Consider the following 55,488-nt stretch of genomic DNA (forward strand, 5'->3'; position numbering starts at 1 on the left):
TTCCTATCTCCATTTTTTGTTTGGCGGTGGTGTGGTTGCTAAAGACTGCTTTTAGGTTGATAGACGTGGTGGGGGCCCCCGTGGGGGGGCCCCCGGCGCCCCGCTGCGGGTTGTGGGGGGTTGGTCGCGCAGTTCCCCCCAGCCTTCGGCCGGGGGGACCCCAGCGCCCCTATGGGGCGCGTTTCAGTGGGCGCTTCCCGCGACGGCCGGAGGGAGTTCGACCTCCACGCCGGGGTCGCCCGCGTCCGCCGTGTAGTCCTGGGGCTCGGTCTCGTCGATGCCCTCCGGGGCCTTCAGGGCCCGCAGGGCGAAGGTCAGGACCACCGTCACCACCACGTTCATGACGAACGCCGTGAGGCCGATGTAGCCGATCTCGCCGATGCCGGGGATCTCCTTCGAGGAGCCGCCGAAGTGCTTCTGGGTGGGAGAGGCCACGCCGTACGCGGCGACCGTGCCGTACACCATGCCGACCGCCCAGCCCGCCAGCAGCGCCCAGCGGTGGAACCAGCGGGTGAACAGGCCGCCGACCAGGGCCGGGAAGGTCTGCAGGATCCAGATGCCGCCGAGGAGCTGGAAGTTGATGGCGACCGTCTTGTCCATGGTGAGGACGAAGACCAGCGCGCCGACCTTCACCAGCAGGGACACCAGCTTGGACACCTGGGCCTCCTGCTTCGGCGTGGCGTCCGGCTTGATGAAGTCCCGGTAGATGTTGCGGGTGAAGAGGTTCGCGGCCGCGATGGACATGATGGCCGCCGGGACCAGGGCGCCGATGCCGATCGCCGCGAAGGCGACCCCGGCGAACCAGTCCGGGAACATGTTCTCGAACAACTGGGGGATGGCCAGCTGGCCGTTGGTGACCTTGACGCCGGCCGCGATGGCCATGAAGCCCAGCAGGGCGAGCAGGCCCAGCATGAGGGAGTACAGCGGCAGGATCGTGGTGTTGCGCCGGATCACCTCACGGCTCTTGGAGGAGAGCGTCGCGGTGACCGAGTGCGGGTACATGAACAGGGCCAGCGCGGAGCCCAGTGCCAGAGTGGCGTACGTCCACTGGCCGGCCTCGGCCGGGACCAGCGCGCCGCGCGGCTTGCCGGTCGCCGGGTTGGTCTGGGCGAACGCGGCGCCCGCCTTGGCGAAGATGTCGTCGAAGCCGCCCAGTTTGATCGGGATGTAGATGATCGCCACCGCGATGACGAGGTAGATCAGCGTGTCCTTCACGAAGGCGATCAGGGCGGGGGCCCGCAGGCCGGAGGAGTAGGTGTAGGCCGCGAGCACACCGAAGGCGATGAGGAGCGGGAGGTCCTTCACGAACCAGTTGGTGCCGTCGCTGCCGCCGACACCCATCACGTCGAGCACCGCCTGGATGCCCACGAGCTGCAGCGCGATGTACGGCATCGTCGCCAGGATGCCGGTCAGCGCCACGGCCAGCGACAGGCCCCGGGAGCCGAAGCGGCCGCGCACGAAGTCCGAGGTGGTCACATAGCCGTGCTTGTGCGAGACCGACCACAGACGCGGCAGGAACGTGAAGATCAGCGGGTAGACCAGGATCGTGTACGGCACCGCGAAGAAGCCCGCCGCGCCCGCCGCGTAGATCGCCGCCGGTACGGCGACGAAGGTGTACGCCGTGTACAGGTCGCCGCCGAGCAGGAACCAGGTGATCCAGGTTCCGAACGACCGGCCGCCGAGGCCCCATTCGTCGAGGGAGTGCTCGTTCTCGGCCTTGCGCCAGCGGGCGGCCCAGAAGCCGACGGCCGTGACGGCCAGGAAGAAGAAGAGGAAGACGCCGAGCGCGACGCCGTTCACACCGTCCTTCACCGCTGCACACCCCCGTCCGTGCTCGGGGCGGCCTTGCGGGCGCGCTGGTCCCGCTGCCACAGCTGGTGGGCGATCACCGTGAGCGCGGTGGAGAGCAGCACCCACAGCATCTGGTACCAGTAGAAGAACGGGATCCCGATGAACTCCGGGTCCGTCCTGGCGTACGAGCCCACCCACAGCATGCCCACGAAGGGCGCTGCCAGGCACAGGGCGATGACGACGCGCAGCGGCGTCACCGCCGCCGCTCTGGTCACATCGGACGCATCTGACATCTCGCGGCTCCGTCCCCTCACCGACCGCACGGCGATCGCCGTTGTGTTCACCTGTGTAATGCGCAGGCAATCATGGCGAACGCGTGGGGTCAGCGGAAGACCTCCTCGGCGTATCGGTATGTCGATTCCGTGGAGAAGGGTGACGCGCCGTCAGGCAGAGGGTGGCCGAGGGGCCTCAGTCCGTGGGCCGCTTGAGCCGCGCGACGAACTTGTAGCGGTCGCCGCGGTACACCGAGCGCACCCATTCCACCGGCTGGCCCTCGTGGTCCAGGGAATGCCGGGAGAGCATCAGCATCGGCAGGCCCACGTCGGTGCCGAGCAGGCCGGCCTCGCGCGGGGTGGCCAGCGAGGTCTCGATGGTCTCCTCGGCCTCGGCGAGGTGGATGTCGTACACCTCTGCGAGGGCGGTGTAGAGGGACGTGTACTTGACCAGGGAGCGGCGCAGGGCCGGAAAGCGCTTCGCGCTCAGGTGGGTGGTCTCGATCGCCATCGGCTCGCCGTTGGCCATGCGCAGCCGCTCGATGCGCAGCACCCGGCCGCCGGCGCTGATGTCGAGCAGGCCGGCGAGCCGGTCGTCGGCGGTGATGTAACCGATGTCCAGCAGCTGCGAGGTCGGCTCCAGTCCCTGGGCGCGCATGTCCTCGGTGTACGAGGTGAGCTGGAGCGCCTGGGAGACCTTGGGCTTGGCGACGAAGGTGCCCTTGCCCTGGATCCGCTCCAGGCGGCCCTCCACCACCAGCTCCTGGAGTGCCTGGCGGACGGTGGTGCGGGAGGTGTCGAACTCGGCGGCCAGGGTGCGCTCTGGCGGGACCGGGGTGCCGGGGGCCTGTGTCTCGGTCATGTCGAGCAGGTGCTTCTTCAGGCGGTAGTACTTGGGCACGCGCGCGGTACGGACGGCTGTCCCGCTCTCGTTCTCCGCACTGCTGACGTCGGTGCTCATGCTCCGCCTTCCCGGCTCCGGTGCTGCTGGCCTCGTGGCACGGCAGCGTACCGGGATTCGCCCTGCACGCTGCGTGATCCCCTCTGTATACCGTCGCGGAGTGATCTGGTCTAGTCCATAGCTCAAGTGGTCTACCGGAATTGTCTCGTCCACGCCCCGGCTTTTCGAGGGGTTCTTACTTAAAGGTTCCTGCATATGTAGGTCCCATAACGGCTGGTCGGAGCCTATTCGACCGCCCTTGACAGGCCTGGTGGTCTGGGCCAAGCTTCCCGCACTGGTCTACACCATTGGTCCAGGTCCCGGCCCAACGCTCGTGCGGGGAGGCAGGGGGGTTTGTGGCATCCCTGAGGAGGGTGGCGTGACGCGCAAGCTGATAGCCGCGATTGGTATCGCGGGCATGGTCTTCTCCATCGCGGCGTGTGGCAGCGACAACAAGGACGACAACAAGTCCCAGGGCTCGGACGCCAAGGAGCTGACCGTCTGGCTCACGGTGGACGCGCAGAACAACTGGCCGAACCTGGTCAAGGCCGCCGACGCCGCCGTGCAGAAGAAGCACCCCGGCGTCAAGATCAAGCACGAGTACTACGGCTGGCCGGACAAGAACACCAAGCTGGACGCCGTCCTCGCCACGGACAAGGCCCCCGACGTGGTCGAGATGGGCAACACCGAGATGCTCGGCTACATGGTCAAGGGCGCCTTCGCCCCCGTCGATGCCTCCCAGTTCACCAGCTCCGACCAGTGGCTGGACGGTCTCAAGGCCTCCGTGACCTACCAGGGCAAGACCTACGGTGTGCCGTACTACGCCGGTGGCCGGGTCGCCAACTGGCGCAAGGACATCGCCGCCTCGGCCGGCATCAAGACCACGCCGAAGACCTACGCCGAGCTGACCGCCGACCTGGACAAGATCCAGAAGAAGGAGGGCGACAAGTTCAGCGCCTGGTACCAGCCCACCCGTGACTGGTACGCGGCCATGTCCTTCGTCTACGACGCCGGCGGCTCCATCGCCGTGGAGAACGGCGGCAAGTGGCAGGGCAACCTCTCCTCGGCCGAGTCGGTCAAGGGCCTCACCGAGTTCAAGAACGTCATCGACAAGTACATGCACGGTGACAAGACCAAGGACGAGTCCGACCGGTACATCGTCTACGGCCAGGGCAAGTCGGCCATGATCTTCGGTGCCGCCTGGGAGGGCGCGACCGCGGCCGACCCGAAGAACGACAAGACCGGCGGCAAGCTGAAGAACAACCTCGTCAACTTCGTGATGCCCGGCCCGTCCGGCAAGAACATGCCGGTCTTCCTGGGCGGCTCGGACCTCGCCATCCCGGTGAAGTCCAAGGCGCAGGCCCTCGCCGCCGAGTGGATCAACGCGTTCACCGGCCCGTCCGGCCAGAAGGGCCTGATGGCCAAGGGCAACCTGCCCAACAACAAGACCGACCTCGCGACGCTGAAGAGCGACCCGGCGACCGCGGTGCCGGCCGAGGCGGCCGCGTCCAACTGGTTCGTGCCGATGGCGCCGGGCTGGGGCCAGGTCGAGAAGGCGCAGGTGCTGCAGAACATGCTGCAGAACATCGGCACCGGCAAGGAGACGGTCCAGGCGGCGGCCAAGGAGGCCGACGCGGCGATCGACAAGGTCATCAACAGCACCAACTAGTGGCCTGCGGCCGGGCCTGGCCGACGGGGGTCAGGTCCGGCCGAGAGGTGACGCCGGAAAGTGCCGCATCAGGCCGGTGGGCTGGTCCCGGTTGGTTGTGGCTGGTCGCGCAGTTCCTCCCCCCGGCCTTCGGCCGGGGGGACCCCCAGCGCCCCCGAGGGTGCGCAGCTGCAGGCCTCTCTCGATCTGCTTGAGGAGCGCACGATGAGTGCCGTTGAAACGACCACACCCGCCAAGGTGCCGGCACCGCCACCGGACTTCCCGCACAGACCACGGGTGAACCGGCGCTCCGGCGGACCCGCCGTGCCCTGGCTGTTGCTCGCGCCCTGCCTGGCGATCCTCGGGCTCGTCCTCGGCTATCCCCTCTATCGGCTGGTCACGCTCTCCTTCCAGGAGTTCGGGCAGTCCCAGCTCTGGGGGTTCAAGCCGGCCGAGTGGGTCGGGTTCGGGAACTTCTCCAAGGTGCTGGGCGACAGCGAGTTCTGGCAGGTCGTGCTGCGCACGATCGTCTTCGCCGTCGGCTGCGTGGTCTTCACCATGGTGGTCGGCATGCTCATCGCCCTGCTGCTGCAGCGCGTCTCCGGCTGGGTGAAGACGCTGGTCAACATCGTGCTGGTGGCCAGCTGGGGCATGCCCGTCATCGTCGCCACCACGCTCTTCAAGTGGCTGTTCGACTCCGACTACGGCATCCTCAACGCCCTGCTCAGCAAAGTCCCGGGCGTCGAGATGATCGGCCACAACTGGTTCGCCAGCGGACCCCAGGGGCTCGCGGTGATCATGCTGCTGGTGGTCTGGGGGGCCGTGCCCTTCGTGGTCATCACGCTGAGCGCCGGTCTGACCCAGGTCCCCAAGGAACTGGAGGAGGCGGCCCGGCTCGACGGCGCGGGCGCCTGGGGCGTGTTCCGCTACGTCACCCTCCCCATCCTCAAACCGATCATCGTGATGCTCACGACGCTGTCGGTCATCTGGGACATGGGCGTCTTCCCGCAGGTCTTCGTGATGCGCGGCGGCCACCCCGAGCCCGAGTTCCAGCTGCTGACCACCTACTCCTACGACCGCGCCTTCGTGGTCAACGACTACGGACAGGGGTCCGCGATCGCCCTGCTCACCGTGCTCCTCCTGCTCGGCGTCGTCGCCGTGTACATGCGCCAGATGCTGAAGATCGGAGAGGTCGAATGAGCACCGTCGCCACCCCCGGCCCCACCACCCCCGGCCCCGCCGCCCCGGGCCGCCCCGCCGCCGGCCCCAGGAAGTCGAAGGCCGGCTGGAACCTCCTGGGCCTGCTCGTCTTCCTCGTCGCCGGCTTCCCCGTCTACTGGATGGTCAACACGGCGTTCAAGCCGGCGAAGGACGCCATCGACCCGGACCCGAGCCTGCTGCCCACCGGCATCACCCTGTCCAACTTCCGCCGCGCGCTGGACATCGCCGACTTCTGGGGCCCGGTCGGCCGCAGCCTGATCGTCTCCCTCTCGGTCGTCGCGATCGGCATGGTCATCGGCCTGCTGGCGGCCCTCGCCATCTCCCGGTTCGCCTTCCGCGGCCGCAAGGTCGTGATCGTCGGCATCCTCGCCGTCCAGATGGTCCCACTGGTCGCCATGATCATCCCGGTCTTCCTGCTCCTCAACGACCTGGACCAGTACGACAAACTCAGCGGCCTGATCATCACCTACCTGACCTTCATCCTGCCCTTCACCGTGTGGACCCTGCGCGGCTTCATCGTCAACATCCCGAAGGAGCTGGAGGAGGCCGCCATGGTGGACGGCTGCTCCCGTACCGGCGCCTTCGTCCGCGTGGTCTTCCCGCTGCTCGCCCCCGGCATGGTCGCCACCTCGGTCTACGCCTTCATCCAGGCCTGGAACGAGTACCTCTACGCCCTGATGCTGCTCAGTCAGGAGCACCAGACCGCGACCGTCTGGCTCGCCAACTTCTCCACGAAGCACGGCACCGAATACGCCCCGATGATGGCCGGCGCCACGATGATGGCCGTGCCGATCGTCGTCCTCTTCCTCCTCGTCCAGCGCAAGATGGCCGCGGGCCTCACCGCGGGCGCCGTGAAGGGATAACCCCATCCGATGACGACATTCGCCAGCGGTACGGCTGCGTTCGATTCGAAAGACCGAATCACCCGCGACGCGCTGACCGTCCTGCAGCCGGGCTTCACCGGCACCACCGCCCCCGACTGGCTGCTGCGCCGGCTCGGCGAAGGCCTCGCCTCCGTGGGCGTGTTCGGCCGCAACATCGTCTCGGCCGAGCAACTCGCGGCACTCACCGCGCAGTTGCGTGCCGAGCGGGACGACGTCCTGGTGGCGGTCGACGAGGAGGGCGGTGACGTCACCCGCCTTGAGGTGCGCACCGGCTCCTCCTTCCCCGGCAACCACGCCCTCGGCGCCGTCGACGACCCGGAGCTGACCCGGCAGGTCGCCCTCGAACTGGGCCGCCGTCTCGCCGCCTGCGGGGTGAACTTCAACTGGGCCCCGTCCGCCGACGTGAACTCCAACTCCGCCAACCCGGTCATCGGCGTCCGCTCCTTCGGCGCCGACCAGGAGCTGGTCGCCCGCCACACCGCGGCCTACGTCACCGGCCTCCAGGCGGCCGGGGTGGCCGCCTGCACCAAGCACTTCCCGGGCCACGGCGACACGGCCGTCGACTCCCACCTCGCGGTGCCCCGCATCGACGCGACCGCCGACCTCCTGCACGCCCGCGAGCTGGTCCCGTTCCGCGCCGCCATCGCCGCCGGCACCCGCGCGGTGATGAGCGCGCACATCCTGGTCCCGGCCCTGGACCCGTCCCGGCCGGGGACGCTGTCCCACCGCGTCCTGACCGACCTGCTCCGCGGCGAACTCGGCTACGACGGCCTGATCGTCACCGACGGCATCGAGATGCAGGCCATCGCCGCGACCTACGGCATCGAACACGGCACCGTCCTGGCGGTCGCCGCCGGAGCCGACGCGATCTGCGTGGGCGGCGGCCTCTCGGACGACGAGACGGTACGGCGGCTGCGGGACGCCCTGGTCGCGGCGGTCCGCTCCGGCGAACTTCCCGAGGAGCGCCTGGCCGACGCGGCGCGGCGGGTACGGGAGCTGGCGAGCTGGACCTCCACGGCGCCCGTGGCCCACCCGGACCCCGCCCGCACGGACATCGGCCTCGTCGCGGCCCGGCGCGCGCTCCATGTGACGCGCGTCGACCCGTACCTGCCGCCGACCGAGCCCCTCTTCGTCGCCTCCCTCACCCCCGAGACCAACATCGCGGTGGGCACGGAGACCCCCTGGGGCGTCTCGGCCGAGCTGGCCCGCCTGCTGCCCGGTACCGAGAGCGGCAGTTTCGCGGGTGAGGACGCGGGTCACGCGGCGATCGTGGCGGCGGGGGAGCGCCGGGTCGTCGCGGTGGTACGCGACGAACACCGTCATCCCTGGATGAGCCGGGCTCTGGACACGCTGCTCACGGCCCGCCCCGACACGATCGTGGTGGAGATGGGCCTGCCCCAGACCGCGCCCCGGGGCGCCCTGCACATCGCGACCCACGGCGCGGCACGGGTGTGCGGGGTGGCGGCGGCCGAGGTCATCGCGGGCGTCAGCGCGTAGGGGGTCCCCCTGGGGGTGGTCCTCGGCCCCGGCACGGTCACCGGGCCGGGGACCGCACGCCGAACCACTGCTCGGCGCCCCACGCGTGGAACCGCTCCAGCTCGGTGAACCCCAGCTTCGCCGCGAGGCGCATGGAGCGGAGGTTGGCGGTCTGGGTGTAGAGCACCACCGGTTCGCCGGGAAGCGCGTCGGAGAACCAGTCGAGGGCCGCCGCGCAGGCCTCGGCGGCGTACCCGTGTCCCCATGCGGGAGGCAGGAACAGGTAACCGAGCGCGGTGTCCCCGGCCGCCCGACGGTCCGGCGAACGCTCGGGTTCGTGCGGGTCGAGCTGGACGGTGCCGATCGCCGCGCCGTCGAGCTCGACCACGAAGAAGCCGGGGCGCTGCCCGGGCACCTCGGGCACCGTGCGTTCGAGCTCGTCACGCGGCTGGGGCCCACCGAGGTAGGTACTCACCTCGGGTGACGCGTTCAGCTCGATGACCAGCGCACGGTCCGGTGCCGCACAGGCACGCAGGACGAGTCGCTCTGTCTTGATCGGGTCAGGCGGCCAGACGTCGTTTCCCAGGACAGTCATGCCCGGCAACCTACCGCTCCCGTTCTCCCTCCGGGCCGGCCCACCACAGCCTTCAGCCCGCGACGAAACCGGAAACGGCAGGTCCGGCCGACCTCAGATCCCCTGCCAGTCCGGCTTGTTGGCGAAGGTGTACCGGAAGTAGTCCGCGAACTTCAGCTTCGACGCGGCACCCTCGTCCACGACGACCGTCGCATGCGGATGCAGTTGCAGCGCCGACGCCGGGCACACCGCGGCGACCGGTCCCTCCACCGTCGCCGCGACCGCGTCGGCCTTGCCCTCACCCGTGGCCAGCAGCACCAGATGCCGCGCCTCCAGGATCGTCCCGATGCCCTGGGTGATGACGTGGTGCGGCACCTGCGCGATGTCCCCGTCGAAGAACCGCGCGTTGTCGATCCGCGTCTGCTCGGTCAGCGTCTTGATCCGCGTCCGCGAGGCCAGTGACGAGCACGGCTCGTTGAACCCGATGTGCCCGTCGGTCCCGATCCCGAGCAGCTGCAGATCCACGCCCCCGGCCCGCGCCAGCTCCGCGTCGTAGGCCTGGCAGGCGGCCCGTACGTCCTCGGCCGCGCCGTCGGGGCCGAGGAACGCCTCCATCCCGATCCCGAGCGGCTCCAGCACCTCGCGGCGCAGCACCGACCGGTACGACTCCGGATGCTCGGCCGGCAGCCCCACGTATTCGTCGAGCTGGGCTATGCGCACCCGGGAGGTGTCCACGGCACCGGCGCGGACCTTGGCGGTGAGCGCCTGGTACACGGGCAGCGGGGTCGAGCCGGTGGCCACTCCGAGCAGCGCGTCCGGCTTCTGCCCGATCAGCTGCGCGATGGCCTCGGCGATCAGCTCGCCACCCGCGGCGGCGTCCGGGACGATGACAACTTCCACGCTGGGCCTGCCGTTCTCAAGAGGGCTGGAGGGTGGTCTGAACGGTCTATGTGGTTTAGACCAATCGGACGGGATCAAATCTAACAGAACCGACCCCTGTCCCCGCAGGTCGGACGCAGAGAAAGTGCAGAGAAAGGGGACATGCGCGAGGTTACGCGAATGCGTCAGACGGGGTGAATGGGGGAGAACTTCCCCGGCTCGCCGCGACGCCCTCGCCGAGCCCCGGAAAATTGCCCCGGGCTTCCGGCCCCACGACCCCCTCCGGGGGGCTACGCTGCGGTCGGATCACCTGTGAACTGCCTCCAACGCATGGACACACACCGTGGTCTAGTCCACAATTGCGTACGAGTGCTGAATGGTCACGGCACCCGTCGTACCGCACAGCCACGCTCTTCCGTCTTCCCCGCACAGGAAGGCGGACCGAGGAACCGGAGCTCTCTGCCCTGACTGCCCCGGCTCCTCGCCTTCGGCCGACCGGGACCGCACACCCCACGGCCGTTGCTGCTCCGGGCTGCGGTGCCGGGAGGGTTGAGGGTCCCTCTCAGGCGCCGCGGCCCGCGGGTGTCTCCGGGCCCGCACGCCTCCTCCCCGCCGGCTTCGCGGCCCGCTGTTTTTCGGCCATCCACATACCGCCAGGTACGCTCACAGACGTGCCCTCCATGAACGAGCTGGTCCGCCAGCACACCGCCCTCGACGACTCCGACCTGGAGTGGCTCCACCTGCTGGTCTCGGAGTGGCAGCTGCTCTCCGATCTCTCCTTCGCCGACCTGGTCCTGTGGGTTCCCACCCGGGACGGCACCCGGTACGTCTCGGTGGCGCAGATGCGCCCCAACACCGGCCCCACCTCGTACCAGGACGACATGGTCGGCCACCTGGTCCCGCGCGGCCGCCGGCCCATGCTGGACATCGCCCTGGACGAGGGCCGGATCGTCCGCGAGGGCGACCCGGAGTGGCGCGAGGAGGTCCCCGTACGGGTCGAGTCCATCCCGGTGCGGCGCGAGGGCCGGGTCCTCGGGGTCATCGCCCGCAACACCAACCTGCTGACCGTGCGCACCCCGAGCCGCCTTGAGCTCACCTACCTGCAGAGCGCCTCCGACCTGGCGCAGATGATCGCCGCCGGATCGTTTCCCTTCCCGAACCAGCAGGTCGACATGGACGCCTCGCCACGGGTCGGCGACGGCCTGATCCGGGTGGACGGCGACGGCATCGTCCAGTACGCCTCCCCGAACGCCCTCTCCGCCTACCACCGCCTCGGTCTCGCCGCCGACCTGCTCGGCCACCACCTCGGCCAGACCACCGCCGAACTCGCCCCGACCAAGGGGCCGGTGGACGAGGCGCTCGCCAAACTCGCCAGCGGCTGGGCGCCGCGCGAGTTCGAGATCGAGTCGGAGGACGGCGTCATCCAGTTCCGGGCGATCCCGCTCAAGCCCAAGGGCACCCGCATCGGTTCCCTGGTGCTGCTCCGGGACGTCACCGAACTGCGCCGCCGCGAGCGCGAGTTGATCACCAAGGACGCGACCATCCGGGAGATCCACCACCGGGTGAAGAACAACCTCCAGACGGTCGCCGCGCTGCTGCGGCTCCAGGCCCGGCGCATCGAGTCCGAGCGCGGCCGGGAGGCCCTGGAGGAGGCGGTCCGGCGGGTCGGCTCGATCGCCATCGTGCATGAGACGCTGTCCCAGAACCTGGACGAGCGCGTGGAGTTCGACGAGATCGCGGACCGGGTGCTCGCCATGGTCGCCGAGATCTCGCCCGGGAAGGTCACCGGCCGGCGCACCGGCCGCTTCGGGATACTCGACGCCGAGGTCGCCACCCCGCTGTCGATGGTTCTCACCGAGATCCTGCAGAACGCCCTCGAACACGGCTTCCGCGAGGGCGACACGGGCACCGTCGAGGTCACGGCGGTCCGCGGCGGCACCACCAAGGAGGCCCGGCTGCTCGTCACCGTCCAGGACGACGGCGTGGGCCTGCCCGAGGGCTTCGACCCGCAGCGCTCCGGCAACCTCGGTCTGCAGATCGTACGGACGCTGGTGGAGGGCGAGTTGGGCGGCACCTTCGACATGGTGCCGGCGCCGGAGCGGGGGACCCGGGTGATCCTCGACGTGCCGGTGCGCCCGCAGAAGTGACGCGGACCGGGGCGCCGGGTACAGCAAAGAGCCCCGGACCTGGTGGGTCCGGGGCTGCTCGCTCGTTGCTGCTCTTACTGCTAAGCGCATCGGGGTACTGCGCGCTGCGGCTCGGGGGCGGGAGATGCGCACTCGCTGTGCGCGCCGCCAAGCTCAGGCTGTCACCAGGGGTGGGACTGTCAGGCGGTGGCCTGACGGGCCCGGTTGCGGGCGGCACGGCGCTTCATCGCGCGACGCTCGTCCTCGCTGAGACCACCCCAGACGCCGGAGTCCTGACCGGACTCGAGCGCCCACTGCAGACACTGATCCATGACGGGGCAGCGACGGCAGACGGCCTTGGCTTCCTCGATCTGCAGCAGCGCAGGACCGGTGTTGCCGATGGGGAAGAAGAGCTCGGGGTCTTCCTCGCGGCAAACGGCGTTGTGACGCCAGTCCATGGCTGCTACCTCTCCTTGGTATTACATGCACGTTGCTTGTGAATGTGAACGCTTTCACGAATCCCTCAACAAGTGAAGGGCCGACCGCCAGGTTCCCTGGCAGGGGTCCTGTGAGTTGAAGGGGATTCCGGCGATCAGTGGAGGCCGGTCTTGCGGGCCGTCCCGATCGCCACGTAGAGCCTCGCAAACCTCAGCGGCGGATACAACCCCTTCCGGAAAGTTTTTTTTGATTCCTCGGTGTCGACTGGGTCACAGCCGTACTTCCATGGGGTGGATCCTGGCCTAAACGTTCGAGTGAAAGGACTTTAGCCCGTTCCGCTCACACAATCACACGCAGTGCACTGCGTACGCCTGTGAACGTCACGCTCGTACGCAGTCCTAGGTGGTCGCCGTCCATCTGGAGGGGGAGGGGCACCTTCGAATGCAAGGTGAACTGGTCCAGGTCGTGCAGCGACACCGCATGCCTGCCGTGGGGTCCGCGCTCGGGGGACGAAGTGAGCAACTGTGTGCCATATCGGGCAGCCGCGGCGGTCGACAGGCGGCTGAGACCGAGCACGTCGATGCCCTTATCGAACGAGGCCTTAGGTGACGTGTACATCGGGCGATTGCCGAGATACGTCCAGGGTGAGGTGTTCGAGACTATCGCCACGACGAGGTCGTCGATCGGGTCGGCGCCGGGCCGCTCCAGCCTGATCGTGCCGTGCCGTCGGTGCTGCTCGCCCAGGAACTGCCGGACCACCTGGCGCACGTACAGCGCGTGCGTGGATTTCTTACCGCGTTCACGCTGCTGCTCCACCCGGCCGACCACGCCGGCGTCGAAACCGAGCCCGGCGTTGAAGGTGAACCAGCGGGCCGGGACGGCCTCGTCCTCGGTGCCGGGCGTGCCGGCGGTCAGGCCGAGGCCGACGAGGCGCTCGCGTTTCTTGCGCAGCGCGTCCAGCAGGTCGCCGGTGGCCTCGACCGGGTCGTTGGGCAGGCCGAGGGCGCGGGCGAAGACATTGGTCGAGCCGCCGGGGACCACGGCGAGGCCGGGCAGCCGGTGCGGGTCGGGGCCGTTGTGGAGGAGACCGTTGACCACCTCGTTGACCGTGCCGTCGCCGCCGAGCGCCACGACGAGGTCGATGTCGTCGCTCTCCGCCGCGAGCCGCGCCAGGTCGCGGGCGTGGCCGCGGTACTCGGTGGTGACCGCCTCCAGCTTCACCTCACTGGCGAGCGCGTGGATGAGGACGTCGCGCCTACGTGCGCTTGTGGTGGTTGCCGCCGGATTGACCACGAGAAGTGCACGCATGGATTGCAGCGTACCTACTGGAAAGTACCGATCCCAGACCGAGTTAGGGATCCGGTAAGAGACAGGGGCGTGAGCCTGAACACGTACGGGTGTCGGCCGAGGGCTACCCTGCTGGGGTGAGTGAAGCACCTACGGCTGAGAAGACCGACGGATTCGAGGCGCCCCGTCCGCCGCGGCTGACGTACGCCGCCGCGCTGGTCGGGCTGGAAGGGCTCGCGCTGTCGGTCGCGGGGGCGTGGAGGATCGTGCTCGGCCTCATCGGATCGGCGGACAAACCCGGCCAGGCCGTGTCTCTCGGCGTCGTCTTCGTCGTGCTGGCGCTGCTGCCCCTGCTGGCGGCGCGCGGGCTCCTGCTGCGGAAGAGCTGGAGCCGGGGACCGGCGGTGATCACGCAGCTGATGGCTCTCCTGGTCGCCTACGACCTCCTGCAGGTCAACAGCGTGTTGATTCCCCTGGGGATCGCTCTCGCCGTGGTCGCGGTGGCTTCGCTGGTGCTGCTGGTGAACTCCGCCACCACCCAGGCCCTCGGGATCAAAGGGCCTGGTCGTAGCTGATCCGCGGGCCGGTGGGGGCTGATCGCGCAGTTCCTCCCCCAGCCTTCCGCCGGGGTGCCCCCAGCGCCCCTTCCGGGGCGCTTCACCTCGGGGAGCCGCAAGGGGCGGCGGACCTACTCCTCCACCAGCAGCTTCTCTCGCAGCTGGGCCAGGGTCCTCGCCAGCAGCCGGGAGACGTGCATCTGGCTGATGCCCACCTCCTGGGCGATCTGGGACTGGGTCATGTTGCCGAAGAAGCGGAGGAGAAGGATCCGCTTCTCCCGGGGCGGGAGGTCCTCGAGGAGGGGCTTGAGGGACTCGCGGTATTCGACGCCCTCCAGCGCCTCGTCCTCCGCGCCGAGGGTGTCGGCGACGGCCGGGGACTCGTCGTCGGTGTCGGGGACGTCCAGGGACAGCGTGGAGTACGCGTTGGCCGACTCCAGGCCCTCCAGGACCTCCTCCTCCGAGATGGCCAGCTTCTCGGCCAGCTCGTGGACCGTGGGGGAGCGGCCGTGCTGCTGGGAGAGCTCCGCCGTGGCGGTGGTGAGCGCGAGCCGCAGTTCCTGGAGGCGGCGCGGCACGCGGACCGCCCAGCCCTTGTCGCGGAAGTGCCGCTTGATCTCGCCGACCACGGTCGGGGTGGCGTACGTGGAGAACTCCACGCCCCGGTCCGGGTCGAACCGGTCGACCGACTTGATCAGGCCGATGGTGGCGACCTGGGTGAGGTCGTCCAGCGGCTCGCCGCGGTTGCGGAACCGGCGGGCGAGATGTTCCACGAGCGGCAGGTGCATGCGGACCAGCCGGTTGCGCAGCTCCGCGTACTCGGCGCTGCCCTCCTTCAGCCCGCGCAGCTCGACGAAGAGGGCGCGCGCGCCGCTGCGGTCCTGAGGTTCGTGCTGGGTCGCCTGCACGACCTCCGCGGCCAGCGCCTCGTCCTCGGCGTATCGCTCGTGCTCGCTCATCGTCCCGCCCGTCGCCCTTCCACGAGCCTTCGCCCCGGCTCGGGGCGGGGCCGCGACCCCGTTCCGCCCTTCCGGGGGCGCGCTCTGCGCGGCACCCTCCAGGCCGACCGGCGCGGAGGGGTCCTCCGGGTGCGGCCTGGCCTGTTCCGGGATGCCGTCGATGCCGTCAGCCATGCGGCGGGAGCCGGCCCCGGGGCCTTCGCCCCCGGCCGACAGCCCCCGTGTGCCGCGTTCTTCGTCCCGCACCGGCCCGTCCTCGTTCCTCACGCCGGCCCGGGTCCCGCGCCGCGCTGTTTGTAGAGGCTGATCGACACGGTCTTGTCCTCGTCGACGGCCGACGAGACCTTGCCCGCCAGGGCCGAGAGCACGGTCCAGGCGAAAGTGTCGCGCGACGGGGCGTGCCCGTCCGTGGTCGGGGCGGAGACCGTGACCTCCAGCGAGTCGTCGACGAGGCGGAAGACACAGCTGAGCACCGAGCCGGGAACGGCCTGCTGGAGCAGGATCGCGCACGCCTCGTCGACCGCGATGCGTAGATCCTCGATCTCGTCCAGGGTGAAGTCCAAGCGGGCGGCGAGACCGGCCGTGGCCGTGCGCAGCACCGACAGGTAGGCACCCGCAGCCGGCAGCCGGACTTCCACGAAGTCCTGGGTCGCGGGCTCGCCTGCGATCTGGGACACCCTCACCTCCATGGTGGTACAAGCTATTCGGGGCCGAGGGTCGCCCCCCGGGGTAACGCACTACGTGGTTCAGCGGTGACGCTACCGCGCTCCGAACTTTTCTGTCCCCGGGACCCCAACCCCCTGGCGTCACTCACAGTAAACCTGTGGATACGCTCCGTGTCTAGGGGTCTGCCTTGGTCAATTGGGAAGAGCGCGCGCCGGGTTGACGTACCCCGGCGCCGAACCGTCGAACCGTCGGTGCTGTCGTCTTCAGCAGCCGTAGTGCAGTGTCACACGAGGACGTGGTCGACGAAGCACCAGCGCCAGTCCTCGCCGGGCTCGAACGTCCGCATCACCGGGTGACCCGACGTCTCGTGGTGGCCGGTCGCGTGTCTGCCCGGCGACGAATCACAGCAGGCTACGTGGCCACAGGTCAGACAGAGCCGCAGCTGTACCGGGTGCCAGCCCTTGGCGAGACACTCCGGACAGGTCTCGCTCAACGGCTCGGGTTCCGGGAGCGGCAGCGCGTCGCGGTGCGTGCACTGTTTCATGATTGCCAGATTACGACGGCCGTGCGGGTGGCCGCGCGAAAAAAGAGGGCGGGCGAGGACCATGGACGTGATGCCACTGCTGTTGCTGGTGGCGGGGAGTGCCGCGATCGCGGCGGCGGCCCGGCGCACACCGATACCGGCGCCCCTGCTCCTGGTGGCCGTCGGGCTCGTGGTGTCGTACATCCCCGGCATTCCCGACTACACCCTCGACCCCGAGGTGGTCCTGCCGCTGCTGCTGCCCCCGCTCCTCTACACCTCGGCGTCCGACAGCTCCTATCTCGACCTGCGGGCCCAGCTGCGGCCGGTCGCGCTGCTCTCGGTCGGATACGTGCTCTTCGCCACCGTAGTGGTGGGCTGGGCGGTCTACCTGCTCGTCCCGGGCATGCCGCTGACGGCCGCCCTGGTGCTGGGCGCGGTGGTGGCTCCGCCGGACGCGGTGGCGGCGACGGCGGTCGCGCGCCGGGTCGGGCTGCCCTCCCGGATCACGACGATCCTCCAGGGCGAGTCGTTGCTGAACGACGCCACCGCGATCACCGCCTACAAGGTCGCCCTCGCGGCGGCCGTCGGCGAGGGAGCCACCTGGGCGGGCGGCATCAAGGAGTTCCTGCTCGCGGCGGTGGGCGGGGTGGGCGTCGGCCTGATCCTGATGGCGCCCCTGCACTGGCTCCGCACCCACCTGAAGGAGCCGCTGCTCCAGAACACCCTGTCCCTGCTCATCCCGTTCGTCGCCTACGGCGTCGCCGAGCAGTTCCACGCCTCCGGCGTCCTCGCCGTGGTGGTGGTCGCCCTCTACCTCGGCCACCGCGCGTGGGAGGTCGACTTCGCCACCCGGCTGCAGGAGGGGGCGGTGTGGAAGATGGTCGCCTTCGTCCTGGAGTCGGCGGTGTTCGCCCTGATCGGGCTGCAGCTGCCGATCGTCCTGCGGGGGCTCGGCCGGTACGAGGGCGTGGAGGCCGCCTGGTACGCCGTCGCCGTCTTCCTGGTGGTCGTCGCGGCCCGGTTCGCCTGGGTCTACCCGGCGGCCTTCCTGCCCCGGATATTCTCCGCGCGGATCCGCGAGCGGGAGCCGAACCCCACCTGGAAGGGCGCGATGGTGACCTCGTGGGCGGGGATGCGCGGCGTGGTCTCCCTGGCCATCGCCTTCTCCATCCCGATCACGGTCCACGGCGGCGGCGCCTTCCCGCACCGCAACCTGATCCTTTTCCTGACCTTCACCACGGTGATCGGCACGCTGGTCGTGCAGGGGCTGACCCTGCCCCCGCTGATCCGCCGGCTGAGCTTCCCCGGCCGCGACCCGCAGGCCGAGACCCTCGCCGAGGCGAACGCCCAGGCCCAGGCCTCCCGCGCGGCCGAGGCACGCCTCGACGAACTCCTCTCGGACGACCGCAACCAACTCCCGCCCCCGCTCGCCGACCGCCTCCGCTCGGTCCTGGAGCGCCGTCGCAACGCCGTCTGGGAACGCCTCGGCCAGACAAACCCGATCACCGGCGAGTCCGTCGACGACACCTATCGCCGCCTCTCCAGCGAGATGATCAGCGCCGAACGCGCGGTCTTCGTCCGGCTCCGCGACCACCGCTACATCGACGACGAGATGCTGCGGACCCTGCTGCGCAGGCTGGACCTGGAGGAGGCAGCCGCCTACCGGGAGGCCGGGTGAGCCGGTGCACGGCCGCCGCGAGCGTCCCGCGGTGACATGACCGCCCGAAGCTGCCCGACGGACAGCCCACCGCACCTGGGTATCGGCTCCGGGGCGGCTCCGGCCGGCCCGAGCCGGGGAGCCGGCGCGGGAGCTGATCGGGGGGCCACGGGGGGTCGGACCGTCGTAGCGGGCAGGCCGTCCGGGGGATCGGGTCGCCGTGGGGATCAGGCCGTCAGTACCGCCGCCACGGTCGCGTCCCGGCCCAGGCCGCCCTCGCGTGCCAGTTCGGCGAGCCCGTACAGCAACTTGGCGACGTACAGCCGCTCCACCGCCACCCCGTGCCGCTCCTCGAAGTCCGCGGCGAAAGCGTCGAGTTCCGGTGCCGTACGGCCGTACCCGCCGAAGTGGAACCGCTCGTCGAGCGACCAGCGGCCGCGCCGCCCGCCGAACGCCTCCTCCTGCAACCGCCGTATCTCCGCCGTCAGGAATCCGCCCCTCAGCACCGGCACCCCCAGCGCCCGCTGCTCCGCGCCCAGGCCGGCCGCCAGCCCGGCCAGCGTGCCCCCGGTCCCGCAGGCGATCGCCACCACGTCGGCCCGGCCGCGCAGTTCCGCGCCGAGGGCCCGGCAGCCGCGTACCGCCGCCGCGTTGCTCCCGCCCTCCGGCACCACGTACGCCCCCTCGGCGCCCGCCGCGAGCAGCAGACCGGCCAGCACCTCCGGCTCGGCCTTGCGCCGGTACGTCGCCCGGTCGACGAAGTGCAGCCGCATCCCGTCGGCCGCGCACCGCGCCAGTGACGGGTTCAGCGGCCGCGCGGCCAGCTCCTCGCCGCGCACCACCCCGACGGTCGGAAAGCCGAGGAGGCGGCCCGCGGCGGCCGTCGCGCGCAGGTGGTTGGAGTACGCGCCGCCGAAGGTGAGGACCGTCCGTCCGGCCGCCGCCTCGATGTTCGGCACCAGCTTGCGCCACTTGTTGCCGATCAGCTCCGGATGGATCAGGTCGTCCCGCTTGAGAAGAAGGCGGACGCCGTGGCGGTCGAAACGGTCGTCGGCCACCTCCTGCAGCGGCGAGGGGAGCCGGGGGACGAGTATGTCGGCGCTGGTCACGTCGTCATTGTCGCCCGGGGCCGCCGGGCGGGCTCACTTCAGCCGGTCCCTGACGCGCCCGCGCAGCCAGGCCATCGGGAAGCCGCGCGGGTCGGCCTTCCCCGGCTGCCACTCCAGGTGCCCGATCACCGACCGTTCCGTCCAGCCGTGGTGCCGGCACACCGCCGCGGCCACCTTCTCGACCGCCGTGAGCTGGGCCTCGGGCCAGGGGTCCGCGCCGTCTCCCAGGTTCTCGCACTCGAAGCCGTAGAAGTGCCGGTTGCCGTCGGTGTCCGCCTCGTCTTCCGGGGGGAGGGCCTTCTCGGCGATCACCGCGCGCAGCACGTCGTCGTCGCCCAGGCCCGCGTGGTTGGTGCGACCGTGGCCGACCAGGTGGACCGTGCCGTCCTTGGTGACGACGCCGTGGCACAGCGGGCCGGGGAGGTCCGGGCGGCCGTCCCGGCAGATCCGGACCGTGGCCTCGGTGCCGCGGGTCGCCGTGTGGTGGATCATCACGCCGTGGACCGGGCCCCAGGGGCCCTTGTGGTTCCGGTTGTGCTCCCTCCAGTCGCCGACCTCGACGACCGTCACGCCCTCGGCCCGCAACGCGTCGAGGAACGCCTCCGCGGACAGGGGTGGGGCCATGGCCGCCTCCTTCGCTTTCCAGGTCTTCTGCGTTTTCTACACAGGTCGATCTTTTCGGGTTAAATGCGCTCGAACACGTTCGGATCCCGTGTGAGCCGATCGGGACAAGTCGGCATATCACGGGGTGACGGTGACGGTGATGTGTCGGCATGCCCAGCGGTGCGATGATCTATTCCCGCTCTTTCGGGTAATGGTCCCGACACGCTGCGTGATGACAGGGTGGTCCCTGAGACCGATGCGCGGGCAGTTCGGCGCCCGCGCAGGTATGGGAGGGCATTTCCTTATGTCGGTAGGCGAAGAGGTCCGCACGGATCAGGGCAAGCCGCAGCAGTCTCTGGACACGGCGGCAGCGCGGAACCTGGCCACCACGACCAAGTCCGCGCCACAGATGCAGGAGATCAGCTCCCGCTGGCTGCTGCGGACACTGCCCTGGGTCGACGTCCAGGGCGGCACGTACCGGGTGAACCGGCGGCTCACCTACACGGTCGGCGACGGTCGTATCACCTTCCTGAAGACCGGCGACCGGGTCGAGGTCATCCCCGCGGAGCTGGGCGAGCTGCCCATCCTGCGGTCCTACGAGGACGAGGAGGTGCTGGCCGAGCTGGCCCAGCGCTGCCGGCAGCGCGACTTCGCCCCGGGCGAGGTCATCGCCTCCTTCGGCAACGGGGCCGACGAGGTCCACCTGCTGGCCCACGGCCGCGTCGAGAAGGTCGGCACCGGCCCCTACGGCGACGACGCGGTGCTCGGCGTCCTCGGCGACGGCGCCTACTTCGGCGAGCAGGGCCTGATCGACCCGGACGCCATCTGGGAGTACACCGCCCGCGCCGACACGGCCTGCACCGTACTGACCCTGTCCCGGCAGGACTTCGAGCAGGTCGTCGAGCGCGCCGACTCCCTGCGCGAGCACCTTCAGCAGCTGCGGGCGATCCCCGAGCAGCGCACCAACAAGTACGGCGAGAAGGAGGTCGCCCTCGCAGCAGGCCACAGCGGCGAGCCCGACATCCCGCACACCTTCGTCGACTACGAGGCGCGGCCGCGTGAGTACGAGCTGAGCATCGCCCAGACCGTGCTGCGCATCCACACCCGCGTCGCCGACCTCTACAACCAGCCGATGAACCAGACCGAGCACCAGCTGCGGCTCACCGTCGAGGCGTTGAAGGAGCGCCAGGAGCACGAGCTGATCAACAACCGGGAGTTCGGCCTGCTCAGCAACTGCCAGTACGACCAGCGGCTGCAGCCGCACGACGGCGTGCCCAGCCCCGACGACATGGACGAGCTGCTCAGCCGCCGGCGCGGCACCAAGCTCTTCCTCGCCCACCCGCGCGCGATCGCCGCCTTCGGGCGCGAGCTCAACAAGCGCGGACTGGTCCCGGAGACGGTCGAGATCGGCGGCAACCGCATCCCGACCTGGCGCGGGGTCCCGATCTACCCCTGCAACAAGATCCCGGTCACCGAGGCCCGGACCACCTCGATCATCGCCATGCGTACCGGTGAGGACAACCAGGGCGTCATCGGACTGAGGCAGTCCGGAATCCCCGACGAGATCGAGCCGAGCCTCTCGGTCCGCTTCATGGGCATCAACGAGCAGGCGATCATCAGTTACCTGGTCACGGCCTACTACTCGGCCGCCGTGCTGGTCCCGGACGCCCTCGGAGTGCTGGAGAACGTCGAGATCGGCCGCTGGAGGTGACGTTTCCGCACGTGGTGGCCGTGTCCCCGCCCTCCGGGGCGGGTACACCCTCGGGGTACGTGCCGAGCCGTGGCGAGGACGCCACCGTTCGCGCGCTCCACGAGGGGGAGGCCATGGCCGAGTTCGTGACGGAACGGCAGCAGCGCGCCACGCAGCCGCCGCCGGGGAGTCCGGAGTCGCTCGACGGGCCCGAGGCGGCGGTGATACTGGAGCGGGTCCGGGCGTCCGTCGACCCCGAACTACGCGCCGCCGTCGCGTCGTTGCCCGGCTCGATGCGGCGGATCGCGCGCTACCACTTCGGCTGGGAGAACGCGGACGGCACCCTCGCGGAGGGCAACGCGGGCAAGGCCATCAGGCCGGCGCTGGTCCTCGCCGCCGCCGACGCGCTCGGCGGACCGGCGGCCCGTGCGGCCGCCGTTCGGGCCGCGGCCGCCGTGGAACTGGTGCACAACTTCACCCTGCTGCACGACGACCTCATGGACCGGGACACCTCCCGCAGGCACCGGGCCACGGCCTGGACCGTGTTCGGGGAGGCGGACGCGATCCTCGCCGGGGACGCCCTCCAGGCGCTGGCCCTCCGGCTGCTCGCCGAGGACCCTCACCCGGCCTCCGCGGCGGCCGCCGTCCGGCTCGCGGACTGCGTCCTCGAACTGTGCGCGGGACAACACGCGGACACGGCCCTGGAGGACCGGCCGCCCGGCGAGGTCGGCCTCGACGAGGTGCTCGTCATGGCCGAGGCCAAGACCGGGGCGCTGCTGGGCTGCGCCTGCGCCCTGGGTGCGCTGTACGCGGGGGCCGGAGCGGCGGAGGTGGCGGCGCTCGACGGCTTCGGCCGGCAGGCCGGGCTGGCCTTCCAGCTGATCGACGACGTCATCGGGATATGGGGAGACCCTCGGCGCACCGGCAAGCCGGCCGGGGCGGACCTGGCGGCCCGCAAGAAGTCGCTGCCTGTCGTCGCGGCCCTCACCTCGGGCACGCCGGCCGCCGCCGGCCTCGCCGAGCTGTACGCCAGGCCGCATGAGCGGGACGACGCCGCCGAGACGGCGCGGATCGCACTGGCCGTGGAGCGGGCGGGCGGCCGGGACTGGGCGCAGTCCGAGGCGGCCGACCGGATGGCACGGGCGATGCAGGAGCTCGCCCGCGCCGTGCCCGGTCCGGAGGCGGCCGACGGCCTGCTCGCGCTCGCCGAGTTCGTGACCCGGCGCAGCAGGTGAAGACCCCGGAGCCCCCGGGACCGCGCGGCTCCTGACCCCGCACGGTACTCCGGGGGCTCCGGCCCGACGGGTCCCGCACATCCCCACGGTGTGCGGGGCTCGCCGAACGCGGCCGACGTGTTGCCTGGCGGGTGCCGGGTGCCGGGTGCCGGGTGCCGGGTGCCGGGGCAGGGCGGCGGCGGGCGCGGCTGCCGGGCCCGGCCTACGCTGGGGGCATGGACGGCCAGGATCAGGTCTGTCCGGTCTGCGGACAGCCCGTCGAGCGCGTGGTGGGGCGCCACAAGACGCTGGGCGCCTGGGTTCCGGTCTGGGGGCCCGGTCCCTGCCGGAACCCCGACTGCGCCGAGTACTCGGGGCCGCGGGACCCGCGGGGCCCGCGGGAGGCGGGACCGCCCCGCTCCCCGCCGCCCGAGTCGGCCGGGAGCCCGCCCACGCCGTAGCGTGACTCGCATGACGGCACTCCCGAACATCCTGCACATCACCGAACGCTCCCTGTGGGAGCAGGCCCGCGCGCGGGGCGGCTACGAGATGTCCACCCGCGGCCGCACCCTCCAGGAGGAGGGCTTCATCCACTGCTCCACCCGCGACCAACTCCCGCGCGTGGCGGCCTTCCTGTACGGCTCCTACGACGGCCCGGACGAGCTGGTGGTCCTGGTCGTGGACCCGGCCCGGATCGGCGCCCCGGTGAAGTGGGAGGCGCCGGAGCCGGGCGGCGAGGAGTTCCCGCACGTCTACGGGCCGATACCGGTCACGGCCGTGGTGGACGTGGAGCCCTGGGGTGTGCCCGGGACTCCCGGTTCCTAGTGCCCCGACAGGCCGGCCCGAACGGGCCGCGGGCAACCGCGCGACCGGCCACGACGGCACCGCGGTCGGCATCCGGCACCTCGCGGCATCCCTGACGGAGGGCTCAGCCCCGGCGCGGCAGGCCGCCGGTCTCCGGGTCGCGGCCGGTGAGGCAGTAGACGCCGCCCGCCGGGTCGCGCATCACCGTCCAGTGGCGGCCGTCGGCCACCCGCGCGGCGCCGAGGTCCTCGTGCCGGGCGCGGGTCGCCGGGATGTCCGCACAGGCCAGGTCGAGGTGGGCGGCGGCCGGCTGTTCGCCGTCCAGCCGCTGGAGCAGGATCCGCACGGGCAGGCCGGCCGGAGGCCTGAGCACCCGGAACTCCGGCAGCGCGCCGGTCAGCAGCTCCCAGCCGGTCAACTCCGCCCAGAACGCGGTCTCCGCCTCGTACGCGGAGGGCGGGATGTCGAGGCTGACCTGGTCGAGCCGGCTGCCCGCCACGACCGGCGGCCGTACCGACTCGCCGTGCCACGGCACGGCGCACCACGGCTGCCCGGCGGGTGAGCGCAGGACGGCCCACCCCTCGTGCTCGGCGACCGGCTCGGCGCCGAGTGCACGGGCCTGTTTCACCAGGCCGGGCACGTCCTCGACGCAGAGGTCCAGGTGGGCTCCGCCCGGCCCTGCCTCGACGCCCTGGAGCTTGACGCAGGCGTCGACGCCGGTGGCCGGCAGCAGCGTCACGAACTCGTCGTTCTCGCCGCGGGGCGCGGAGACGAAGGTGCCGGTGACGGCCGTCCAGAACGCCTGGGCGACGGCGAGGTGGGCGACGGGACGGTCGGCGAAGGCGTACGTCCAGCGGATGGTCATGCGGTGATCGTAAGCGTGCTACCCGGCCGGGCGGCGCTCGGTGAAACGCAGCAGGTTCCCCGCGGGGTCCCGGAACGCGCAGTCGCGGACGCCCCAGTGCTGGTCCGTCGGCTCCTGGATCACGTCACCGCCGTACTCCCGGACCCGCTCGTACAGCGCGTCGCAGTCGGTGGTGGAGAAGATCACCCCGCGCAGCATGCCCTTGGCGAGCAGTTCGGCCATGGCCTGCCGGTCGGCGGGGGAGGCGTCGGGGTTGGCGCCCGGCGGCTCCAGCACGATCTCCACGCCCGGCTGCTGCGGCGATCCGACGGTCACCCATCGCATCCCCTCGAACTCCACGTCGTTGTGGACCTCCAGGCCGAGGACGTCACGGTAGAAGGCCAGCGCCTTGTCGTGGTCGTCGACGGCGATGAAACACTGCGCGAGTTTTACGTCCATGGGGTCAGGCTAGGAGGAAACGCCCCGCCGCGCGTGCGGTCCCTCGCCTGCGGTCGCTCGCCCGCGGTCAGTACGGCCTGCGGCGGGGACGGGTGAAGGTGCGGGCCACGCAGGACGGGATCACCGTGCTCTCCTCGTGGTCCCGCGCCCGGTACGCGCTCGGCGTCTGACCGACCAGCTCGGTGAAGCGTGAACTGAAGGACCCCAGCGAGGTGCAGCCGACCGCCATGCACACCTCCGTCACCGTGAGGTCGCCGCGGCGCAGCAGCGCCTTGGCCCGCTCGACCCGCCGGGTCATCAGGTAGCTGTACGGCGTCTCCCGAAGGCCTTGCGGAAACTGCGCTGGAAGTGGCCGGGGGACATGAGGGCGGTCCGGGCCAGCTCGGCCATGTCGAGCGGCTCGGCGTACTCGCGGTCCATGCGGTCGCGCGCCCGGCGCAGCCGCCTCAGGTCCTCCAGGGGGGTCACCCACCCAGGATGGCATGCACACCGCACACTCGCCGGGGGTTTGTTTTTGGACGTCAGTTTTCCTCCAGTTCTCGCGTAATTGGCCCGCGCTTGTTTGCATAAAGGAATGGACCACATCACGTTCCTCGTGGCGGTCGTGATCGTCACTGCACTCGCGTTCGACTTCACCAACGGGTTTCACGACACGGCGAACGCGATGGCCACGTCCATCGCCACCGGCGCCCTCAAACCGAAGACCGCGGTTCTGATCAGTGGCGTTCTGAACCTGGTCGGAGCCTTCCTCTCCACGGAGGTGGCCAAGACCATCTCCGGCGGCATTGTGAACGACGCCAAGGTGACCCCTGCGATGATCTTCGCGGGCCTCGTGGGGGCGATCCTGTGGAATCTGATGACCTGGCTGGTGGGGCTGCCCTCCAGCTCCTCGCACGCCCTGTTCGGCGGGCTGATCGGAGCGGTGTGGGTCGGCGCCGGCTCCGGCGCGGTGAACTTCGACAAGGTTGTCGAGAAGATCATCATCCCGGCGTTCGCCTCGCCGGTGGTGGCCGGTGTCGCCGCGCTGATCGCCACGTACTGCGCCTACAAGCTGACCACCCGCGGCCGCGCCGACTCGGTGAGCAGGGGTTTCCGGCTCGGGCAGATCGGCTCGGCCTCGCTGGTCTCGCTCGCGCACGGCACCAACGACGCCCAGAAGACCATGGGCATCATCACCCTGACCCTGATCTCCGTCGGCGCGCTCCCGGGCGACGCCGGCCCGCCGGTCTGGGTGATCTTCACCGCCGGACTGGCCATCGCCCTCGGCACGTACATCGGCGGCTGGCGCATCATCCGTACCATGGGCAAGGGCCTCACCGAGATCCAGTCCCCGCAGGGTTTCGCGGCCGAGACCGCCTCCACGGCCGTCATCCTGACCTCCGCCCACATGGGCTTCGCGCTGTCCACCACGCAGGTCGCCTCCGGTTCCATCCTCGGCGCGGGCGTCGGCCGGCGGCTCGCGGAGGTCCGCTGGGGCGTGGCCGGCCGCATGGTGGCCGCCTGGGTGATCACGCTGCCCTGTGCCGCGCTGGTCGGCGGAATCTCCGCCTACGCGGTCAAGCACGGCGGCAACTTCGGCACCGTCGTGGTCGCGCTGGTCGGCGCCGCGCTCGCGGTGGGCATCGTCCTGCTGTCGCGCCGCAACCCGATCGACGCGAAGAACGTCAACGACGGCCACCAGGTCGCCGTCCGCAGCACGCCCCCGTCCCACGTCGGCACCGCCGCCTGAGTGAGGGAGTTCCCATGAACATCGACTGGACCGCGCTCGGGCAGGTCACCGCGGTGAGCATCGGCGTCACCTTCGCAGTGGTGGTCGTCTTCTCCCTCGGCGTCCTCGGGCTCGCCCGCTACGAGGGGGCCAAGGAGCAGGGCGGCACCAGCGCCGTCGGGGTCGCCCAGGCAGGGCTGTGCTTCCTCGCCTGCGTGGCGGTGGTGGCGTACAGCATCTACCTGATCGTGCCCCAGTTCCACTGACCCGCAGACGACCCGCCGAACCCGCTGAGGAGGACTGGATGACGACGCCGGACCTGCTGTCCGACCTGGCCGACCTGGCCCATCTGAAGGTCGACTACAGCGACCCCGACGACCCCGTGCTCATCCGCCCGGACGGATCCCCGATCGACACCTGGCGGGAGAACTACCCGTACGCGTCCCGCATGGAGCGCAAGGAGTACGAGTGGCACAAGCGGCTCCAGCAGATCGAACTGCTGAAGCTGCAGACCTGGGTCAAGGAGACGGGACGCCGGATCGTCATCGTCTTCGAGGGCCGGGACGCGGCCGGCAAGGGCGGCACCATCAAGCGCTTCACGGAGCACCTGAACCCCCGTGGGGCGCGGGTGGTGGCCCTGGAGAAGCCCACGGAGCGCGAGAGCGGTCAGTGGTACTTCCAGCGCTACGTCGAACACCTGCCGACCGCGGGTGAGATCGTGATGTTCGACCGCTCCTGGTACAACCGGGCCGGGGTCGAGCGGGTCATGGGGTTCTGCACCGACGACCAGTACCGGCGCTTCATGCGCCAGGCCCCGCTGTTCGAGCGGATGCTGGTGGACGACGGGGTGGACCTGGTGAAGTTCTGGTTCTCCGTCTCGCAGAGCGAGCAGCGGACCCGCTTCACCATCCGCCAGGTCGACCCGGTGCGGCAGTGGAAGCTGAGCCCGATGGACCTGGCCTCGCTGGACCGCTGGGACGACTACACCGCCGCGAAGGTCGCGATGTTCCGCGCGACGGACACCGTGTACGCGCCCTGGACCGTGGTGAAGAGCAACGACAAGAAACGGGCCCGGGTCGAGGCCATGCGCAGCGTGCTGGCCCGCTTCGACTACGCCGACAAGGACGAGGAGGTCGTCGGCAGCCCCGACCCGCGGATCGTGGGCGCGGCGGCCGGCCTGCTGGAGGCCGGCGAGGACGAGCAGGACGAGCAGGACGAGCAGGGCGGTGAGAGGGGCGAGAGGGGCGAGAGGGTCGAGGACTAGAGCCGTCGTCGACGTCACCTGACGAAGGGTCGGCCGGACATCCGGCCGGCCCTTCGCGCGGCCCGGACCCCGCCGGCGCAGACCGGCCGGGATTGCGCTCGGGAACGGGCGGAAGCGGGCGGGGGCTTCGGGCCCGGCGCGGGCATGGACACGGATCGCAGCGGTGATGAATGATCGGCCGCATGATCCGCGCCGCCACCGAGCACGACGTCCCCGAGATCCGCGCGATGATCCGCGAACTCGCCGCGTACGAACGGGCCGTGGAGCAGGCCCGGGCCACCGGGGAGCAACTCCGCGAGGCGTTGTTCGGCCCCCACCCCGCGGCCTACGCACTGGTCGCCGAGGAGGAGACCACCGGCGAACTCCTGGGGTACGCCTTGTGGTTCCCGCGCTTCTCGACCTGGACCGGAACCCGGGGCATGCACCTGGAGGACCTCTACGTGCGCCCGCACGCCCGCGGCGGCGGCCACGGCCGGGCGCTGCTCGCCGCTCTCGCGGCGCTCTGCCTGCGCAGCGGCTACGAGCGCTTCGAATGGTGGGTGCTCGCCTGGAACGAGCCGGCGATCGGCTTCTACCGGTCGCTCGGCGCGGAGTTCCTGGACGAGTGGCGCATCTGCCGCCTGACCGGCTCCCCGCTCAAGGAACTGGCCGCCGCCTCATAGGCGCGGCCGAGGGAAAACAAGACCGCACCCGGACCGCCACGGACGCCGTGCTCGGCGGCCTGCGGGCCGGGTGCGGACAGGGAGACGCTGCACGCTAGGAAAATGCAGGTCGGAGGGCGTGATCCAAGATCAGGCCTTCTTGGTCTCCCAGAAGATCTTGTCGATCTCGGCGATGAGCTCCAGGGCCTTCTCACCGGTCTTCGGGTCCGTGGACGCCTTGGCGGCGGACAGGGCCTTCAGGGTGTCGTTCACCAGCTGGTGCAGCTGCGGGTACTTCTCGAAGTGCGGGGGCTTGAAGTAGTCGCTCCAGAGCACCGAGACGTGGTGCTTGGCGAGCTCGGCGCGCTGTTCCTTGATGACGGTGGCGCGCGCCTGGAAGTGCGGGTCGTCGTTGGCGGCCATCTTCTCCTGGACGGCCTTCACCGACTCCGCCTCGATGCGGGCCTGGGCCGGGTCGTACACACCGCAGGGCAGGTCGCAGTGCGCGCTGACCTTGACCTTGGGGGCAAACAGGCGGGAAAGCATGGAGCATTCCTTCCTCGTGATCGTCTTCTCAGGTGGGACATTACTCCCTGGGAAGCGTGATTTCGCGAGTGCCCCCATGGGCTTAGGACAAAAGTCCAGGGTCAGACTGAGACTGGTGGAGGAACGGACCGGGGAGGTGCCGGGGATGCCGGAGCTGTCGCAGGAGACCGAGCGGGGGAGGGGCACCGCGCTCTTCGGGCTGGCCGAGGTGACCGGCCCGTCCATGGTGCCCACGCTGTACCAGGGCGATCAGCTCCTGGTGCGGTACGGCGTCCGGGTGCGGGCCGGTGACGTCGTCGTCCTGCGCCACCCCTTCCAGCAGGACCTGCTGGTCGTCAAGCGGGCCGTGGAGCCGCGCGAGGGCGGCTGGTGGGTGCGCGGGGACAACGCGTACGCGGGCGGGGACAGCACCGACTACGGCGCCGTGCCGGAGGAGCTCATCCTCGGCCGGGCCCTGTTCCGCTGGCGGCCGCGCAGGGCGGATCAGCGTTCGCCGCTGGCGCTGGTGCGCTGGGCGCTCTCCGCCGCGAGGCCGGTGCTGACCGATCGTCCGGGCAGGCCGGGGCGGTCCGCCTCCAGGCGTTTGCGGGCCCGGTAGGCGGCCACGTTGGCCCGGGTCGCGCAGCGGTCCGAGCAGTAGCGCCGGGAGCGGTTGGTCGAGGTGTCCAGGTAGGCGTTGCGGCACGGCGCCGCCTCGCACAGGCCGAGGCGGTCGACGCCGTACTCGGTGAGGTGGAAGGCCAGGCCCATCGCCGCGATCGCCGCGTAGCCGGCCGTGGCGTTGGACGGATGGTCGGCCAGGTGCATGTGCCACAGCGGGCGGCCGTCCTCGTCCCGGAAGTCGTGCCCGGAGATCTGCGGGCTGACCGGGAACTCCAGGAGGAGGGAGTTCAGCAGGTCCACCGCGAGGGTCTCCTCGCCCTTGTCGGCCGCCTCGAAGACCGCGCGCAGGCGGGCCCGGACCGAGCGGAACCGGGTGAGGTCGGCCTCGGTGGCGCGCCGGGCGGCCTGCTGGTTGCCGCCGAAGAGGTCGCGGACGGCCTCCACCGAGGTCAACGAGTCCTTGCCCCGGGCCGGTTCCTCGCTGTTGACGAGCCGGACGGCGTAATCCGAGTAATAGGCCAGTTCCACTTGTAGTCCTTACGCGGGCACTCTAGGGTCGGTCGTGCGGTCGGGTAACAGCCGGTCGTGCTTCCAGGGTATTACGGGACCTGTGCGGTGGAGGGTTGCCATGACGGACACGCCGACGACCGGGACGTCCACGACCGGGACGTCCACGACCACGACGTCCACGACCGGGACGGACTGGGCTGCCTGGCAGAAGAGCTGGGACCGGCAGCAGGAGTGGTACATGCCGGACCGCGAGGAGCGCTTCCGGATCATGCTCGACATGGTGGAGGCGCTGGTCGGCACGGCACCCCGAGTCCTCGACCTCGCCTGCGGCACCGGCACCGTCACGGCCCGGCTGCTGGCCCGCTTCCCGGACGCGGTGAGCACCGGCGTCGACCTCGACCCGGCCCTCCTCGCCATCGCCGAGGGCACCTTCGCGGGCGACGACCGGGTCACCTTCGTCACCGCCGACCTCAAGGACCGGGAGTGGACGGCCCGGCTGCCGTACGACTCGTACGACGCGGTCCTCACCGCGACGGCCCTGCACTGGCTGCACAGCGAACCTCTCGCGGCCCTCTACGGTCGGCTCGCGGAACTCCTACGCGTCGGCGGTGTCTTCATGAACGCCGACCACATGATCGACGACAGCACGCCCCGGATCAACGCGGCGGAACGGGCGCAGCGGCATCGCCGCATGGATCAGGCCAAGACGGCGGGGGCGCTGGACTGGGCCGAGTGGTGGCAGCTGGCGGCCCAGGACCCGGTGCTCGCCGGGCCCACCGCCCTGCGCTTCGAGATCTACGGGGAGCACGCGGAGGGCGACATGCCCTCGGCCGCCTGGCACGCGCGCGTGCTGCGCGAGAAGGGCTTCGCCGAGGCCAGGCCGGTGTGGTGCTCGCCCTCGGACACGCTGCTGCTGGCCCTCAGGTAGGCAGCCGGAAGGGGCGGTACGAGCGACCTCGTACCGCCCCTTCCGTGTCGTACCGCTACAGCACCTTCGACAGGAACGACTTCGTCCGGTCGTGCTGGGGGTTGGTCAGGACGTCGCGCGGGTGGCCGGACTCGACCACCACGCCGTCGTCCATGAAGACCAGGCTGTCGCCGACCTCGCGGGCGAAGCCCATCTCGTGGGTGACGACGATCATCGTCATGCCGTCCGCGGCCAGGTCCCGCATCACGTCCAGGACCTCGCCGACCAGCTCCGGGTCGAGCGCGGAGGTCGGCTCGTCGAAGAGCATCAGCTTCGGCTGCATGGCCAGCGCGCGGGCGATCGCGACGCGCTGCTGCTGGCCGCCGGAGAGCTGCGCCGGGTAGTGGCCGGTGCGGTCGCCGAGGCCGACCCGGTCGAGCAGCCGCTCGGCCCGCTCCCGGGCCACCGCCTTGGACTCGCGCTTGACCTGGACCGGCGCCTCCATGACGTTCTCCAGGGCCGTCATGTGCGGGAAGAGGTTGAAGCGCTGGAACACCATGCCGATGTCCCGCCGCTGCGCCGCGACCTCCTTCTCCTTCAGCTCGTAGAGCTTGTCGCCCTGCTGGCGGTAGCCGACCAGGCTGCCGTCCACGTACAGCCGGCCGGCGCTGATCTTCTCCAGATGGTTGATGCACCGCAGGAACGTGCTCTTGCCGGAACCGGACGGGCCGATCAGGCAGAACACCTCGCGCGGCAGCACCTCCAGGTCGATGCCCTTGAGGATGTGCGCGAGACCGAACGACTTGTGCACCCCCTCGGCCTTGACCATCGGGGCGCCGCTGCTCGGCGGGGTGATGTCCTTGGCGAGAGAGCTCATCGGGCCACCTCCGGGCGACGGAACGAACCCCACTGGGACAGATTCTTCCGCAGCCGCTGCAGCGGGGTGGGCGGGAGGTTGCGCGAGGAGCCGCGGGCGTACCGGCGCTCGATGTAGTACTGGACGATGCTGAAGATCGTGGTCAGGAACAGGTACCAGATGCAGGCGACGAAGTACATCTCGACGACCGCCAGCGAGGTGCTGGAGATGTCCGTGGCCTTCTTGATCAGCTCGGGCAGCTGGACCGCGTAGGCCAGCGACGAGGTCTTCAGCATGTTGATGAACTCGTTGCCGGTCGGCGGGATGATGACCCGCATCGCCTGCGGGAGGATCACCCGGCGCAGCGTCTGGCCCTGGGTCATGCCCAGCGCGTGCGAGGCCTCGGTCTGCCCCTCGTCGACCGACTGGATGCCGGCGCGGACGATCTCCGACATGTACGCGGCCTCGTTCAGGCCGAGTCCCAGCAGGGCCGTGAGGACCGGGGTCATCACCTGGTTCATCTCGTCCTTGTAGAACCCCAGGTTGAGGATCGGGAAGACGAGCGCGATGTTGTACCAGAGCAGCAGCTGGACCAGGACCGGGGTGCCGCGGAAGAACCAGATGTAGAACCAGGACACCGTGCTGGTGACCGGGTTCGACGACAGTCGCATCACCGCGAGGATCACGCCGAGCGCGACGCCGAGCACCATGGCCAGCACCGAGATGTAGAGCGTGGTCCAGGCGCCGGAGACGATGCCCTGGTCGAAGAGGTAGTCGGGGATGACGCTGTAGTTGATCTTCGCGTTGGAGAAGGCGATTCCGATCAGCACCAGGAGTGCGATGACCACGACGCCGGACACCCAGCGCCCGTAGTGGCGCACCGGGATGGCCTTGATCTGCTCCGGCGGCACGGACGGCGCCGGAGTCTTGTCGACCGTGTCAGTCACAGTGACGGCCCTTCAGTCGTGCCCGGGTGCTCAGGAGCCGCCGTTGATCTTCGCCTCGGTCACCGCGCCCTGCGTGACGTTCCACTTCTCCAGGATCTTCTGGTAGTCGCCGCTCTTGATGATGGCGGCCACGGCGGCCTGCAGCGCGTCGCGCAGCTGGGTGTTGTTCTTGCTGACCGCGATGCCGTACGGGCCGGCCTCGATCTGCTCGCCGACGACCTCGAAGTCCTTGCCGCCGCCGGAGGTCTTGGCGTTGTAGGCGGCCACCGGGAAGTCGTTCAGGTCGGCGACGGAGGCGCCCTGCTTCAGCCGGAGCAGCGCCTCGGGGTCGGTGTCGAAGGTCTGGAGGTCGATGGCCTTGTTGCCGTCCTTCGTACACTTCGTGCTCTGCGCCTTGGCGATGCCCTCGGACGTGGTGCCCTTCTGCAGGGCCACGACCTTGCCGCACAGGTCGTCCAGGGACTTGATGCCCTTCGGGTTGCCCTTCTGGACCAGGATCGAGGTGCCGGCGGTGAAGTAGTCGACGAAGTCGACGCCGCTGCCGACCTTCTTGCCGGTGTCGGAGTCGATGCCGTTCTGGCGGTCCTTCGTGTCGTTCATCGCCGACATGATCACGTTGAAGCGGTTGGCCTGCAGGCCCACGATCAGGTTGTCGAACTTGCCGTTCTGGAACTCGAACTTCACGCCCAGCTGCTTGCCGAGCGCGTCCGCGATGTCGGGGTCGACGCCGACGGCCTTGCCGTTCTCCATGTACTCGACCGGCGGGTAGGCGATGTCGGAGCCCACCTTGATCACGCCGGCCTTGCGGACGTCGGCGGGCAGCTTGCTCGCCAGCGGAGCCGAGGACGTCGACGAGGAGCCGCTGTCGCCGCCCTTGTCCGTGTGGTCCCCGCAGCCGGTCAGGATCAGGGCGCCTGCGACCGCGATCGCACCGAACGCTGCGGTCTTGTTGCGCGCGACGGTGGTACGACGGGTGGAGCCTGCGGTCATGGTGAGTTCCTCCGGCGGTGGGTAGGACAAGCCGATATACCGATGTGTCTGATATGTCGATATGCCGATGGGTCGACGGAAACACACACCTTCGGGTGTCGCGACCTCGCGGGTTTACGGCATCCTGCCATTGGGATTGCTCCAAGCAGACGTGTCACCATGTCAAAATCGGATAACGGGTGACCCCCGAGACGCGTCAGGCCGGTCCTTCCTCGACCCGCCATCCCGCACATCTGCGGGAATCCGACCTTCTGGCCGGAGAATCTTCGGTTCACCGCCGGTTCATCCCGGGCCTCACCCGGTGATCGTCCGCCGGTCACTCGGCCGCTCATCTGTCGACTACCTACGACATCCGTGATGTGACCTTGCGCCTATTCGACTCGTCGGGAGCGCCGTCCGTCCGGTAAGAAGGTTCTTTACACCCCTCATCCGGGGCTCAGGGCGCGTGTGCGGCGCGCCCGTCGCGCAGGTGCTCGTACGTGCCACTCGTACGTATCAGTGATCGGGCCCTGCGCGGTGCCCGCCCGCTCCCTCACCGGGAGCGGCCGACCCTCAAACCATGCATACCTAAGGGGTAAGACAAGTGGCAGCGGAGATCGTCAATCCTCGCAGCGACAGCGCGTCGGGCACTACGGACCAGGACGGCGGGGCCGAGCCCCTCGATTCCTTCGATCCGGCGTTCGCGCTGCACCGCGGCGGCAAGATGGCCGTGCAGGCCACCGTGCCGCTCCGTGACAAGGACGACCTTTCCCTCGCGTACACGCCCGGAGTCGCGCGCGTGTGCACCGCGATCGCGGAACAGCCCGAGCTGGTCAACGACTACACATGGAAGTCGTCCGTCGTGGCCGTCGTCACCGACGGCACGGCCGTGCTCGGCCTCGGGGACATCGGTCCCGAGGCCTCCCTCCCCGTGATGGAGGGCAAGGCCATCCTCTTCAAGCAGTTCGGCGGCGTGGACGCGGTCCCCATCGCCCTCGCCTGCACCGACGTCGACGAGATCGTGGAGACCGTCGTCCGGCTCGCCCCGTCCTTCGGCGGGATCAACCTGGAGGACATCTCGGCGCCGCGGTGCTTCGAGATCGAGCGCAGGCTCCAGGAGCGGGTCGACATCCCGGTCTTCCACGACGACCAGCACGGCACGGCCGTCGTGACGCTGGCGGCCCTGCGGAACGCCGCGCGGCTCAGCCGGCGGGAGATCGGGCAGCTGCGGGCGGTCATCTCGGGCGCCGGCGCGGCCGGGGTCGCCATCGCGAAGATGCTGGTCGAGGCCGGCATCGGGGACGTCGCCCTCGCCGACCGCAAGGGCATCATCTCGGCCGACCGCGACGACCTCACCGCGGTCAAGCGCGAGGTCGCCGGGTTCACCAACAAGGCCGGGATCAAGGGCACCCTGGAGGACGCGCTGGCCGGCGCCGACGTCTTCATCGGTGTCTCCGGCGGTACGGTCGCGGAGGAGGCCGTTGCCTCGATGGCCGAGGGGGCCTTTGTCTTCGCGATGGCCAACCCGAACCCCGAGGTGCACCCGGACGTCGCCCACAAGCACGCGGCGGTCGTGGCGACCGGGCGGTCGGACTTCCCGAACCAGATCAACAACGTGCTGGCGTTCCCGGGGATCTTCGCGGGCGCGCTCCAGGTGCGGGCCTCCCGGATCACCGAGGGGATGAAGATCGCGGCGGCGGAGGCGCTGGCGGCGGTCGTCGGCGACGACCTCGCCGCCGACTATGTCATTCCGTCCCCGTTCGACGAGCGGGTTGCGCCTGCGGTGACCGCGGCGGTGGCTGCTGCCGCGCGGGCCGAAGGGGTTGCCCGGCGGTGACCTCCAGTGGCCTCGCTCTTCTTGGGCGGGGCCATTTCGTTTCCCAACCGCCCACCCACCCGTTCGGTCGGCTGCGGAGCGGCCGTCGTGCGGGGGCTGCCGCCCCGGGCCCCCGCGGAGGGGGGCCGGTGGGCGGGTCGTCTTCGGGTGGCGGCCGGTGGGGCTTCTCGCGCCGTTCCCCGCGCCCCTTGCGGGGCGCGTCTGTGCGGGGCCTCTGTGCGGGGCGCTCTGCGCAAGAGGGGATGTGTCACAGGGCTCTCCGGTTTCGCCCTCGGGCCGGGGAACCTATCGTCGGCCCTATGTTCGCCGTCTACGCCGCCCGAATCGACCGCGACCAGCCGCTCTCCGGACTCGAGTTGGGGGAGCGCCCTGCCCCCTCGGCCCGGCCCGGCTGGAGTACCGTCGATGTGCGGGCCGCCTCCCTCAACCATCATGACCTCTGGTCACTGCGCGGCGTCGGTCTCCCCGAGGACCGGCTGCCGATGATCCTCGGCTGTGACGCCGCCGGTGTCGACGAGGACGGCAACGAGGTCGTCCTGCACTCCGTGATCGGGCAGAGCGGCCACGGAGTGGGGCCGCACGAGCCCCGGTCCATCCTCACCGAGCGCTACCAGGGCACCTTCGCCGAGCAGGTCGCCGTGCCCACCTGGAACATCCTGCCCAAGCCCAGGGAGCTCTCGTTCGCCGAGGCCGCCTGTCTGCCCACCGCCTGGCTGACGGCCTACCGGATGCTCTTCACCAACGCCGGCGTGCGCCCCGGCGACTCGGTCCTCGTGCAGGGCGCGGGCGGCGGTGTCGCCACGGCCGCGATCGTGCTCGGCAAGGCCGCCGGACTGCGGGTCTTCGCCACCAGCCGCGACGAGGCGAAACGGAAGCGGGCCCTGGAACTGGGCGCCGTCGAGGCCGTGGAGCCCGGGGCCCGGCTGCCGCAGCGCGTGGACGCCGTCATCGAGACCGTCGGCGCCGCCACCTGGTCCCACTCGGTGAAGTCGCTGCGGCCCGGCGGCACCGTCGTCATCTCCGGTGCCACCAGCGGTGACCGCCCCTCGCACGCCGAGCTGACCCGGATCTTCTTCCTGGAGCTGAAGGTCGTGGGCTCCACCATGGGCACCAAGGACGAGTTGGAGGACCTGCTCGCCTTCTGCGCCGCCACCGGCGTACGCCCCGTCATCGACGAACTGCTCCCGCTCGACCGGGCCCGCGAGGGCTTCGAACGGCTGCAGTCCGGCGACCAGTTCGGGAAGATCGTGCTGACCTGTTCCTGAGCGGACGGCCGGGTGGGGCGGGGTCCGCACCCGAACGGCTGTTCCTCAGGGTTTGGGGGCGCGCAGCAGCGCTCCGATGCGGGCCGCTGCCGTCGACAGGTGGTGGCGGGCCTCGCGGAGCTGTTCCGCGGTCACTCCGTGGTCACGGGCCGCGTCGCGGAGGTCGTCGCGGAAACGGTCCAGGAGCCGGTCCAGGTCGCGGGCCGGGTCTCCGGTGTCGGTCTCCGCGCCGTGCGCCCACTCGGGGACGTACTGCGCCGGGAAGTCCTCCGGGGTCTGCCCGTACTCCGGTGCCGGTGACGGCTTGTGCAGGTCGGGGCCGGTCCGGGAAGCGGGCTCGGTGCGGGCGCCCGAGCCGAAGTCCAGGCCGAACCCCTTGCCGTAGTCCTTGCCGAACTCGCCGAACTCCTTGGCGAGTTCGGCAAGGCCCTCGCGGACTCCCGTCGGCCAGTCGCCGCGCGAGAAGTGGTCCTGGACGTGCTCCTGCACCCGGCGGGCGATGCGCTGCATCTCCTCCTGGGCCTGGGCCCGCGCCCGAGCCTGGGCCTCCTGGGCCTGCCGACGGGCCCGCTGGGCCTCGTCACGCGCCCGGCGGCTATCGTCCTTGGCGCGGCGGGCCTGCTCCTTCCACTCCTGCTTGGCCCGGCGCAGCTCCTCCTTGGCGGCCCGCCACGACTCCCTGTCGCCGGGGTCGCCGTACTCGCCGGTTCCCATGCCGGCGCCGTGCCGGGCCTCGGAGGCGGCCGCGCGCACCTCGCGGCGCAGGTCCCCGGCCGCACCGCGCACGTCGGCCCTTATCTCGGCGGCCAGTTCGGCGACCGACTCGCGGATCTCCAGCTCCAGGTCGGCCAGTTCGCCGCTGCGGTCGGCGAGTTCGGCCCGGCCGGCGTCCGTGATGGCGTAGACCTTGCGGCCGCCCTCGGTGGTGTGGGTGACCAGGCCCTCGGCCTCCAGTTTGGCGAGGCGGGGGTAGACGGTGCCCGCCGACGGGGCGTAGAGCCCCTGGAAGCGCTCTTCCAGCAGGCGGATCACCTCGTAGCCGTGGCGCGGGGCCTCGTCCAGCAGCTTGAGGAGGTAGAGGCGCAGGCGGCCGTGGGCGAAGACGGGAGGCATCTCAGAGCACCTTCTTGTCGGTCGTACCGCCGGTCGTGTCACCGGTCGCGGCGCCGGTTGCGCCGTCGGCCGTGCCGTCGGCCGGAGTGGGTGGTTCCGCCGCCCAGGCCGTCCGCTCGTCGTCGTCCTCCGTGGGCGGGCGGCGCAGCAGGGCGATGGAGCCGGAGACCGTGGCGGCGCGGAGCTTGCCGGTGCCCGCGCCGAGGCGGCCGGTGATCTTGTGGGCGCCCCACTGGCCGTGCACCCGCAGCCCGTCGAAGGCGTTGGAGATCGTGCCGCTCGCGGTGTTGGCCTCGACCTCGGCGTCGGCCGGGTGCGGCAGGCGGATGGCGATCTCGCCGGAGACGCTGGTCAGCCGGACGTCGGTCGGGCCGTCCGGATCCAGGTCGATGATCATGGAGCCGCTGACCGAGTCGGCGCGCACGGCGGGGCCCGAGCCCTCGACGACCGTCAGGTCGCCGGAGACGGAGTTGAACCGCAGATTGCCGGTGACGGCCTGGGCCTCCAGGTTTCCCGACACCGTGTCCGCGCGGACCTCGCCGGAGAGGCCGACCAGGGTGGTGTCGCCGGTGACCCCCTTGACCACCGAGGTGCCGCTGATCCCGGAGACGACGGCCGCCGCGCCGACCACACCCACCTCCACACGGGTGTCCGCCGGGACGGCGAGCGAGACCACCGCGCTGCGCCGCCAGCCCTTGCGGTCGAGCCACTTGAGGAAGCCCTTCCAGGGCAGGTCCTCGTAGGCCACCGTGAGGGTGCCGCCCTCGTGCGTGACGATCAGGGGCGGCCCCTCGATCTCCGAGACCTCCAGACGGGTGGAACCCTCGTCGGTGCCCACGACGTTCACTGTTCCGTTGACCACGCGGACGTGCAGGTCGCTGACGGGGGTGTCGAAGTCGAGCTTGCTGGGCTCGGCGACGGACCACTCGGACTTGGACATGGTGCGGACCTCCTCGGGCCGGACGCGACGGCTGGTCACGACGCTGGTCTCGACGACTGGACGCGAGCGCGACCAGGCACTGCTCGCGCCATATCGCGTCTTCCGTAAAACACGATATATCGTGGGTGATGGAAGTCAAGGCACCCGTGGGGGTGATGGATGGGGATGAGGGTTGACGTCGGGCGGGTCCGCGAAAGGCGCATATAGGGCGTCAAGCGGATGAATTGCTTACCGTGTGTCCATGTCGACCGATGGATACAGGGCCGTCACCCGGCCCCTGAGCAGCGACGCGGCCATGCCGAGGGCCCACCGGCTGGCTCTGGCCGAGGTGGCGGTGGGGGTGCCGGCCGCCGCGTGGGGGGTGCGGCGGCGCAGCGTGGGATGGGCCGCGGTGGGGGCGGTGCTCCTGGCGCACGGGGTGCTGGAGCTGTCGTACGAGACCGTGCTGCCCCGGGACTGACGAGAGTCCCGCTGTTACTCCTCTTCGTCGTCGTCCAGCCGGGCCAGCCAGGTCGCCAGGCGCTCCACCGGGACCTCGAAGTCGGGGTTCAGGTCGACGAACGTGCGGAGCTGCTCGGCGAGCCACTCGAAGGTGACCTCTTCCTCGCCGCGCCGCTTCTCCAGTTCCTCGATGCCCCGGTCGGTGAAATACATGGGTCGCTCTCCTGCTGCCTGCCTGTGTGGGTGCCCGGTGGTGGGCGCCTACCAGCCTAGGCGGACGGCGAAGGTGTGACGCCGGTGAAGGGTAGGGCTCGCCCCGCGGGGGAAGGACTCCTTCTCGACGAGGGGAGCCTGGGGTGGACGCACGGGAGCAGTCCTTGCCGGAGACCGAGCCGGCCGGGGCGGGGGAGCCGCTGCCGGACCTGCTGGAGCTGGACCTGGCGGAGCTGAAGCGGATGGACCATCCCGTGCTGCGTGAGGTGCTCGCGGAGCTGCGGGAGCGGGCGGTACGGCCGACGGAGATGCTGTGGGGGTTCAACAACGCCTTCTAGGGGGGACCGACGTGTCCGAAGAGGCTGCGAGGGGCCCCCGGGCGGGGAGGGGGCGGGGCGACACCACCGGGCCCGCGCCGTTCCGGCAGTTCATCGTCAAGGTGCACGGTCGCTGCAACCTGGCCTGTCACTACTGCTACCTGTACGAGGGCCCCGACCGCACCTGGCGCGCCCGCCCGGCGGCGGCCCCGGCCGCGGTGCTCGACCGCACGGCGGTCCGGATCGCCGAGCACGCGCGCGACCACGCCCTGACGGCGGTCTCGCTCGTCCTGCACGGCGGCGAGCCCCTGCTGGCGGGTGTCGGCACGCTGACCCGTTTCACCGGCCTCGTACGCGACCGCGTGCCCGCCGGATGCACCGTCCATGCCACCGTGCAGACCAACGCCACCCTCCTCACCGAGCACCGGATGGCCGCCCTGGCCCGGCACGGCATACGGGTCGGCATCAGCCTGGACGGCGGGCTGGCCGCGCACAACGCCCGCCGCGTCGACCACGCGGGACGCCCCTCCTGGCCCGCCGCCGCGCGCGGAGCACGGCTCGCCGCCGACCGCTTCCCGGACGCCTACGCCGGCGTCCTCACCGTCGTCGACCCCGCCCTGGATCCGGTGGAGACGTACGAGTCCCTGCTCGGCCTGCACCCGCCGGCCCTCGACCTGCTGCTGCCGCACGGCAACTGGTCCGCGCCGCCGCCGTGCCTGGAGGCCACCCGGTACGGCGACTGGCTCTGCTCGGTCTTCGACCGCTGGTGGCGGTCGAGCCACCGGGAAGTGCGGGTACGGCTGTTCGAGGAGTGCATCGCGCTGCTGCTGGGTCTGCCGGCCGCCACCGAGTCGCTCGGGCTCGCCCCGTTCGACGCGGTCGTCGTGGAGACGGACGGATCCATCGAGCAGGTCGACTCGCTGAAGTCCGCGTACGAGGGCGCCGCCGCAACCGGCCTGGACGTGTTCCGGCACGGCTTCGACGACGCCTTGCGGCACCCCGGGGTGGCGGCCCGGCAGGCCGGTGCGGCGGCGCTCTCGGCGCAGTGCCGGGCGTGCGCGGTGCTCGACGTCTGCGGCGGCGGCCACTACGCGCACCGCTACCGGGCCGGGCACGGCTTCGCGAACCCCTCCGTGTACTGCGCCGACCTGCAGCGCTTCATCCGGCACGTGCGCGATCGGCTCGCCGGGGCCAGGACGGCGACCCTCGTGACCGCCCGCACCGTCGCCGTGTCCGAGGCCCAGGCCGAGGCCGAGGCCGTGTCCGAGGCCGAGGCCGTGTCCGAGGCCGAGGCCGTGGACACGGACAGAGACGCGAACGGGGACGTCGACACGGGCCCAGGAAGGGGCTCGGACAGGGACGCCGGCACGGGGTGGGGCAAGGCCGCGGGCGCGGGCTCTGGCAGAGGCTCGGGCAGGGACGCGGCCCCTGGCCCCCGCACCTACGCGGGCACCGGCCCCCGCACGTGCGCGGCGGGCACCGGCCCAGGCAAGGACGCGGACACGGGCGCAGGCAGGGCCCCCGGGCCAGGCCCAGGCAAGGACGCGGGCGCGGGCCCAGGCAGGGCCCCCGGGCCAGGCCCAGGCAAGGACGCGGGCGCGGGCCCAGGCAGGGCCCCCGAGCCAGGCCCAGGCAAGGCCGCGGACACGGGCCCGGGCAGGGTCCCCGGGTCAGGCGCAGGTCCAGGCGCGGGCGGGGGCCGGTGGCCGGGCACGGGGGAGGTAGGGGGCGCCCTTCCCCTGCCGTCTTCCGTGCTCTCGGACCGGTCGCTGGCCGCGCTGGGCCGTACCGAAGGTGATCCGGACACCCTGGGCCTGCTGGCGCGCGACCAGGACACCCGGCGGCTGCTCGTGCTGCGCGCCCTGCTCGACGCGGTCGAGGACGCCGCGGTGCTGCCGGCCGGTGCGCGCGGCCGACTGCGGGAGGACTGGCACCTGCTGGAGGAGGCCGACCGGGCGGCCCCGGCAGGGGACCCCGACACCCCCGCGCCGCCCTACGCGACGACCCCCGCCCGGGCCCGGCTCCTGCACCCCCTCGTCGGCCCCTGGGCCCGCCAGTGCCTGCGCGGACTGCGCCCGGAAGCCGGACCGCCCACCGAGCGGCGCCTGCGCGAACTCGGCCGCGACCTCGCCCACCTCGGCGCGCTGGCCGCCGCGGCCGCCGCCCGTGCCGGCCTCTCCTTCGCGGTACGGCTGACCGCCTGGGACGGCGTGCTCACCCTGCCTTCGCTCGGGGCGCTGCACACCGCCGAGCCGGGGGCCGCCACCGTCGACGTCGTCTGCGCGGACGGCCGGTTGACGCTGCGTCAGAAGCACGCGGTGGACGTCACGGTCCAGGTGGCGGACGGTGTCGGCGCCTGGTCTCCGGCGCCCGCCTGGACGCCCGCCCGCGCCCTGCCCGGTCTGCTGCCCGAAGGCCCGCCGCTACCGCTGGACGACCAGGATCCGTACCGCGTCGCGCACGCCGCCCCCCGGCACCCCGGACTGAGCGGCCCGGCCGTCCTCGACGGGGCGGCCCACGAGCAGTGGTCGAGGACCTGGTCCAAAACCGCCGACGCGCTGCGCCTGGGCGGCGAGCAGCGGGTGGCCGAAGCCGTCGCGCTGCTGCGCTGCCTGGTGCCGCTCGCCCAGCCGCCGGGTCCTGGCCCCGACGACGCCCGGGAGACCGGCAGTTGCAGCGGGACAAGGCGTGAGGCCTTCGGCGCGCTGCTCAGCAGCAGGCCACCGACGCCGGTCACGTTCGCCGCGACCCTCGTGCACGAGCTCCAGCACACCAAACTCTCCGCGCTCGGCGACATGCTGGTGCTGCACCGTGCCGGGCCGCGGAAACGCTACTTCGCGCCCTGGCGCCCGGACCCGCGGCCGTACGACGGCCTGGTGCAGGGCGTGTACTCGCACCTGGCGCTGGCCGACTTCTTCCAGCGGTGCGCGCTGCGGGCCGAGCGCCCGGCGCACCGTGCGGCGGCCTGGGCGCGGCACGCGCGCTACCGCGCCCAGGTGGCGGCGGCGCTGCCCGCGCTGGTGGGATCCCCGGACCTGACCGAGCGGGGGCGCCGGTTCGTGGACCACCTCGTGGCCACGCACGAGCGGATGGCCGAGCACCCCGCGCCCAGGGAACACGTGGTGCGGGCCGAGGCGCAGGTGACCGCGGTGCGCGACCTGTGGACGCGGCGGCACGGTGCCGCGCTGGGGCGCCCGCACCACTGACGAAGCGCCGCCCGGCGGTCGTCACCACAGGTCCGGAACCCGGGCACAGGGCGAGCGACGCGGGAGCCGAGGCTGCGGGAGCCGAGGCCGTGGGAGCCGAGGCCGCGGGAGCGGACGCCGAAAGGCCCGGCCCCCGTGCCGGGGACCGGGCCCTTCAACCGTGCCGGTCGAGGCTCAGGCCTCGAACACCTCGCGCACCAGCTGCTCCTGCTCGGCCTGGTGGCGCTTGGCCGAACCCACCGCCGGGGACGAGGAGTGCGGGCGGGAGATGCGGCGCAGGCGCTCGCCGGCCGGGATGTCCGCGCCGACCGCCAGGTCCAGGTGGTCGATCAGGTTGAGCGCGATGAACGGCCAGGCACCCTGGTTCGCCGGCTCCTCCTGGGCCCAGAGGTACTTCGCGGCGTTCGGGTACTTGTTGACCTCGGCCTGGAGCTCCGCACCCGGCAGCGGGTACAGGCGCTCCAGACGGATGATCGCCGTGTCCGTGACGCCGCGCTTCTGCCGCTCGGCCTCCAGGTCGTAGTAGACCTTGCCGGTGCAGAAGACGACCTTGCGGACCGCGTTCGGGTCCACCGAGGAGTCGCCGATGACCGGGCGGAACTGCCCGCTCGTGAACTCCTCCGCCTTCGAGGCCGCCGCCTTGAGGCGCAGCATCGACTTCGGCGTGAAGACGACCAGCGGCTTGTGGTGCGGGTTGTGCACCTGCCACCGCAGGAGGTGGAAGTAGTTCGACGGGAGGGTCGGCATCGCGACCGTCATGTTGTTCTGCGCGCACAGCTGCAGGAAGCGCTCGATGCGGGCCGAGGAGTGGTCCGGGCCCTGGCCCTCGTAGCCGTGCGGGAGGAGCAGGGTGACGCCGGAGGTCTGGCCCCACTTCTGCTCGGCCGCCGAGATGTACTCGTCGATGACCGACTGGGCGCCGTTGGTGAAGTCACCGAACTGCGCCTCCCACATCACCAGCGCGTCCGGACGGGCCAGCGAGTAGCCGTACTCGAAGCCCATCACCGCGTATTCGGAGAGCAGCGAGTTGTAGACGTTGTAGCGGGCCTGGTCCTCGGACAGGTACAGGAGCGGGGTGTAGTCCGCGCCCGTCTCCCGGTCGATCAGGACCGCGTGGCGCTGGCCGAAGGTGCCGCGCTGGGAGTCCTGGCCGGACAGCCGCACCGGGGTGCCCTCCATCAGCAGCGAGCCGATGGCCAGGGTCTCGCCCATGCCCCAGTCGATCGTGCCGTCCTCGATCATCGCCGCCCGGCGCTGCAGCTGCGGCAGCAGACGCGGGTGGACGGTGAAGTAGTCCGGGATGTTGACCTGGGACTCGGCGATGCGCTTGACGACCTCCGTGGAGATCGCGGTCGGCACGGCGACCGGGAAGCCGTCCTGCGGCTCCTGGGAGGGCGCGGCGGCCGGCTGCGCGGTGGCCTCGCGGACCTCCGTGAAGACCTTCTCCAGCTGGCCCTGGTAGTCCTGCAGGGCCTGCTCGGCCTCTTCGAGGGTGATGTCGCCGCGACCGATCAGGGACTCGGTGTAGAGCTTGCGCACCGAGCGCTTCTTGTCGATCAGGTCGTACATCAGCGGCTGGGTGAAGGCCGGGTTGTCCGACTCGTTGTGACCGCGGCGGCGGTAGCAGATGAGGTCGATCACCACGTCCTTGTTGAACGCCTGGCGGAACTCGAAGGCCAGCCGTGCGACGCGCACGACCGCCTCCGGGTCGTCGCCGTTCACGTGGAAGATCGGGGCCTCGATCATGCGGGCCACGTCGGTGGCGTACATGGAGGAGCGCGAGGACTCGGGGGCCGCGGTGAAGCCGACCTGGTTGTTGATGACGATGTGGACCGTGCCGCCGGTGCGGTAGCCGCGCAGCTGCGACATGTTCAGGGTCTCGGCCACCACGCCCTGGCCCGCGAAGGCCGCGTCGCCGTGCAGGGCGACCGGCAGGACCGTGAAGTCCGTGCCGCCCTTGTTGATGATGTCCTGCTTGGCGCGGGCGATGCCCTCGATGACCGGGTCGACCGTCTCCAGGTGGGACGGGTTGGCGGCCAGCGAGACCTTGATCTGCTCGCCGTCCAGGCCGGTGAAGGTGCCCTCGGCGCCCAGGTGGTACTTCACGTCGCCGGAGCCGTGCATCGACTTCGGGTCGAGGTTGCCCTCGAACTCGCGGAAGATCTGCGCGTACGACTTGCCGACGATGTTCGCGAGGACGTTCAGGCGGCCGCGGTGGGCCATGCCGATGACGACCTCGTCGAGGCGGGACTCCGCCGCCGAGTCGAGCACCGCGTCGAGCAGCGGGATGACGGACTCGCCGCCCTCCAGGGAGAACCGCTTCTGGCCGACGTACTTCGTCTGCAGGAAGGTCTCGAAGGCCTCCGCCGCGTTCAGGCGGCGCAGGATCCGCAGCTGCTCCTCGCGCTCCATCTTGGAGTGCGGGCGCTCCACGCGGTCCTGGATCCACTTGCGCTGCTTGGGGTCCTGGATGTGCATGAACTCGATGCCGGTGGTGCGGCAGTACGAGTCGCGCAGCACGCCGAGGATGTCGCGCAGCTTCATCATCGACTTGCCGGCGAAGCCGCCGACCGCGAAGTCGCGCTCCAGGTCCCACAGGGTGAGGCCGTGCTCGGTGATGTCCAGGTCGGGGTGCTTGCGCTGCTTGTACTCCAGCGGGTCGGTGTCGGCCATGACGTGGCCGCGGACCCGGTAGGAGTGGATCAGCTCGAAGACGCGGGCGGCCTTGGTGACGTCGTCGTCGTGCGAGGCGTCGATGTCCCTCAGCCAGCGGACCGGCTCGTAGGGGATGCGCAGGGCCTCGAAGATGTCGTCGTAGAAGCCGTTCTCGCCGAGCAGGAGGTTGGCGACCGAGCGCAGGAACTCGCCGGAGGCGGCGCCCTGGATGACCCGGTGGTCGTAGGTCGACGTGAGCGTCATGACCTTCGAGATGCCGAGCTTGTTCAGGGTGTCCTGGCTGGTGCCCTGGAACTCCGCCGGGTAGTCCATGGAGCCGACGCCCATGATGACCGACTGGCCGGGCATCAGGCGCGGAACCGAGTGGACGGTGCCGAGACCGCCGGGGTTGGTCAGGGAGACCGTGACACCGGTGAAGTCGTCCATCGTCAGCTTGTTGTCGCGGGCGCGACGGACGATGTCCTCGTAGGCCTGCCAGAACTCGAAGAAGTTCAGCGTCTCGGCCTTCTTGATGGCCGCGACGACGAGCTGGCGGTCGCCGTTGGGCTTCACGAGGTCGATGGCGAGGCCCAGGTTGACGTGGGCCGGCTTGACCAGGGTCGGCTTGCCGTCCTTCTCGCCGAACGACCAGTTCATCGACGGCATGGCCTTGATGGCCTGGACCATCGCGAAGCCGATCAGGTGCGTGAAGGAGATCTTCCCGCCCCGGGCGCGCTTCAGGTGGTTGTTGATGACGATGCGGTTGTCGAACAGCAGCTTCACCGGGACCGCGCGGACCGAGGTGGCCGTCGGCAGCTCCAGCGAGGCGTTCATGTTCTTCGCGACGGCCGCGGCGGGACCGCGCAGCGTGATCAGCTCGGGACCGTCCGGGGCCGCGGCGGCGGGCGCCGCCTTGGCGGGCGCGGCGGCCGGGGCCTGGGCCGGAGCGGCGGCGGGCTTCGCGGGCGCGGGGGCCGGAGCCGCGGCCTTGGGGGCGGCGGGCGCGGCCGGGGCCGGAGCGGCGGGCGCCGGGGCGGCGGGCGCCGGGGCGGCGGGCGCCGGGGCGGCGGGAGCGGCCGCGGCGGGTGCCGGAGCCGCCGGCTGGGCCGGCGCGGGTGTCGTGGAGGTGGTGCCCGCGGCCCCCGCGGCCGCGGTACCCGCCGGAGCCGAGGCGGCGGGCGCCCCCGGCTTGTAGTCGGCGAAGAAGTCCCACCAGGCTCGGTCTACCGAATTCGGGTCCTGGAGGTACTGCTGATAGATCTCGTCGACGAGCCACTCGTTCGGTCCGAACGCGGCCGCGGGGTTCTGGCCCGCTTGGTCTGCGTCGGTCGAGACACTCGAATTACTGGGGGACTGTGGCGACACGGCGGCAACCGCCCTCTTCCGCTTCACAAGGTGATGGACAGCGGGAATCAAGGCTACGCCCCCAGGACCGCGAAGGTCAGGTCGGGCCGGTCCATCGTCGCGTAAGTCACATCAAAAACCGGGTTTCAGGGCTTGATATGGCGGGAAACAAGCGTGGTTGCGCTGCGAAGGGGCCGAACCGGGCATGGCTCCGCCGTGCCGGAGATCACTCTGCTCCCGGGCCCGGCGCGACCTGCGCGGGCGCCGCGCCTGATCACACGTGTCCGGCTGCGCGAACCGCCGTGCCGACCACGGATGGATCTTGAGGCTCCGGATCGCACTTTACGTCAACTTGGCGCGGATGAAAGCCCCGGGAGAGTGACGATAATCCTGCAGCCCCGCTCGGATTCGGCCACACCGATCCGGCCGCCGTGCAGATCCACCGCCCACCGGGCGATCGCCAGCCCCAGTCCCGTGCCGCCGTCGCTGCCCGGTCCGTGCGGCCGCCGTACGGCTCCGCGGTTGAAGCGCTCGAAGACGCGGTGCCACTCCGAACGCGGGATGCCGGGGCCCTCGTCCAGCACCTCCAGCTCCAGTGACTCCGGCTGCGGCCCGCGCCGCGCCTTCACGGTGACCCGGCCGTGCGCCGGGCTGTGCTTGACCGCGTTGTCGATGAGGTTCGCCACCACCTGGTGGATGCGCTCCGGGTCCGCGTGCGCCGTCAGCTCGGGCGGTGAGACGTCGAGGTGCAGGTGCACGTCGGTACGGGTGTGGTTCCCGGAGCCCGAGGCCATGCTCGCGCGCGCCCCGGCGACCATGTTGGCCTCCTTCAGCACGCCCGAGAGGTAGGGCCACACCTCGAAACGGCGCTGCCTGAGCGGGACCACGCCGTTGTCGAGCCGGGACAGGTCGAGGAGGGTCTCCACCAGGCGGCCGAGGCGTTCGGTCTGCTTCAGGGCGGTGCGCATCGTCTCGGTGTCCGGCTCGGCGAACCCGTCGACGACGTTCTCCAGGACGGCCCGCAGCCCCGCGATGGGCGTGCGCAGCTCGTGCGAGACGTTCGCGACCAGCTCCTTGCGCTGGCGGTCCTGGGCCTCCAGCTCGTCGGCCATGACGTTGATCGTCTGGGCCAGGTCGCCCAGCTCGTCCCGGCGGTTCTCGCGCACCCGGCGCGTGTAGTCGCCCTGCGATATCGACCTCGCCACCGCGTTCATGTCGTCCAGCGGCGCGGTCAGCGAGTGCGCCACGAACTGCGTTATGAGCAGCGTGGCGATCATCGAGAAGACCGTGATGAAGCGCAGCTCCGTCTTGGTGTGCACCGCGACGATCGACAGACCCGTGGTGATCAGGACCGAGACGACGACCAGCGCGCCGAGCTTGGTCTTGATGGAGAACGGGCGTACGGCGCCCCAGGGGTCCTCCCCGGGGCCTCCTCTCGGTCCGGCCGGGCCGCCGCTCATGGCGTCGGGGTCTCCAGCGCGTAGCCCACACCGTGCACGGTGCGGATCCGCTCGGCGCCGATCTTCCGGCGCAGCGCCTTGATGTGGCTGTCGACCGTGCGGGTGCCGGAGGCGTCCGCCCAGTCCCACACCTCGGCGAGCAGCTGCTCACGGGAGAGCACCGCGCGCGGGGTGTTGGCCAGGCACACCAGGAGGTCGAACTCGGTGGGGGTGAGGTGGACGTCCTCGCTGCGCACCCGGACCCGGCGCTGCGCGTGGTCGATCTCCAGTTCGCCCAGGCGCAGGATGCCGGAGCGGGGCGTGGAGGCCGCGATGGCCGCCCGCTCCACCCGCCGCAGCAGCACGTGCACGCGGGCCGCCAGCTCCCGCATGGAGAACGGCTTGGTCATGTAGTCGTCGGCACCGACTCCGAGGCCGACCAGCATGTCGGTCTCGTCGTCCCGCGCGGTGAGCATCAGCACCGGCACGGGCCGGGCCGCCTGCACGCGCCGGCAGACCTCCAGACCGTCGAAGCCGGGCAGCATGATGTCGAGGATCAGCAGGTCGGGCTGCCAGGCCTCGGCGGTGTCGACGGCCGCCGGACCGTCGCCCGCCGTTTGCACGAGGAATCCCTCGGCGCGCAGGCGGACCGCGATGGCGTCGACGATCGTGGGGTCGTCCTCGACGACCAGAACCCGGCGCTGGGCGCCCGGAGTGGCCGTCGCTGTGCCGTTGTGGGAGGTGTGTGTCTGCTCCATCGCCCGCCCCTGTGTGCTTTCCGGAACCAGTGGGGTGATCCCATGACTGCGATTGACGCTTGAATGATCCGCGTCAGGGATGCACATTACGGGGACAGCGGGCGCACTCGCTATCCAGGGCGGACGGCAAGGTGGACGACGTCCGGAACGCCCCGGGCAACCGGGATCTCTTCGGTACGCACCTGTTTGAACCCGGCATTCCGCAAGGATCCCTCGAATTTCGCGGAGGGCTGCGCCGACCAGACGGCCAGTACCCCGCCCGGCCTCAACACCCTTGCGCAGCACGCGAGTCCGGACGGTGAGTAGAGCCCTTCGTTGCCCTCGTCGACGGTCCAGCCGGGGCCGTTGTCGATGTCCAGGCACAGCGCGTCGAACGTGTCGGACGTCTCCTCTATGTAGGCGACGAGATCGCTCTCGACGACGGTCGTGCGCGGATCGGCGAAAGCTTGTGCGGAAAGCGTGGAGAGCGGGCCGGTCCGGTGCCAGCCGACGACCGCGGGCTCCCGCTCCACCACCGTGATCCGCCCCCAGCGGGGGTTCCGCGCGGCGTGGGCGAGCGAGAACCCGACGCCCAGCCCGCCGATCAGCACCGCCGGCTCGCTCCGCTCGTCCAGCGCCCGGTAGGCGGCGTCCACGAGCAACCGCTCCGAACGCCCGTCGGAGGTGTCCATCAGGAAGCAGCCGTTGGCGATGATCTGCAGGAGCTCACCGTGTCTGCGCAGCACCACCTCGCCGTACGGTCCGTCACGCCGGTCCAGGACCACGGGGGGACCGTCGGCCGCGGCGGCCGGAGGGGTCGCGGAAGCCGGGTTCGTCATGGCCGCCATCCTGCCCCAACGGGGCTTTGCGGCCATGCGAATTACGGGTGCCGGGCAGCCCTGCGGGTGTCACCCGTTCGAGGGGCCGTCCGGCGCTTCGGGCCCGGGAGCCCCGGGCGGCGGCTCGTATGGTGCCTGCTGACCCCTCTTGCGTTCTTCAGAAAATCCTGTGAATCGTCCGCCGGGTGGCCTCGGTCATAGACAGCGGCTCGGGGCACGGCAAAGGGTGGGGTGAAACGGAAGGAGCGCCTCACCGTGGAACGGACCGCGAGGGCCGCATCGACGCCCACGCCCGAGCCCCTTCCCGCCGGGGACGCCGCCGCACTGCTCGACGGGGTGCCCCGCCAGCGTGGCGTGGTCGTCGCCCCCGTCCCGCGGACACCGCGCTCGGCGCTCCGTCCGTACCCGGGGGCTGAGCACCGCGCGGTCCCGCGCCCCTGGCGGCTGCTGCCCAGCCCCGTCGGCACCCCGGTCACCTTCGCCTACACCGCGATCCTGGCGCTCACCTCGCTCTTCGCGAGCTACGCGAGCCCCGGCCTGCTGCGCACGCTCTATCAGGGCTCCAGCACCGACGTCGCCCACCTGCTGCGCACCCCCGTCCTCGTCCTGCTGGCCAGCGCGCTGTGGATCGCGGGCGGGCTGCTCTCGCCGTACGCCCTGGCCTTCGTGCTCGTCCTGACCGCGCTGGAGCGGCGGATAGGGGGTGCCCGCGCGATCCTCGTCTTCCTGGCCGGGCATGTCCTGGCCACCCTCGCGACCGAGGTCCCGGTCGGTCTCGCGGTGCTGGCCGGCCACCTCCCCGACACCTCGCTGCACCGCCTCGACTACGGCATCAGCTTCGGCGTGGCCGCCAGCATCGGCGCGCTCTCCGGCCTCCTCGCCCCCTGGCTGCGCTGGCCGTTGCTCGCCCTGGTCGGCTACAGCCTCGTCACGGACCTCATCGCCTTCGAGGACCCGATGACCAACTGGGGCCACCTGATCGCGCTGGCCGTCGGCACCGGGCTCTGGCCACTGGTCCGGCGCTGGCACCGAGAGCGGATGGAGGCCGCGGCCGCGGCCACGGCCGTCGGGCCGTGCAGGGGGCTGGCCGGCTGATACGGGTCGGCGGCCGGGTGAGCAGGCCGCGGCCGCGGTGGGCTGCCGGTTCCTGAAGGGCCCGGTTCGTTCGGTGGGCCCGGTTCGTCACGTGGGTCCGGTTCGTTCAGTGGGTCCGGTGGCGCCCCGTGGTGGGCGGGTGCGGGTTTCGGGTGGGTGCTCGCGCAGTTCCCCGCGCCCCTTCCGGGTGCGTTCAGGGGTGCCGGAGCCGGGAGGTGACGGGTCCGCCGGACGGCTGCGCCGGGAATGAGCCCCCGCCGGTCGCTGGTTCTGCAAGGCGTGGGCCCCGGCTGCCTCTTCTGCCGTATCCCGCTTACGCCCAGGTCGGCAGCCGATCGCTCAGAGCGAACGCACTCCTGGGAACATTCGGTGGCTCACATGCATTGAGTCGGCATAACTCAAGTTGACTGCCGAAGGGGAGATCATGGCTTCGACGTCCGCATCACTCACCCTCCCTGTGCTGCCTCTCGACGGCGAGGTCGTGCTGCCCGGGATGGTGGTCCCGCTGGACCTGAAGGACCCTGATGTGCGCGCCGCCGTGGAGGCGGCGCAGGCCGCCGCCCGTACCGAGCCCGGCAAGCCCAAGGTGCTGCTGGTGCCGCGGGTCGACGGGAGCTACCCCGGCACCGGTGTGCTCGGCACCGTGGAGCAGGTCGGCCGCCTGGCCGACGGTGACCCGGGCGCGCTGATCCGCGGGCGCTACCGGGTGCGCATCGGCGCCGGCACCACCGGCCCGGGTGCCGCCCTGTGGGTGGAGGGCACCCGTATCGACGAGAACGTCCCGGACCCGGTGCCCGGTCACGTCACCGAACTGGTCAAGGAGTACAAGGCCCTCGCCACCGCCTGGCTGCGCAAGCGCGGCGCCTGGCAGGTCGTGGACCGGGTGCAGGCCATCGACGACGTGTCGCAGCTCGCCGACAACTCCGGTTACTCGCCCTTCCTGACCACCGAGCAGAAGATCGAGCTGCTGGAGACCGTCGACGCGGTCGCCCGCCTGAAGCTGGCCACCCAGCAGCTGCGCGACCACCTCGCCGAGCAGGACGTGGCGGAGACCATCGCCAAGGACGTCCAGGAGGGCGTCGACAAGCAACAGCGTGAGTTCCTGCTCCGCCGTCAGCTGGAGGCGGTCCGCAAGGAGCTGCGCGAGCTGAACGGCGACGCCGCGAAGGACGGCGAGGAGTCCGACGACTACCGCGCCCGCGTGGAGGCCGCCGACCTGCCGGAGAAGGTCCGCGAGGCCGCCCTCAAGGAGGTCGACAAGCTGGAGCGGTCCAGCGACCAGTCGCCCGAGGGCTCGTGGATCCGCACCTGGCTGGACACGGTGCTCGAACTGCCGTGGAACGAGCGGACCGAGGACGCGTACGACATCCAGGGTGCCAAGGCGATCCTGGACGCCGAGCACGCCGGCCTGGAGGACGTGAAGGAGCGGATCACCGAGTACCTGGCGGTGCGCAAGCGCCGCAGCGACCGGGGGCTCGGGGTCATCGGCGGCCGCCGCGGCGGTGCCGTGCTGGCCCTCGTCGGCCCGCCCGGTGTCGGCAAGACCTCGCTCGGTGAGTCGGTCGCGCACGCGATGGGCCGCAAGTTCGTCCGCGTCGCCCTCGGCGGTGTCCGCGACGAGGCCGAGATCCGCGGTCACCGGCGTACCTACGTCGGCGCGCTGCCCGGCCGGATCGTGCGCGCGATCAAGGAGGCCGGCTCGATGAACCCGGTCGTCCTGCTCGACGAGATCGACAAGGTGGGCTCCGACTTCCGCGGCGACCCCGCGGCCGCCCTCCTGGAGGTCCTGGACCCGGCGCAGAACCACACCTTCCGCGACCACTACCTGGAAGTCGAACTCGACCTGTCCGACGTCGTCTTCCTCGCCACCGCCAACGTCCTGGAGGCGATCCCGGAGGCCCTGCTCGACCGTATGGAGCTGGTCCGCCTCGACGGCTACACCGAGGACGAGAAGGTCGTCATCGCCCGTGACCACCTGCTCCCGCGCCAGCTGGAGCGGGCGGGGCTCGCCGAGGACGAGGTGACCCTCGACGAGAGCGCGCTGCGCAAGCTCGCCGGCGAGTACACCCGTGAGGCGGGCGTGCGCACTCTGGAGCGGTCGATCGCCCGGCTGCTGCGCAAGGTCGCGGCCCAGCACGAACTGGGCGAGCGGGAACTGCCGTTCACGGTCAGGGACGAAGACCTGCGGGCCCTGATCGGCCGGCCGCACCACGTGCCCGAGTCCGCCCAGGACCCGGCCGAGCGCCGCACGGCGGTCCCGGGCGTGGCGACGGGCCTCGCGGTCACCGGCGCCGGCGGCGACGTGCTCTTCGTCGAGGCCTCCCTGGCCGACCCGGAGACGGGCGCGGCCGGGCTGACCCTCACCGGTCAGCTGGGTGACGTGATGAAGGAGTCGGCGCAGATCGCCCTGTCCTTCCTCCGCTCGCACGGCGCCGAACTGGAACTGCCGGTCGGCGACCTGAAGGACCGGGGTGTGCACATCCACTTCCCGGCGGGCGCGGTCCCGAAGGACGGTCCGAGCGCGGGCGTCACGATGACCACGGCCCTGGCGTCCCTGCTCTCCGGTCGCCTGGTCCGCACGGACGTCGCCATGACCGGCGAGGTCTCGCTGACCGGCCGGGTGCTGCCGATCGGCGGCGTGAAGCAGAAGCTGCTCGCCGCCCAGCGCGCCGGGGTGACGACCGTCATCATCCCCAAGCGCAACGAGGCCGACCTGGACGACGTCCCGGCCGAGGTGCTGGACAAGCTCGACGTCCACGCCGTGACCGACGTCCGCCAGGTCCTGGAGCTGGCGCTCGCGCCCGCCACGAACGGCGCGGCGCCGGAGGTTCCGGTAGCGGCGTGACGGACGCTGCCGGATGCGCAAGGCCCGGACCCCCTGCGGGTCCGGGCCTTCGCCCTGTGCGCGCCGCCCCTAGGGGGTGTTGTCGGCGAACGCGGCCACCTTGTCCACGGCGCCGTTGAACTTGTCGTGGTCACCGACCGTCGGGCCGGTCGAGGTGTACTGCCACATCGTGTACGCCGACCAGCCGGCCGGCAGGGTGCCCACCTCCGAGGCGTAGCGGGCGATCCACAGCGGGTTGGCGGTGGCGAAGCCGGCGTAGTCGCCGGTGCAGTCGGACCACCAGCTGGTCGCCGTGTAGATGACGGCGGCGCGGCCGGTGCGCTCCTTGTACCTGGTCAGGAAGTCCTTGATCCAGGTGACCATCCCGCTCGCGGACTTGCCGTAGCAGGCCGCGCCGTACGGGTTCCACTCGATGTCCAGGACGCCGGGCAGGGTCCGGCCGTCCTTGGACCAGCCGCCGCCGTGGTCGACGAAATAGTCGGCCTGGGCGGCGCCGCCGGTGGTGTCCGGGGTCGCGAAGTGGTAGGCGCCGCGGATCATGCCGACGTCGTAGGAGCCGTTGTACTGCTGGGTGAAGGAGGGGTTCGTGTAGTACGTGCCTTCCGTCGCCTTGGTGTACGCCCATCTGACCCCGCCGCTCAGCAGGGTCGACCAGGAGACGTCGCCCTGGTAGCTGGCGACGTCGACGCCCTCCGTCTGGGTGGCGACGCCGGTCTTGGGCGTGCCGCTCTGGCCGTCGTGGGCCAGCACGCCGATGCCCATGTACGCCGAGCCGCGCACCGGGACGGTCGGGCCGGTCGGGTCGGCGTGGGCGGGGACCGGGGCGAGCGCCGCGAGCAGCAGCGCCAGCAGGGCGGTGACGCGGGAGGGGGCGGGTCTGTGTACGGGCATGACGTGCCTCCGTGGGGTGAGGTGAGGTCCCAGATATGCCAGAGGCGGTCGCGCCAGGCGCCGCGACACGACGCGGTGTCACACGCGGTGCCGCACCTGGCGTCACGCGCGGTGCCGCACGGCGTGGGCATCTGGTGGCGTGCGCATGCCATACAAGGTCGGGGGCGCACCGACGCCGCGCACGGGGCGGCCCCCGGGGAGGCGGTCCGGAGGCTGCCGCTGGTCTGCGCCTGCGGAATACTTGGCGAGCCGCGGTGACGACGGGGATTGACGGAAACTTTCAGGACTGCGAAACCGATCAGGGGTGCTGACGTGCACGAGGACGACAAGGGCGAGGAACGACGCGCCGCCACCGTGTTGACGCCGAGCGGTGCGGACCAGGAATTCCTCGCTCTGGAGCGCGAGTTGACGGTGCTGCTGCGCCGCGCGCGGGCCAGTCAGGGCGAGATGGCCCGGGAGGTCCACCCCGACCTGGAGTCCGCCGCCTACGGACTGCTCGTCCGGCTCGACGAGTGCGGCGGTCAGCGGGCCACCGAACTGGCCGCCTACATCGGCGTCGGCAAGGCCACCATGTCCCGCCAGCTGCGCGCCCTGGAGGAGCTCGGCCTGATCGCCCGCGAGCCCGACCCGGCCGACGGACGGGCCTGGCTGGTCGCCCTCACCGACGAGGGCCGGCGCCGGGTCGGCACCGTCCGCGAGGCCCGCCGGGGCCGTTACGTCCGCCAGCTCGCCCACTGGG

The 55,488-nt window shown here is 71.1% G+C and carries 52 protein-coding genes and 2 pseudogenes (1 of these 54 only partly in view); 26 read left to right on the forward strand and 28 right to left on the reverse strand.

From position 1 onward, the window contains the following. Positions 1-183: 183 nt before the first annotated feature. The 3 genes from mctP to AB0M11_RS23010 form a co-directional block, all read right to left on the reverse strand. Positions 184-1,812 carry a monocarboxylate uptake permease MctP gene (gene mctP / locus AB0M11_RS23000; RefSeq protein WP_365708328.1) on the reverse strand — a complete coding sequence of 543 codons (1,629 nt, stop codon included), beginning with the start codon at positions 1,810-1,812 and terminating at the stop codon, positions 184-186. Then, complete coding sequence (locus AB0M11_RS23005) at positions 1,809-2,084, reverse strand: DUF3311 domain-containing protein (RefSeq protein WP_365708331.1); 276 nt, start codon at positions 2,082-2,084, stop codon at positions 1,809-1,811. Before AB0M11_RS23005 ends, mctP begins: the two co-directional genes overlap by 4 nt. Before the next feature lie 175 nt (positions 2,085-2,259). After that, positions 2,260-3,024: a GntR family transcriptional regulator gene (locus AB0M11_RS23010; RefSeq protein ID WP_365708333.1), complete on the reverse strand. Its 765-nt coding sequence runs from the start codon at positions 3,022-3,024 to the stop codon at positions 2,260-2,262. Positions 3,025-3,382: 358 nt separating this feature from the next. Here AB0M11_RS23010 and AB0M11_RS23015 point away from each other — a divergent pair, with 358 nt between their 5' ends. From AB0M11_RS23015 to AB0M11_RS23030, 4 genes are all read left to right on the forward strand, one after another. Further along, a complete protein-coding gene (locus AB0M11_RS23015; RefSeq protein WP_365708335.1) occupies positions 3,383-4,672 on the forward strand; it encodes an extracellular solute-binding protein in 1,290 nt (429 codons plus the stop codon). 204 nt (positions 4,673-4,876) lie between these two features. Next, positions 4,877-5,851 (forward strand): sugar ABC transporter permease, encoded by a 975-nt coding sequence (locus tag AB0M11_RS23020; protein WP_365708337.1) that lies wholly within the window; start codon positions 4,877-4,879, stop codon positions 5,849-5,851. Beyond that, positions 5,848-6,735: a carbohydrate ABC transporter permease gene (locus tag AB0M11_RS23025; protein ID WP_365708340.1), complete on the forward strand. Its 888-nt coding sequence runs from the start codon at positions 5,848-5,850 to the stop codon at positions 6,733-6,735. Before AB0M11_RS23020 ends, AB0M11_RS23025 begins: the two co-directional genes overlap by 4 nt. A gap of 9 nt (positions 6,736-6,744) precedes the next feature. Continuing rightward, entirely contained in the window at positions 6,745-8,253 is a 1,509-nt protein-coding gene (locus AB0M11_RS23030) for a glycoside hydrolase family 3 protein (RefSeq protein ID WP_365708342.1), read from the forward strand. Positions 8,254-8,290: 37 nt separating this feature from the next. Here AB0M11_RS23030 and AB0M11_RS23035 read toward each other — a convergent pair whose 3' ends face one another. Further along, positions 8,291-8,827 (reverse strand): GNAT family N-acetyltransferase, encoded by a 537-nt coding sequence (locus AB0M11_RS23035; RefSeq protein WP_365708344.1) that lies wholly within the window; start codon positions 8,825-8,827, stop codon positions 8,291-8,293. Positions 8,828-8,920: 93 nt separating this feature from the next. Continuing rightward, a complete protein-coding gene (gene nagB, locus AB0M11_RS23040) occupies positions 8,921-9,706 on the reverse strand; it encodes a glucosamine-6-phosphate deaminase (protein WP_365708346.1) in 786 nt (261 codons plus the stop codon). Between the two features lie 659 nt (positions 9,707-10,365). On the opposite strand from nagB, the gene AB0M11_RS23045 reads away from it, so the two are divergent. Next, on the forward strand, positions 10,366-11,832 hold the full coding sequence (locus AB0M11_RS23045) for a PAS domain-containing sensor histidine kinase (protein ID WP_365708450.1): 1,467 nt from the start codon (positions 10,366-10,368) through the stop codon (positions 11,830-11,832). A gap of 179 nt (positions 11,833-12,011) precedes the next feature. Here the strand turns inward: AB0M11_RS23045 and AB0M11_RS23050 are convergent, their stop codons facing one another. Together AB0M11_RS23050 and AB0M11_RS23055 are read right to left on the reverse strand one after the other, a co-directional pair. Continuing rightward, positions 12,012-12,269 carry a WhiB family transcriptional regulator gene (locus tag AB0M11_RS23050; protein ID WP_010353616.1) on the reverse strand — a complete coding sequence of 86 codons (258 nt, stop codon included), beginning with the start codon at positions 12,267-12,269 and terminating at the stop codon, positions 12,012-12,014. A gap of 319 nt (positions 12,270-12,588) precedes the next feature. After that, on the reverse strand, positions 12,589-13,557 hold the full coding sequence (locus AB0M11_RS23055; protein ID WP_365708348.1) for a diacylglycerol kinase family protein: 969 nt from the start codon (positions 13,555-13,557) through the stop codon (positions 12,589-12,591). 116 nt (positions 13,558-13,673) lie between these two features. Here AB0M11_RS23055 and AB0M11_RS23060 point away from each other — a divergent pair, with 116 nt between their 5' ends. Then, positions 13,674-14,111: a hypothetical protein gene (locus AB0M11_RS23060; protein ID WP_365708350.1), complete on the forward strand. Its 438-nt coding sequence runs from the start codon at positions 13,674-13,676 to the stop codon at positions 14,109-14,111. A gap of 113 nt (positions 14,112-14,224) precedes the next feature. On the opposite strand, the gene AB0M11_RS23065 is transcribed toward AB0M11_RS23060, so the two are convergent. From AB0M11_RS23065 to AB0M11_RS23075, 3 genes are all read right to left on the reverse strand, one after another. Then, a complete protein-coding gene (locus tag AB0M11_RS23065) occupies positions 14,225-15,298 on the reverse strand; it encodes an RNA polymerase sigma factor SigF (protein ID WP_365708352.1) in 1,074 nt (357 codons plus the stop codon). 17 nt (positions 15,299-15,315) lie between these two features. After that, positions 15,316-15,729 carry an anti-sigma regulatory factor gene (locus tag AB0M11_RS23070; RefSeq protein WP_004925829.1) on the reverse strand — a complete coding sequence of 138 codons (414 nt, stop codon included), beginning with the start codon at positions 15,727-15,729 and terminating at the stop codon, positions 15,316-15,318. A gap of 272 nt (positions 15,730-16,001) precedes the next feature. Beyond that, on the reverse strand, positions 16,002-16,262 hold the full coding sequence (locus AB0M11_RS23075; RefSeq protein ID WP_365708354.1) for a UBP-type zinc finger domain-containing protein: 261 nt from the start codon (positions 16,260-16,262) through the stop codon (positions 16,002-16,004). Positions 16,263-16,323: 61 nt separating this feature from the next. On the opposite strand from AB0M11_RS23075, the gene AB0M11_RS23080 reads away from it, so the two are divergent. Beyond that, the gene (locus AB0M11_RS23080; protein WP_365708356.1) at positions 16,324-17,919 is read left to right on the forward strand and encodes a Na+/H+ antiporter; all 1,596 of its coding nucleotides are present in this window, start codon (positions 16,324-16,326) and stop codon (positions 17,917-17,919) included. A 206-nt stretch (positions 17,920-18,125) separates the two neighbouring features. Here the strand turns inward: AB0M11_RS23080 and AB0M11_RS23085 are convergent, their stop codons facing one another. Both AB0M11_RS23085 and AB0M11_RS23090 read right to left on the reverse strand, forming a co-directional pair. Continuing rightward, positions 18,126-19,007, reverse strand: coding sequence for a pyridoxal-phosphate dependent enzyme (locus AB0M11_RS23085; protein WP_365708358.1), 882 nt, complete (start codon positions 19,005-19,007; stop codon positions 18,126-18,128). A gap of 33 nt (positions 19,008-19,040) precedes the next feature. Beyond that, positions 19,041-19,631 carry a peptidoglycan recognition family protein gene (locus AB0M11_RS23090; protein WP_365708359.1) on the reverse strand — a complete coding sequence of 197 codons (591 nt, stop codon included), beginning with the start codon at positions 19,629-19,631 and terminating at the stop codon, positions 19,041-19,043. Positions 19,632-19,914: 283 nt separating this feature from the next. Between AB0M11_RS23090 and AB0M11_RS23095 the strand changes: the two genes are divergently transcribed. From AB0M11_RS23095 to AB0M11_RS23110, 4 genes are all read left to right on the forward strand, one after another. Beyond that, positions 19,915-21,321: a family 2B encapsulin nanocompartment shell protein gene (locus AB0M11_RS23095; protein WP_365708361.1), complete on the forward strand. Its 1,407-nt coding sequence runs from the start codon at positions 19,915-19,917 to the stop codon at positions 21,319-21,321. Positions 21,322-21,434: 113 nt separating this feature from the next. Further along, entirely contained in the window at positions 21,435-22,535 is a 1,101-nt protein-coding gene (locus AB0M11_RS23100; protein ID WP_365708363.1) for a family 2 encapsulin nanocompartment cargo protein polyprenyl transferase, read from the forward strand. Between the two features lie 215 nt (positions 22,536-22,750). Next, positions 22,751-22,975, forward strand: a complete 225-nt coding sequence (locus tag AB0M11_RS23105; RefSeq protein WP_365708365.1) for a hypothetical protein — start codon at positions 22,751-22,753, stop codon at positions 22,973-22,975. 10 nt (positions 22,976-22,985) lie between these two features. Further along, positions 22,986-23,339 (forward strand): DUF952 domain-containing protein, encoded by a 354-nt coding sequence (locus tag AB0M11_RS23110; RefSeq protein WP_365708367.1) that lies wholly within the window; start codon positions 22,986-22,988, stop codon positions 23,337-23,339. A 103-nt stretch (positions 23,340-23,442) separates the two neighbouring features. Here AB0M11_RS23110 and AB0M11_RS23115 read toward each other — a convergent pair whose 3' ends face one another. The 3 genes and pseudogenes from AB0M11_RS23115 to AB0M11_RS23125 form a co-directional block, all read right to left on the reverse strand. Next, positions 23,443-24,183, reverse strand: coding sequence for a VOC family protein (locus tag AB0M11_RS23115; protein ID WP_365708369.1), 741 nt, complete (start codon positions 24,181-24,183; stop codon positions 23,443-23,445). 18 nt (positions 24,184-24,201) lie between these two features. Beyond that, the gene (locus AB0M11_RS23120) at positions 24,202-24,621 is read right to left on the reverse strand and encodes a VOC family protein (RefSeq protein ID WP_365708371.1); all 420 of its coding nucleotides are present in this window, start codon (positions 24,619-24,621) and stop codon (positions 24,202-24,204) included. Positions 24,622-24,688: 67 nt separating this feature from the next. Continuing rightward, positions 24,689-25,041 (reverse strand): annotated as a pseudogene (locus AB0M11_RS23125) (helix-turn-helix transcriptional regulator). A gap of 154 nt (positions 25,042-25,195) precedes the next feature. Between AB0M11_RS23125 and AB0M11_RS23130 the strand changes: the two are divergent. From AB0M11_RS23130 to AB0M11_RS23145, 4 genes are all read left to right on the forward strand, one after another. Continuing rightward, positions 25,196-26,350, forward strand: coding sequence for an inorganic phosphate transporter (locus AB0M11_RS23130; RefSeq protein ID WP_365708373.1), 1,155 nt, complete (start codon positions 25,196-25,198; stop codon positions 26,348-26,350). A gap of 14 nt (positions 26,351-26,364) precedes the next feature. Beyond that, positions 26,365-26,595: a hypothetical protein gene (locus AB0M11_RS23135; RefSeq protein WP_365708375.1), complete on the forward strand. Its 231-nt coding sequence runs from the start codon at positions 26,365-26,367 to the stop codon at positions 26,593-26,595. 38 nt (positions 26,596-26,633) lie between these two features. Beyond that, positions 26,634-27,593, forward strand: a complete 960-nt coding sequence (ppk2, locus tag AB0M11_RS23140; protein WP_365708377.1) for a polyphosphate kinase 2 — start codon at positions 26,634-26,636, stop codon at positions 27,591-27,593. A 182-nt stretch (positions 27,594-27,775) separates the two neighbouring features. Next, positions 27,776-28,255 (forward strand): GNAT family N-acetyltransferase, encoded by a 480-nt coding sequence (locus AB0M11_RS23145; protein ID WP_365708379.1) that lies wholly within the window; start codon positions 27,776-27,778, stop codon positions 28,253-28,255. 129 nt (positions 28,256-28,384) lie between these two features. On the opposite strand, the gene sodN is transcribed toward AB0M11_RS23145, so the two are convergent. Then, positions 28,385-28,780 (reverse strand): superoxide dismutase, Ni, encoded by a 396-nt coding sequence (gene sodN, locus AB0M11_RS23150; RefSeq protein ID WP_020130742.1) that lies wholly within the window; start codon positions 28,778-28,780, stop codon positions 28,385-28,387. A gap of 145 nt (positions 28,781-28,925) precedes the next feature. Between sodN and sodX the strand changes: the two genes are divergently transcribed. After that, on the forward strand, positions 28,926-29,378 hold the full coding sequence (gene sodX, locus AB0M11_RS23155) for a nickel-type superoxide dismutase maturation protease (RefSeq protein ID WP_365708452.1): 453 nt from the start codon (positions 28,926-28,928) through the stop codon (positions 29,376-29,378). On the opposite strand, the gene AB0M11_RS23160 is transcribed toward sodX, so the two are convergent. After that, complete coding sequence (locus AB0M11_RS23160) at positions 29,264-29,911, reverse strand: CGNR zinc finger domain-containing protein (protein ID WP_365708381.1); 648 nt, start codon at positions 29,909-29,911, stop codon at positions 29,264-29,266. The two genes, sodX and AB0M11_RS23160, sit on opposite strands and share 115 nt — an antisense overlap. A gap of 100 nt (positions 29,912-30,011) precedes the next feature. Between AB0M11_RS23160 and AB0M11_RS23165 the strand changes: the two genes are divergently transcribed. Next, positions 30,012-30,821: a class I SAM-dependent methyltransferase gene (locus AB0M11_RS23165; RefSeq protein ID WP_365708383.1), complete on the forward strand. Its 810-nt coding sequence runs from the start codon at positions 30,012-30,014 to the stop codon at positions 30,819-30,821. 55 nt (positions 30,822-30,876) lie between these two features. Here AB0M11_RS23165 and AB0M11_RS23170 read toward each other — a convergent pair whose 3' ends face one another. Genes AB0M11_RS23170 through AB0M11_RS23180 form a run of 3 tightly spaced genes read right to left on the reverse strand, consistent with a single transcriptional unit; the run spans position 30,877 to position 33,593 of the window. Then, complete coding sequence (locus tag AB0M11_RS23170; protein ID WP_365708385.1) at positions 30,877-31,677, reverse strand: amino acid ABC transporter ATP-binding protein; 801 nt, start codon at positions 31,675-31,677, stop codon at positions 30,877-30,879. Then, positions 31,674-32,603, reverse strand: a complete 930-nt coding sequence (locus AB0M11_RS23175) for an amino acid ABC transporter permease (RefSeq protein ID WP_365708387.1) — start codon at positions 32,601-32,603, stop codon at positions 31,674-31,676. Before AB0M11_RS23175 ends, AB0M11_RS23170 begins: the two co-directional genes overlap by 4 nt. A 30-nt stretch (positions 32,604-32,633) precedes the next feature. Beyond that, positions 32,634-33,593, reverse strand: a complete 960-nt coding sequence (locus AB0M11_RS23180; protein ID WP_365708389.1) for an ABC transporter substrate-binding protein — start codon at positions 33,591-33,593, stop codon at positions 32,634-32,636. Between the two features lie 583 nt (positions 33,594-34,176). On the opposite strand from AB0M11_RS23180, the gene AB0M11_RS23185 reads away from it, so the two are divergent. Continuing rightward, the gene (locus AB0M11_RS23185) at positions 34,177-35,409 is read left to right on the forward strand and encodes an NADP-dependent malic enzyme (RefSeq protein ID WP_365708391.1); all 1,233 of its coding nucleotides are present in this window, start codon (positions 34,177-34,179) and stop codon (positions 35,407-35,409) included. Positions 35,410-35,708: 299 nt separating this feature from the next. Further along, positions 35,709-36,674: a zinc-binding dehydrogenase gene (locus AB0M11_RS23190; RefSeq protein WP_365708393.1), complete on the forward strand. Its 966-nt coding sequence runs from the start codon at positions 35,709-35,711 to the stop codon at positions 36,672-36,674. 45 nt (positions 36,675-36,719) lie between these two features. Here AB0M11_RS23190 and AB0M11_RS23195 read toward each other — a convergent pair whose 3' ends face one another. Continuing rightward, positions 36,720-37,787: a PadR family transcriptional regulator gene (locus tag AB0M11_RS23195; protein WP_365708395.1), complete on the reverse strand. Its 1,068-nt coding sequence runs from the start codon at positions 37,785-37,787 to the stop codon at positions 36,720-36,722. A 1-nt stretch (position 37,788) separates the two neighbouring features. Beyond that, positions 37,789-38,727, reverse strand: coding sequence for a DUF4097 family beta strand repeat-containing protein (locus AB0M11_RS23200; protein WP_365708397.1), 939 nt, complete (start codon positions 38,725-38,727; stop codon positions 37,789-37,791). A gap of 241 nt (positions 38,728-38,968) precedes the next feature. On the opposite strand from AB0M11_RS23200, the gene AB0M11_RS23205 reads away from it, so the two are divergent. After that, on the forward strand, positions 38,969-39,187 hold the full coding sequence (locus AB0M11_RS23205; RefSeq protein ID WP_365708399.1) for a hypothetical protein: 219 nt from the start codon (positions 38,969-38,971) through the stop codon (positions 39,185-39,187). Positions 39,188-39,201: 14 nt separating this feature from the next. On the opposite strand, the gene AB0M11_RS23210 is transcribed toward AB0M11_RS23205, so the two are convergent. Continuing rightward, positions 39,202-39,381, reverse strand: coding sequence for a DUF6104 family protein (locus AB0M11_RS23210; protein ID WP_365708401.1), 180 nt, complete (start codon positions 39,379-39,381; stop codon positions 39,202-39,204). 143 nt (positions 39,382-39,524) lie between these two features. Between AB0M11_RS23210 and fxsA the strand changes: the two genes are divergently transcribed. The 3 genes and pseudogenes from fxsA (at position 39,525) to AB0M11_RS23225 (ending at position 42,904) form a co-directional block, all read left to right on the forward strand. Beyond that, positions 39,525-39,719 (forward strand): FxSxx-COOH cyclophane-containing RiPP peptide, encoded by a 195-nt coding sequence (gene fxsA / locus AB0M11_RS23215; RefSeq protein ID WP_365708403.1) that lies wholly within the window; start codon positions 39,525-39,527, stop codon positions 39,717-39,719. Positions 39,720-39,811: 92 nt separating this feature from the next. After that, a pseudogene (locus AB0M11_RS23220) lies at positions 39,812-40,891 on the forward strand (FxsB family cyclophane-forming radical SAM/SPASM peptide maturase); the annotation flags it as partial. Positions 40,892-42,034: 1,143 nt separating this feature from the next. Next, the gene (locus AB0M11_RS23225) at positions 42,035-42,904 is read left to right on the forward strand and encodes an HEXXH motif-containing putative peptide modification protein (protein WP_365708454.1); all 870 of its coding nucleotides are present in this window, start codon (positions 42,035-42,037) and stop codon (positions 42,902-42,904) included. 174 nt (positions 42,905-43,078) lie between these two features. Here AB0M11_RS23225 and AB0M11_RS23230 read toward each other — a convergent pair whose 3' ends face one another. The 4 genes from AB0M11_RS23230 to AB0M11_RS23245 form a co-directional block, all read right to left on the reverse strand. After that, positions 43,079-46,924 carry a multifunctional oxoglutarate decarboxylase/oxoglutarate dehydrogenase thiamine pyrophosphate-binding subunit/dihydrolipoyllysine-residue succinyltransferase subunit gene (locus AB0M11_RS23230; protein ID WP_365708406.1) on the reverse strand — a complete coding sequence of 1,282 codons (3,846 nt, stop codon included), beginning with the start codon at positions 46,922-46,924 and terminating at the stop codon, positions 43,079-43,081. 326 nt (positions 46,925-47,250) lie between these two features. Then, positions 47,251-48,363 (reverse strand): HAMP domain-containing sensor histidine kinase, encoded by a 1,113-nt coding sequence (locus AB0M11_RS23235; RefSeq protein WP_365708408.1) that lies wholly within the window; start codon positions 48,361-48,363, stop codon positions 47,251-47,253. After that, positions 48,360-49,100 (reverse strand): response regulator transcription factor, encoded by a 741-nt coding sequence (locus AB0M11_RS23240; protein ID WP_365708410.1) that lies wholly within the window; start codon positions 49,098-49,100, stop codon positions 48,360-48,362. Before AB0M11_RS23240 ends, AB0M11_RS23235 begins: the two co-directional genes overlap by 4 nt. Before the next feature lie 110 nt (positions 49,101-49,210). Beyond that, positions 49,211-49,918 carry a spermidine synthase gene (locus tag AB0M11_RS23245; RefSeq protein ID WP_365708412.1) on the reverse strand — a complete coding sequence of 236 codons (708 nt, stop codon included), beginning with the start codon at positions 49,916-49,918 and terminating at the stop codon, positions 49,211-49,213. Between the two features lie 255 nt (positions 49,919-50,173). On the opposite strand from AB0M11_RS23245, the gene AB0M11_RS23250 reads away from it, so the two are divergent. Together AB0M11_RS23250 and lon are read left to right on the forward strand one after the other, a co-directional pair. Further along, positions 50,174-51,013, forward strand: a complete 840-nt coding sequence (locus AB0M11_RS23250) for a rhomboid-like protein (protein WP_365708414.1) — start codon at positions 50,174-50,176, stop codon at positions 51,011-51,013. A 424-nt stretch (positions 51,014-51,437) separates the two neighbouring features. Continuing rightward, on the forward strand, positions 51,438-53,858 hold the full coding sequence (lon, locus tag AB0M11_RS23255) for an endopeptidase La (RefSeq protein WP_365708416.1): 2,421 nt from the start codon (positions 51,438-51,440) through the stop codon (positions 53,856-53,858). A gap of 69 nt (positions 53,859-53,927) precedes the next feature. On the opposite strand, the gene AB0M11_RS23260 is transcribed toward lon, so the two are convergent. Then, positions 53,928-54,749, reverse strand: coding sequence for a lysozyme (locus AB0M11_RS23260; protein ID WP_365708418.1), 822 nt, complete (start codon positions 54,747-54,749; stop codon positions 53,928-53,930). Positions 54,750-55,061: 312 nt separating this feature from the next. Here AB0M11_RS23260 and AB0M11_RS23265 point away from each other — a divergent pair, with 312 nt between their 5' ends. Beyond that, positions 55,062-55,488, forward strand: the 5' portion of a protein-coding gene (locus tag AB0M11_RS23265; RefSeq protein WP_365708420.1) for a MarR family transcriptional regulator. It continues 65 nt past the right edge of the window; the window shows 427 of its 492 coding nt (coding positions 1-427); it begins with the start codon at positions 55,062-55,064; its stop codon lies beyond the right edge, outside the window.

Source organism: Streptomyces sp. NPDC051987 (assembly GCF_040680735.1).
Classification (GTDB): Bacteria; Actinomycetota; Actinomycetes; order Streptomycetales; family Streptomycetaceae; genus Streptomyces.

Coding starts and splice junctions, on each gene's coding strand:
- AB0M11_RS23110 (WP_365708367.1), top strand. CDS start 22,986: ATGACGGCACTCCCGAACATCCTGCACATCACCGAACGCTCCCTGTGG.
- AB0M11_RS23200 (WP_365708397.1), bottom strand. CDS start 38,727: ATGTCCAAGTCCGAGTGGTCCGTCGCCGAGCCCAGCAAGCTCGACTTC.
- ppk2 (WP_365708377.1), top strand. CDS start 26,634: ATGACGACGCCGGACCTGCTGTCCGACCTGGCCGACCTGGCCCATCTG.
- AB0M11_RS23115 (WP_365708369.1), bottom strand. CDS start 24,183: ATGACCATCCGCTGGACGTACGCCTTCGCCGACCGTCCCGTCGCCCAC.
- sodX (WP_365708452.1), top strand. CDS start 28,926: ATGCCGGAGCTGTCGCAGGAGACCGAGCGGGGGAGGGGCACCGCGCTC.
- AB0M11_RS23100 (WP_365708363.1), top strand. CDS start 21,435: ATGGCCGAGTTCGTGACGGAACGGCAGCAGCGCGCCACGCAGCCGCCG.
- AB0M11_RS23130 (WP_365708373.1), top strand. CDS start 25,196: ATGGACCACATCACGTTCCTCGTGGCGGTCGTGATCGTCACTGCACTC.
- AB0M11_RS23135 (WP_365708375.1), top strand. CDS start 26,365: ATGAACATCGACTGGACCGCGCTCGGGCAGGTCACCGCGGTGAGCATC.
- AB0M11_RS23075 (WP_365708354.1), bottom strand. CDS start 16,262: ATGAAACAGTGCACGCACCGCGACGCGCTGCCGCTCCCGGAACCCGAG.
- AB0M11_RS23260 (WP_365708418.1), bottom strand. CDS start 54,749: ATGCCCGTACACAGACCCGCCCCCTCCCGCGTCACCGCCCTGCTGGCG.
- AB0M11_RS23010 (WP_365708333.1), bottom strand. CDS start 3,024: ATGAGCACCGACGTCAGCAGTGCGGAGAACGAGAGCGGGACAGCCGTC.
- AB0M11_RS23245 (WP_365708412.1), bottom strand. CDS start 49,918: ATGACGAACCCGGCTTCCGCGACCCCTCCGGCCGCCGCGGCCGACGGT.
- AB0M11_RS23050 (WP_010353616.1), bottom strand. CDS start 12,269: ATGGACTGGCGTCACAACGCCGTTTGCCGCGAGGAAGACCCCGAGCTC.
- AB0M11_RS23165 (WP_365708383.1), top strand. CDS start 30,012: ATGACGGACACGCCGACGACCGGGACGTCCACGACCGGGACGTCCACG.
- sodN (WP_020130742.1), bottom strand. CDS start 28,780: ATGCTTTCCCGCCTGTTTGCCCCCAAGGTCAAGGTCAGCGCGCACTGC.
- AB0M11_RS23235 (WP_365708408.1), bottom strand. CDS start 48,363: ATGAGCGGCGGCCCGGCCGGACCGAGAGGAGGCCCCGGGGAGGACCCC.
- AB0M11_RS23145 (WP_365708379.1), top strand. CDS start 27,776: ATGATCCGCGCCGCCACCGAGCACGACGTCCCCGAGATCCGCGCGATG.
- AB0M11_RS23025 (WP_365708340.1), top strand. CDS start 5,848: ATGAGCACCGTCGCCACCCCCGGCCCCACCACCCCCGGCCCCGCCGCC.
- lon (WP_365708416.1), top strand. CDS start 51,438: ATGGCTTCGACGTCCGCATCACTCACCCTCCCTGTGCTGCCTCTCGAC.
- AB0M11_RS23045 (WP_365708450.1), top strand. CDS start 10,366: ATGAACGAGCTGGTCCGCCAGCACACCGCCCTCGACGACTCCGACCTG.
- AB0M11_RS23105 (WP_365708365.1), top strand. CDS start 22,751: ATGGACGGCCAGGATCAGGTCTGTCCGGTCTGCGGACAGCCCGTCGAG.
- AB0M11_RS23005 (WP_365708331.1), bottom strand. CDS start 2,084: ATGTCAGATGCGTCCGATGTGACCAGAGCGGCGGCGGTGACGCCGCTG.
- AB0M11_RS23095 (WP_365708361.1), top strand. CDS start 19,915: ATGTCGGTAGGCGAAGAGGTCCGCACGGATCAGGGCAAGCCGCAGCAG.
- AB0M11_RS23240 (WP_365708410.1), bottom strand. CDS start 49,100: ATGGAGCAGACACACACCTCCCACAACGGCACAGCGACGGCCACTCCG.
- AB0M11_RS23035 (WP_365708344.1), bottom strand. CDS start 8,827: ATGACTGTCCTGGGAAACGACGTCTGGCCGCCTGACCCGATCAAGACA.
- AB0M11_RS23205 (WP_365708399.1), top strand. CDS start 38,969: ATGTCGACCGATGGATACAGGGCCGTCACCCGGCCCCTGAGCAGCGAC.
- AB0M11_RS23030 (WP_365708342.1), top strand. CDS start 6,745: ATGACGACATTCGCCAGCGGTACGGCTGCGTTCGATTCGAAAGACCGA.
- AB0M11_RS23190 (WP_365708393.1), top strand. CDS start 35,709: ATGTTCGCCGTCTACGCCGCCCGAATCGACCGCGACCAGCCGCTCTCC.
- AB0M11_RS23055 (WP_365708348.1), bottom strand. CDS start 13,557: ATGCGTGCACTTCTCGTGGTCAATCCGGCGGCAACCACCACAAGCGCA.
- AB0M11_RS23090 (WP_365708359.1), bottom strand. CDS start 19,631: ATGGCCCCACCCCTGTCCGCGGAGGCGTTCCTCGACGCGTTGCGGGCC.
- AB0M11_RS23170 (WP_365708385.1), bottom strand. CDS start 31,677: ATGAGCTCTCTCGCCAAGGACATCACCCCGCCGAGCAGCGGCGCCCCG.
- AB0M11_RS23020 (WP_365708337.1), top strand. CDS start 4,877: ATGAGTGCCGTTGAAACGACCACACCCGCCAAGGTGCCGGCACCGCCA.
- AB0M11_RS23210 (WP_365708401.1), bottom strand. CDS start 39,381: ATGTATTTCACCGACCGGGGCATCGAGGAACTGGAGAAGCGGCGCGGC.
- AB0M11_RS23180 (WP_365708389.1), bottom strand. CDS start 33,593: ATGACCGCAGGCTCCACCCGTCGTACCACCGTCGCGCGCAACAAGACC.
- AB0M11_RS23080 (WP_365708356.1), top strand. CDS start 16,324: ATGGACGTGATGCCACTGCTGTTGCTGGTGGCGGGGAGTGCCGCGATC.
- AB0M11_RS23120 (WP_365708371.1), bottom strand. CDS start 24,621: ATGGACGTAAAACTCGCGCAGTGTTTCATCGCCGTCGACGACCACGAC.
- AB0M11_RS23195 (WP_365708395.1), bottom strand. CDS start 37,787: ATGCCTCCCGTCTTCGCCCACGGCCGCCTGCGCCTCTACCTCCTCAAG.